Annotated in this window: 53 protein-coding genes and 1 tRNA gene (2 of these 54 only partly in view); 37 read left to right on the forward strand and 17 right to left on the reverse strand. The window is 67.5% G+C overall.

Annotated elements, in window-relative coordinates:
- A protein-coding gene (locus tag V5F63_RS10630) for a thiolase family protein (RefSeq protein WP_394102668.1) crosses the window boundary here: on the reverse strand, positions 1–982 show its 5' portion. It extends 164 nt beyond the left edge of the window; the window shows 982 of its 1,146 coding nt (coding positions 1–982); its start codon is at positions 980–982; the stop codon falls past the left edge of the window.
- Between the two features lie 217 nt (positions 983–1,199).
- The gene (locus V5F63_RS10635; protein ID WP_245327516.1) at positions 1,200–1,601 is read right to left on the reverse strand and encodes a MerR family transcriptional regulator; all 402 of its coding nucleotides are present in this window, start codon (positions 1,599–1,601) and stop codon (positions 1,200–1,202) included.
- A 400-nt stretch (positions 1,602–2,001) separates the two neighbouring features.
- Here V5F63_RS10635 and V5F63_RS10640 point away from each other — a divergent pair, with 400 nt between their 5' ends.
- Both V5F63_RS10640 and V5F63_RS10645 read left to right on the forward strand, forming a co-directional pair.
- A complete protein-coding gene (locus tag V5F63_RS10640) occupies positions 2,002–3,354 on the forward strand; it encodes an OmpP1/FadL family transporter (RefSeq protein WP_209489009.1) in 1,353 nt (450 codons plus the stop codon).
- Positions 3,355–3,534: 180 nt separating this feature from the next.
- The gene (locus V5F63_RS10645) at positions 3,535–5,184 is read left to right on the forward strand and encodes a long-chain-fatty-acid--CoA ligase (protein WP_394102643.1); all 1,650 of its coding nucleotides are present in this window, start codon (positions 3,535–3,537) and stop codon (positions 5,182–5,184) included.
- 30 nt (positions 5,185–5,214) lie between these two features.
- On the opposite strand, the gene V5F63_RS10650 is transcribed toward V5F63_RS10645, so the two are convergent.
- Positions 5,215–7,014: an amidohydrolase gene (locus tag V5F63_RS10650; RefSeq protein ID WP_394102644.1), complete on the reverse strand. Its 1,800-nt coding sequence runs from the start codon at positions 7,012–7,014 to the stop codon at positions 5,215–5,217.
- A 278-nt stretch (positions 7,015–7,292) separates the two neighbouring features.
- Between V5F63_RS10650 and V5F63_RS10655 the strand changes: the two genes are divergently transcribed.
- From V5F63_RS10655 to lpxB, 14 genes are all read left to right on the forward strand, one after another.
- The gene (locus tag V5F63_RS10655) at positions 7,293–8,297 is read left to right on the forward strand and encodes a 30S ribosomal protein S2 (protein ID WP_209489012.1); all 1,005 of its coding nucleotides are present in this window, start codon (positions 7,293–7,295) and stop codon (positions 8,295–8,297) included.
- A 121-nt stretch (positions 8,298–8,418) separates the two neighbouring features.
- Complete coding sequence (tsf, locus tag V5F63_RS10660) at positions 8,419–9,342, forward strand: translation elongation factor Ts (protein WP_024279302.1); 924 nt, start codon at positions 8,419–8,421, stop codon at positions 9,340–9,342.
- A 23-nt stretch (positions 9,343–9,365) separates the two neighbouring features.
- Positions 9,366–10,136, forward strand: coding sequence for a UMP kinase (gene pyrH / locus V5F63_RS10665; RefSeq protein WP_024279301.1), 771 nt, complete (start codon positions 9,366–9,368; stop codon positions 10,134–10,136).
- A gap of 204 nt (positions 10,137–10,340) precedes the next feature.
- Positions 10,341–10,904: a ribosome recycling factor gene (frr, locus tag V5F63_RS10670; RefSeq protein ID WP_209489013.1), complete on the forward strand. Its 564-nt coding sequence runs from the start codon at positions 10,341–10,343 to the stop codon at positions 10,902–10,904.
- Positions 10,905–11,010: 106 nt separating this feature from the next.
- On the forward strand, positions 11,011–11,823 hold the full coding sequence (locus V5F63_RS10675) for an isoprenyl transferase (RefSeq protein WP_209489014.1): 813 nt from the start codon (positions 11,011–11,013) through the stop codon (positions 11,821–11,823).
- Positions 11,824–11,828: 5 nt separating this feature from the next.
- On the forward strand, positions 11,829–12,641 hold the full coding sequence (locus tag V5F63_RS10680) for a phosphatidate cytidylyltransferase (protein WP_209489015.1): 813 nt from the start codon (positions 11,829–11,831) through the stop codon (positions 12,639–12,641).
- A gap of 9 nt (positions 12,642–12,650) precedes the next feature.
- Positions 12,651–13,820 (forward strand): 1-deoxy-D-xylulose-5-phosphate reductoisomerase, encoded by a 1,170-nt coding sequence (gene dxr / locus V5F63_RS10685; protein ID WP_394102645.1) that lies wholly within the window; start codon positions 12,651–12,653, stop codon positions 13,818–13,820.
- 105 nt (positions 13,821–13,925) lie between these two features.
- Positions 13,926–15,083, forward strand: coding sequence for an RIP metalloprotease RseP (gene rseP, locus V5F63_RS10690; protein WP_209490475.1), 1,158 nt, complete (start codon positions 13,926–13,928; stop codon positions 15,081–15,083).
- A 205-nt stretch (positions 15,084–15,288) separates the two neighbouring features.
- Positions 15,289–17,790 carry an outer membrane protein assembly factor BamA gene (gene bamA, locus V5F63_RS10695; RefSeq protein WP_209489017.1) on the forward strand — a complete coding sequence of 834 codons (2,502 nt, stop codon included), beginning with the start codon at positions 15,289–15,291 and terminating at the stop codon, positions 17,788–17,790.
- Between the two features lie 388 nt (positions 17,791–18,178).
- The gene (gene lpxD / locus V5F63_RS10700) at positions 18,179–19,276 is read left to right on the forward strand and encodes a UDP-3-O-(3-hydroxymyristoyl)glucosamine N-acyltransferase (protein ID WP_394102646.1); all 1,098 of its coding nucleotides are present in this window, start codon (positions 18,179–18,181) and stop codon (positions 19,274–19,276) included.
- Entirely contained in the window at positions 19,273–19,779 is a 507-nt protein-coding gene (fabZ, locus tag V5F63_RS10705; RefSeq protein ID WP_209489019.1) for a 3-hydroxyacyl-ACP dehydratase FabZ, read from the forward strand. Before lpxD ends, fabZ begins: the two co-directional genes overlap by 4 nt.
- Entirely contained in the window at positions 19,779–20,585 is an 807-nt protein-coding gene (gene lpxA / locus V5F63_RS10710; RefSeq protein ID WP_394102647.1) for an acyl-ACP--UDP-N-acetylglucosamine O-acyltransferase, read from the forward strand. The genes fabZ and lpxA overlap by 1 nt, the downstream gene beginning before the upstream one ends.
- 3 nt (positions 20,586–20,588) lie before the next feature.
- Positions 20,589–21,512, forward strand: a complete 924-nt coding sequence (locus tag V5F63_RS10715) for an LpxI family protein (protein WP_394102648.1) — start codon at positions 20,589–20,591, stop codon at positions 21,510–21,512.
- A complete protein-coding gene (lpxB, locus tag V5F63_RS10720) occupies positions 21,509–22,705 on the forward strand; it encodes a lipid-A-disaccharide synthase (protein WP_394102649.1) in 1,197 nt (398 codons plus the stop codon). Before V5F63_RS10715 ends, lpxB begins: the two co-directional genes overlap by 4 nt.
- Positions 22,706–22,852: 147 nt before the next feature.
- On the opposite strand, the gene gltA is transcribed toward lpxB, so the two are convergent.
- From gltA to V5F63_RS10740, 4 genes are all read right to left on the reverse strand, one after another.
- Entirely contained in the window at positions 22,853–24,163 is a 1,311-nt protein-coding gene (gltA, locus tag V5F63_RS10725) for a citrate synthase (RefSeq protein WP_209489023.1), read from the reverse strand.
- 167 nt (positions 24,164–24,330) lie between these two features.
- The gene (gene mobA / locus V5F63_RS10730) at positions 24,331–24,978 is read right to left on the reverse strand and encodes a molybdenum cofactor guanylyltransferase MobA (protein WP_394102650.1); all 648 of its coding nucleotides are present in this window, start codon (positions 24,976–24,978) and stop codon (positions 24,331–24,333) included.
- A 97-nt stretch (positions 24,979–25,075) separates the two neighbouring features.
- Positions 25,076–27,823 carry a glycosyltransferase gene (locus V5F63_RS10735; RefSeq protein ID WP_394102651.1) on the reverse strand — a complete coding sequence of 916 codons (2,748 nt, stop codon included), beginning with the start codon at positions 27,821–27,823 and terminating at the stop codon, positions 25,076–25,078.
- Between the two features lie 253 nt (positions 27,824–28,076).
- Positions 28,077–28,658 (reverse strand): hypothetical protein, encoded by a 582-nt coding sequence (locus V5F63_RS10740; RefSeq protein WP_394112316.1) that lies wholly within the window; start codon positions 28,656–28,658, stop codon positions 28,077–28,079.
- A 140-nt stretch (positions 28,659–28,798) separates the two neighbouring features.
- Here V5F63_RS10740 and V5F63_RS10745 point away from each other — a divergent pair, with 140 nt between their 5' ends.
- Positions 28,799–30,424, forward strand: coding sequence for a glycoside hydrolase family 17 protein (locus V5F63_RS10745; RefSeq protein ID WP_394102652.1), 1,626 nt, complete (start codon positions 28,799–28,801; stop codon positions 30,422–30,424).
- On the opposite strand, the gene V5F63_RS10750 is transcribed toward V5F63_RS10745, so the two are convergent.
- A complete protein-coding gene (locus V5F63_RS10750) occupies positions 30,384–30,782 on the reverse strand; it encodes a hypothetical protein (protein ID WP_209489027.1) in 399 nt (132 codons plus the stop codon). The genes V5F63_RS10745 and V5F63_RS10750 overlap by 41 nt on opposite strands.
- A gap of 245 nt (positions 30,783–31,027) precedes the next feature.
- On the opposite strand from V5F63_RS10750, the gene mgtE reads away from it, so the two are divergent.
- The 4 genes from mgtE to V5F63_RS10770 all read left to right on the forward strand — a co-directional run bounded on the left by mgtE (position 31,028) and on the right by V5F63_RS10770 (position 33,405).
- Positions 31,028–32,458 carry a magnesium transporter gene (gene mgtE / locus V5F63_RS10755; RefSeq protein ID WP_394028601.1) on the forward strand — a complete coding sequence of 477 codons (1,431 nt, stop codon included), beginning with the start codon at positions 31,028–31,030 and terminating at the stop codon, positions 32,456–32,458.
- A 64-nt stretch (positions 32,459–32,522) separates the two neighbouring features.
- The gene (locus tag V5F63_RS10760; protein WP_394028602.1) at positions 32,523–32,837 is read left to right on the forward strand and encodes a hypothetical protein; all 315 of its coding nucleotides are present in this window, start codon (positions 32,523–32,525) and stop codon (positions 32,835–32,837) included.
- Between the two features lie 112 nt (positions 32,838–32,949).
- Entirely contained in the window at positions 32,950–33,255 is a 306-nt protein-coding gene (locus V5F63_RS10765; RefSeq protein WP_209489029.1) for an ETC complex I subunit, read from the forward strand.
- Positions 33,256–33,328: 73 nt separating this feature from the next.
- A tRNA-Arg gene (locus tag V5F63_RS10770) sits at positions 33,329–33,405 on the forward strand.
- A gap of 192 nt (positions 33,406–33,597) precedes the next feature.
- Here V5F63_RS10770 and V5F63_RS10775 read toward each other — a convergent pair.
- Together V5F63_RS10775 and V5F63_RS10780 are read right to left on the reverse strand one after the other, a co-directional pair.
- Positions 33,598–34,395, reverse strand: coding sequence for a hypothetical protein (locus tag V5F63_RS10775; protein ID WP_394102653.1), 798 nt, complete (start codon positions 34,393–34,395; stop codon positions 33,598–33,600).
- A gap of 591 nt (positions 34,396–34,986) precedes the next feature.
- Positions 34,987–35,595, reverse strand: a complete 609-nt coding sequence (locus V5F63_RS10780; protein ID WP_394102654.1) for an LOG family protein — start codon at positions 35,593–35,595, stop codon at positions 34,987–34,989.
- Positions 35,596–35,733: 138 nt separating this feature from the next.
- Here V5F63_RS10780 and V5F63_RS10785 point away from each other — a divergent pair, with 138 nt between their 5' ends.
- The gene (locus V5F63_RS10785) at positions 35,734–36,111 is read left to right on the forward strand and encodes an ArsR/SmtB family transcription factor (RefSeq protein ID WP_394102655.1); all 378 of its coding nucleotides are present in this window, start codon (positions 35,734–35,736) and stop codon (positions 36,109–36,111) included.
- Positions 36,112–36,117: 6 nt separating this feature from the next.
- Positions 36,118–38,073, forward strand: a complete 1,956-nt coding sequence (locus V5F63_RS10790) for an ABCB family ABC transporter ATP-binding protein/permease (protein WP_209489034.1) — start codon at positions 36,118–36,120, stop codon at positions 38,071–38,073.
- Between the two features lie 18 nt (positions 38,074–38,091).
- On the opposite strand, the gene V5F63_RS10795 is transcribed toward V5F63_RS10790, so the two are convergent.
- From V5F63_RS10795 to V5F63_RS10805, 3 genes are all read right to left on the reverse strand, one after another.
- Positions 38,092–38,529 (reverse strand): VOC family protein, encoded by a 438-nt coding sequence (locus V5F63_RS10795; RefSeq protein WP_394102656.1) that lies wholly within the window; start codon positions 38,527–38,529, stop codon positions 38,092–38,094.
- Between the two features lie 83 nt (positions 38,530–38,612).
- Positions 38,613–39,866, reverse strand: coding sequence for an RNA polymerase sigma factor (locus tag V5F63_RS10800; RefSeq protein WP_394102657.1), 1,254 nt, complete (start codon positions 39,864–39,866; stop codon positions 38,613–38,615).
- Positions 39,863–40,252, reverse strand: a complete 390-nt coding sequence (locus tag V5F63_RS10805) for a YciI family protein (protein ID WP_394102658.1) — start codon at positions 40,250–40,252, stop codon at positions 39,863–39,865. Before V5F63_RS10805 ends, V5F63_RS10800 begins: the two co-directional genes overlap by 4 nt.
- Before the next feature lie 141 nt (positions 40,253–40,393).
- On the opposite strand from V5F63_RS10805, the gene nagZ reads away from it, so the two are divergent.
- From nagZ to V5F63_RS10875, 14 genes are all read left to right on the forward strand, one after another.
- A complete protein-coding gene (nagZ, locus tag V5F63_RS10810; protein ID WP_394102659.1) occupies positions 40,394–41,407 on the forward strand; it encodes a beta-N-acetylhexosaminidase in 1,014 nt (337 codons plus the stop codon).
- A 3-nt stretch (positions 41,408–41,410) separates the two neighbouring features.
- Positions 41,411–42,280: a segregation and condensation protein A gene (locus V5F63_RS10815; RefSeq protein ID WP_394102660.1), complete on the forward strand. Its 870-nt coding sequence runs from the start codon at positions 41,411–41,413 to the stop codon at positions 42,278–42,280.
- Positions 42,277–43,020: an SMC-Scp complex subunit ScpB gene (gene scpB / locus V5F63_RS10820; protein WP_394102661.1), complete on the forward strand. Its 744-nt coding sequence runs from the start codon at positions 42,277–42,279 to the stop codon at positions 43,018–43,020. Before V5F63_RS10815 ends, scpB begins: the two co-directional genes overlap by 4 nt.
- Positions 43,007–44,128, forward strand: a complete 1,122-nt coding sequence (locus V5F63_RS10825) for an ABC transporter ATP-binding protein (protein WP_394102669.1) — start codon at positions 43,007–43,009, stop codon at positions 44,126–44,128. Before scpB ends, V5F63_RS10825 begins: the two co-directional genes overlap by 14 nt.
- Positions 44,129–44,195: 67 nt before the next feature.
- Positions 44,196–44,432, forward strand: a complete 237-nt coding sequence (locus tag V5F63_RS10830) for a twin-arginine translocase TatA/TatE family subunit (protein ID WP_209489040.1) — start codon at positions 44,196–44,198, stop codon at positions 44,430–44,432.
- Positions 44,433–44,493: 61 nt separating this feature from the next.
- Positions 44,494–45,045 carry a Sec-independent protein translocase protein TatB gene (tatB, locus tag V5F63_RS10835; protein ID WP_394102662.1) on the forward strand — a complete coding sequence of 184 codons (552 nt, stop codon included), beginning with the start codon at positions 44,494–44,496 and terminating at the stop codon, positions 45,043–45,045.
- Positions 45,045–45,854 carry a twin-arginine translocase subunit TatC gene (gene tatC, locus V5F63_RS10840; RefSeq protein WP_209489042.1) on the forward strand — a complete coding sequence of 270 codons (810 nt, stop codon included), beginning with the start codon at positions 45,045–45,047 and terminating at the stop codon, positions 45,852–45,854. Before tatB ends, tatC begins: the two co-directional genes overlap by 1 nt.
- A 213-nt stretch (positions 45,855–46,067) precedes the next feature.
- Positions 46,068–47,435 carry a serine--tRNA ligase gene (gene serS, locus V5F63_RS10845; protein ID WP_394102663.1) on the forward strand — a complete coding sequence of 456 codons (1,368 nt, stop codon included), beginning with the start codon at positions 46,068–46,070 and terminating at the stop codon, positions 47,433–47,435.
- 203 nt (positions 47,436–47,638) lie between these two features.
- Positions 47,639–48,406: a 5'/3'-nucleotidase SurE gene (gene surE / locus V5F63_RS10850; RefSeq protein ID WP_394102664.1), complete on the forward strand. Its 768-nt coding sequence runs from the start codon at positions 47,639–47,641 to the stop codon at positions 48,404–48,406.
- A 390-nt stretch (positions 48,407–48,796) separates the two neighbouring features.
- Positions 48,797–49,144 (forward strand): preprotein translocase subunit YajC, encoded by a 348-nt coding sequence (yajC, locus tag V5F63_RS10855; RefSeq protein ID WP_209489045.1) that lies wholly within the window; start codon positions 48,797–48,799, stop codon positions 49,142–49,144.
- Between the two features lie 38 nt (positions 49,145–49,182).
- A complete protein-coding gene (gene secD / locus V5F63_RS10860; protein WP_209489046.1) occupies positions 49,183–50,790 on the forward strand; it encodes a protein translocase subunit SecD in 1,608 nt (535 codons plus the stop codon).
- Between the two features lie 13 nt (positions 50,791–50,803).
- On the forward strand, positions 50,804–51,901 hold the full coding sequence (gene secF, locus V5F63_RS10865) for a protein translocase subunit SecF (protein ID WP_394102665.1): 1,098 nt from the start codon (positions 50,804–50,806) through the stop codon (positions 51,899–51,901).
- A gap of 10 nt (positions 51,902–51,911) precedes the next feature.
- The gene (locus V5F63_RS10870) at positions 51,912–52,292 is read left to right on the forward strand and encodes an Mth938-like domain-containing protein (protein ID WP_394028616.1); all 381 of its coding nucleotides are present in this window, start codon (positions 51,912–51,914) and stop codon (positions 52,290–52,292) included.
- Between the two features lie 3 nt (positions 52,293–52,295).
- On the forward strand, positions 52,296–53,180 hold the full coding sequence (locus V5F63_RS10875) for a phytoene/squalene synthase family protein (protein ID WP_394102666.1): 885 nt from the start codon (positions 52,296–52,298) through the stop codon (positions 53,178–53,180).
- A gap of 86 nt (positions 53,181–53,266) precedes the next feature.
- Here V5F63_RS10875 and tgt read toward each other — a convergent pair whose 3' ends face one another.
- From tgt to V5F63_RS10895, 4 genes are all read right to left on the reverse strand, one after another.
- Positions 53,267–54,421, reverse strand: coding sequence for a tRNA guanosine(34) transglycosylase Tgt (gene tgt / locus V5F63_RS10880; RefSeq protein WP_209489048.1), 1,155 nt, complete (start codon positions 54,419–54,421; stop codon positions 53,267–53,269).
- On the reverse strand, positions 54,418–55,506 hold the full coding sequence (gene queA / locus V5F63_RS10885) for a tRNA preQ1(34) S-adenosylmethionine ribosyltransferase-isomerase QueA (RefSeq protein ID WP_209489049.1): 1,089 nt from the start codon (positions 55,504–55,506) through the stop codon (positions 54,418–54,420). The genes tgt and queA overlap by 4 nt, the downstream gene beginning before the upstream one ends.
- A 16-nt stretch (positions 55,507–55,522) precedes the next feature.
- Positions 55,523–56,125 carry an exopolysaccharide biosynthesis protein gene (locus V5F63_RS10890; protein ID WP_394028620.1) on the reverse strand — a complete coding sequence of 201 codons (603 nt, stop codon included), beginning with the start codon at positions 56,123–56,125 and terminating at the stop codon, positions 55,523–55,525.
- Positions 56,126–56,338: 213 nt separating this feature from the next.
- On the reverse strand, positions 56,339–56,341 hold the end of the coding sequence (locus tag V5F63_RS10895; protein ID WP_394028621.1) for an usg protein. 276 nt of this gene lie beyond the right edge of the window; 3 of the gene's 279 nt are visible here — the last part of the coding sequence; its start codon lies beyond the right edge, outside the window; its stop codon occupies positions 56,339–56,341.

The following is a 56,341-nucleotide window of genomic DNA, read 5'->3' on the forward strand; positions in this document are numbered from 1 at the left end:
GGTTCAGCACCTCGTCCTTGATGCCCAATTCCCGCTGACAGGCGAGGGCCTGGGAGGCGAAGGCCTCGTTCAATTCCACCACGTCGATCTCGCCGATATCGATGCCGGCGCGGGTGAGCGCCTTGCGGGTGGCGGCGACAGGGCCGATGCCCATGATCTCCGGCGCGCAGCCGGCCACCGCCACGCTGCGGATGCGGGCGAGGGGGGTAAGACCGTTCTTCAGCGCATAGTCCTCGGAGCACACCAGCACGGCGGAAGCGCCATCGGTGAGGGGGGAGGCCGTCCCGGCCGTCACCGTGCCATGCTCGTCGAAGGAGGGCTTGAGGGCGGCGAGGGCCTCGGCCGTCGCGTCGCGGCGGATACAGCCGTCCTGATCGACCGTCTTGTTAACCTTGCCGTTGGCCTTGATGGCGACGATCTCGTCCTTGAAGCGGCCTTCCGCCTCGGCTTTCGTCGCCTTCTGGTGGCTCTTGAGGGCGAAGGCGTCCTGGTCGGCGCGGGTGATCTGCCACTTCGCCGCGACGTTCTCGGCGGTCTCGCCCATGCCCATGTAGGCCTGCGGCATCGCCTTGTAGAGGGCGGGGTTGGGCATGGGATTGAAGCCGGTCATGGGCACGCGGCTCATGCTCTCGATGCCGGCGCAGATGAACACCTCGCCTGCACCCAGCTGGATCTGCCCGGCGGCGTTGTGCACCGACTGCATGGAGGAGCCGCAGAAACGGTTCAGCGTCACGCCCGCCACGCTCTCCGGCAGGCCGGCGATCATCCCGATGAGGCGGGCGACGTTGAAGCCCTGCTCGGCCTCGGGAAACGCGCAGCCGACGATCAGGTCCTCGATGTCTTCCACCTTCACGCCGGTGCGGGCCACGAGATCGGCCACCACCTGGGCGGCGAGATCATCGGGGCGCACGCGCGCCAGATCACCCTTCTTGGCGAGGGTGAAAGGCGAGCGGGCATAGCCTGCAATCACGACGTTTCGCATCGGCGCGTTCATTGGGCTCTCCTGCCTGTCCATTCTTGTCGTCCGCCGCTTGGTGCAGCGGGTTTTGCGTATGTCCTCCGCCGGCCAGAATGCTCCGTTGGCCTGGGCGTAGGACGTAAGGAGGCGATCCGCGCGAAAGACATTTCGCCCGGGCAACGCTCCTCATGAAACTCAGGATGGCCTATGCCCGGCCCGGCGCGACCCGGGCGGCACCGGCCTAGCCGGCGGCCTTCTGGTCGCCGGTCTCGATGGCGAGGGCAGCGAGCGCCTGCTCCTCTATGTCTTTCAGCTCGATAATGCTTTCCTCAAGCGCAAGACGCTGATCTTCCAGCATTTCGAGGCGATCCTGCACCTTCTTCAGCAGCAGGCGGATCTGCTCGGCCTGGCTCGGGTCGAGGTCGTAAAGGTCCAGATAGTCCTTGATCTCGCGCAGCGAAAAGCCCAGGCGCTTGCCGCGCAGGATCAGCGCCATCCGGGCGCGGTCACGCTTGGTGTAAACGCGCATCGTGCCGGCGCGGCGGGGGGTGATGAGCCCCTTGTCCTCATAGAAGCGGATGGTCCGCGGCGTGACGGAGAGATCCCGCGCCAGCTGCGTCACGGTGTAGAACGTGTCGGTCAATGCGGACGCGCCACCACGTTTGCCAGAGGATGCCACCGGTTCACCTATACGTCACCCAGTCGCCCTGAAGATACATGCTTTGACCTCCGCCGCAAGACCCGTTTGGCAGATGACCTTCCGGTCGCGACTTCACAAGGAACGGAGCAGGAGGCGGCTATAAGCCGGTCGCTAGAAGCCCTGCGACCGTCGACACTTCTGGACAGTATCGCTGTCTTTTCTGCACTGTTGCATCGGAGCCACGCCCACCGGATTCCCCAGCGTCGAGCCCCGCGACGCCGTAGGAAGCAGGTTGACGGATCATCGGCGAACGGCATGCTAGGTGACGTATAGGGCACCGATAAAACGTATAGTGCACCGCAGCGTGCCGGGCCCGGAGGAATACAGCCTAGGAGGGGGTCTCATGACGACGCACAATCGGGCCAGTGCGATTCACATTTGGTCGCGGCGCGTGGCTCCGGTGCTTGCCATTCCTGCCGTCGCGATTCCCGCCGTGCTGGCGGGCGGTTCGGCCGAGGCCGGCGGGTTCGGGCTGCGCGAGCAGAGTTCCTATTACCAGGGCACGTCATTTGCCGGTACGGCGGCGGGCGGCGACGGCCTCGCCGCCATGACCTGGAACCCCGCAGCCATCAGCTTCAATCCGGGGCTGAATGTCGAAGGCAACGTCACCTACATCGCGCCGCATGCGTCCATCGACGTGTTCGCGGCGGGCGCGCCCATCACCGGTACGAGCCTCGGCACCGTCGGTGTCAGCGACATGATCGACAACGGCACCCTGCCGACCTTCTTCGCCACCTACGCCTGGGACAAGTGGGCGATCGGATTCGGCATGACCTCGCCCTACGGCCTCGTCACCGATGCGCCGTGCAACTGGTCCGGCCGCTATTACGGCTGCTACAGCCGCATCTTCGACATGAACGCCCAGGTTTCGGTGGCCTACAAGGTGACCGACTGGATGACGATCGGCGGCGGCCTCAACGTCAATTACATCGACGCCAAGCTCACCAACGCCCAGTTCGCCGGCTTCGTGCCGCCCGCCAACAATCTTTACGCGCAGGTGGACGGCGACGACATCGGCTTCGGCATCAATCTCGGCGTCCTGTTCACCCTAGCGCCCGGCACCACCCTCGGCATCGGGTACAAGTCCCAGGTCACGCACACGCTCAACGGCGAGCTGGACCTTTCGGTCGCGAAGCTCATCCCGTTGCAGAACCGCTATGTCACTGCCGGTCTCACCCTGCCGGATCAGGTCACGGCCTCCTTCCGCTCGCAGCTCGATCCCAAATGGACCGTGCTCGGCACCGTCGAGTGGACCAACTGGTCCACGGTGCAGGAACTGGTGGTGAAGGCCAACAACATCCCGGTCAGCACCCTCGACCTCCAGTGGAATGACGGATGGTTCTTCTCCGGCGGTGTCGAATATCAGTGGGATCCGAAGCTCGCCCTGCGCACCGGCATCGGCTACGAGCTGACCCCGGTGCCTGATTCCACGCGCTCCCCGCGCCTGCCGGACACCAACCGTCTGTGGGTCTCGGCCGGCTTCACCTACAATTTCACGCAGCAGTTCTCGTTCGATTTCGCCTACACGCACCTGTTCGGCGAGACGAGCCCGATCTTCCTCACGCCGGCGGACCCCGCCAACGCGCTGCGCGGCACGCTGGTCGGCCAGGTGAGCGATGGCTATGCCGACATGATTTCGGTCGGCCTGCGCTACAAGTTCGACGCGCCGCAGGCGGCGGCTCTCATCACCAAGTAGGGTTTGCACCAGCCGGCGGCGTCCGCGTCGCCGGCGTCCATGCGGGACACCCGCTCCATACGTCTTTCCGGCGCAATCAAGCGCCAGGATCATTGAATCACGGCGCTGCTGAACGCATCGTCGGGGATCACGCTGCCGGCTTGCCAAAGAATAGAAAAGCGCCGGCGCAGGAGGGACATCATGCTCCATCGCACCGATGCGGCGCGCCTCGCCATCTCGCCCGTGCCCGAGCTTCTGGAGGCCAGCGTCGCCGCGCACGCCGCCAAGCCGGCGTTGAGCTTCCTCGGCCGCAAATGGACCTATGCCGAGGTGGGAACGGCCGTGAACAAAGTGGCGGCCGGGCTTCAGGCCATGGGCGTGCGTAAAGGCAGCCACGTGGGCCTCTGCCTGCCCAACACGCCCTATTCCGTCATCTTCTTCTTCGCGGTGATGAAGGCCGGCGGCACGGTGGTGAACTTCAGCCCGCTCTATGTGGAGCGCGAGCTCAGGCACCAGATCCGCGATTCCGGCACCACAATCATGGTGGTTCCGGACCTGAAACTCATCCACGACCGCGTGGCCGCCGTGGCGCACGAGACGGGACTGAAATCCATCATCGTCTGCCCCATGGCCGGTATCCTGCCGTTTCCCAAGGGCCTTCTCTTCAACCTGTTCAAGCGCAAGGAGAAGGCGGTCTACAGCACCGGCGACGGGATGCATGTGGACTACGCCTCCCTGCTGAAGCACGGCGACAGGCCTCAGCCGGTGCAGGTGGACCCGGCGAAGGACCTGGCCGTCCTGCAATATACCGGCGGCACCACGGGCGTGCCCAAGGGCGCCATGCTCACCCACGCCAACGTCTCGGCCAATGCCCGGCAACTGGTGCAGCATGCCGAGTGCGAGCGCATCGGGGTGAAGCGGGTGCTGGGGGTGCTGCCCCTGTTCCACGTCTTCGCCATGCAGACGGTGATGCTCATTCCCATCTGCCTCGGTGCCGAGATCATCCTGGTGCCGCGCTTCAACCTCATGTCGCTGCTCGACGACATCGAGCGCGAGAAGCCGACCATGTTCCCCGGCGTGCCGACCATCTATGCCGCCATCAACGCGGTGCCGGACATCGAGAAGCGCGATCTGTCGTCCCTCACGCTCGCCATCTCCGGCGGTGCGCCGCTGCCGCTCGACGTGCGCATGCGCTTCCAGGAGCTGACCGGCTGCCCGCTGGTGGAAGGCTATGGCCTGTCCGAAAGCTCGCCGGTGGTCAGCGCCAATCCGCCGCTTGGCCTCATCAAGGATGGGTCGGTGGGCACTGCTTTGCCCGAGACCGTGATCGAGATCCGCGATCTGGCCGATTCCACCCGCCTGATGCCGGTGGGCGCGAAAGGCGAGGTCTGCCTGCGCGGCCCGCAGGTGATGGCCGGCTACTGGAACCGTCCGGACGAGACCGCTGCCGTCTTCGTCGAGGGGGCGCTCAGGACCGGCGACGTGGGCTATCTGGACGAGGACGGCTACCTTTTCCTCGTGGACCGCATCAAGGATGTGATTCTTTGTGGCGGCTACAACGTCTACCCACGCATGATCGAGGAGGCGCTCTACCTCCATCCGGCGGTAGCCGAGGCTGTGGCCATCGGCATCCCCGACACTTATCGCGGGCAGGCGCCCAAGGCCTTTGTCACCCTGCGCCAGAATGCCGAGGCGACGCCGGCCGAGCTGATGGAATTCCTCTCCGCCCAGATATCCAAGATCGAGATGCCCAAGGCCATCGAGATCCGCGAGAGCCTGCCCAAGACCGTGGTGGGCAAGCTCTCCAAGAAGGAACTGGTGGAGGAGGAGCGCCAGCGGGCACAGGGCTGACCCCCGCGGGCAGAGGTCAGCCTCGCTCCGTCACCCGAAGATCTTCTCGCCGCCGACCCAGGTCTGCGAGACCTTGATCTTCATGATGGCGTCGGGCGCGACCTTGAACGGATCTTGCTCCAGCACGACCAGATCGGCCTGCTTGCCCACCTCCAGCGTGCCGAGGCGATCGGCCTGGCCGATCTGTGCCGCCGCCGCCGAGGTCACCGCCCGCAGCGCATCCTCCACGGCGATCGCCTGGTCGGGGCCGATGATGGAATTGTCGATGGCGCAGCGCCGCGTCACCGCGGTCTGAACGAGACGCAGGGACCCGAGGGGAGAGCAGGGCGCGTCCGTGTGCAGGGTGAAGGGCAGGCTCTCCTTCACGCAGGCGCCGGCCGGATCCATGAAGGCGGTGCGCTGCGGACCGAACAGCTGGTCGCGATAGGCGGCGCCGTAGAGATAGACGTGGTTCATCAGGAAGCTGGGCTGGACGCCCAGTTTCTTCATGCGCACCAGCTGGTCGGGCCGCGCCAGGGTGGCATGCTCGATGCGGTTGATTCCCGTCGACGGATTGGCGCCATAGGCGGCCTCGATGGCATCGAGCGCATTGTCGATGGCGGCATCGCCGTTGCAGTGGATCTGCACCGGCCAGCCGGCCGCCTTGATCGCCGCCACCATGGTCTTCAGCTCGGCCGGCGCATAATTGGGTTGGCCCTTCTCGTCGCCGCCGAGATAGGGGATCGTCTGCGCGCCAGTCTTGGTCTGGTTGGAGCCGTCGTCCACGATCTTGATGCCGTAGAGCGAGAATCGGGACTCGGGAAATAGTGCCGCCTTGGCGCCGCGCCCGAGGGCCTTGTAGGCATCGGCGGCGGCCATGTTGTCATACATGAGGCTGGCGCTCAGGCGGCCCGTTCCCGTGGCGGTGAGCTTGGTCAGCCCCTCGATCCAGTCCGGCTGGACGGTGCCCGGCTCATGGGTCGCGGTATTGCCGAGCGAGGCGCTCATCTTGAAGAAGTCGGTCATCGCCTTGGCGAAGATCGCCGGCGTGATCTTCGGCAGCGCATGCGTGACGAATTTCAGCAGGGCGCTTTCTTCGTAGATGAGCCCGTTCAGCTTGCCATCCGCGCCGCGGCCGAAATGCCCCCCGCCCGGGAGCATACCCACATCCGCCGGAATGTCGGCGATGCGAAAGGCTGGGGAATTGGCCGCCCCGTCATGCATGTTGATGTACCAGACCAGGATCGGACGATCCTTCGACACGCCGTCCAGCTCGGCCATGGACAGGTCGCCGCCCTGCAGCAGATTGTCGAAATTGTAGGCGAGCAGCCATTGGCCCGCCGGCAGCTTCGCGTCGAGGGCCTTGAGGCCGGCGATCAGGTCGGCGCGGGTGGGGTAATTGGAATAGCCCACATCGGCGAGCAGTTCGGAGAACAGGGCGACGAAGCAGCTGTGCTGGTGCGGATCGATGAAGCCGGGCAGGAGCGTGCGTCCGTCCAGATCGACGATCTTCGTGGCGGCGCCCTTCAGCCCGGCGATATCCGCGACGGAGCCTGCCGCGATGATCGCGCCACCCCTGACGGCCACGGCCTCAACCGACTTGGGGCCGGCGGCGGCCAGAGGCAGGATGGTGCCGCCCTGGAAGATCATGTCGGCGCCCCCCGCCACTTGCGCTCGAGCGCCGTCAGACGGCAGGGCGAGCCCGGCCATGCCGGTCACGGCGCCGGCAAGGGTCATGAAGCTGCGTCGCGAGGGACCCTCGCGCCAGGGCGCCGGACCGGTGGAACCGATGGACCAGTCGCTGAAGAGGCTCTTGTTCGTGAACAGGGTTCCCACGCAGAAGCGGCACATGTTCTTATCCTTGTCATTGCCAGTTGGCGGGCCACGCCGGGCGCGGCCCGCGCGATCGGCTTCCCCCGTGCTCCCATCGGGCCGTTCACATCATGGCACGATTCTGGCTCCTCAAGCGCGGTAGCGAGGGCTGCCGGGAGCCGCCACGCTTGCCTGCGGGGCATCCTTCGTGTATGTGCCCGACCCATTCCGCACGCGGACACAGGCCAGATCGGCCATCCGGTGCCTATCGTCATTGGCGAAGGTACGTCCGCGGAGGCTCAACCGGAGAATACCAAGTGGCTCTTCCCGACTATTCGATGCGTCAGCTCCTCGAAGCTGGCGTGCACTTCGGACATCAGTCCCACCGCTGGAACCCCAAGATGGCTCCGTACATCTTCGGCGTTCGCAACAACATCCACATTCTCGACCTGTCGCAGACCGTGCCGGCGCTCCACCGCGCCCTGCAGGCCGTGTCCGACACCGTGGCCCAGGGCGGCCGCGTGCTGTTCGTCGGCACCAAGCGCCAGGCGCAGGAGCAGGTGGCGGACGCCGCCCGCCGCTCCGCCCAGTATTATGTGAATTCCCGCTGGCTCGGCGGCATGCTCACCAACTGGAAGACCATCTCCAACTCCATCGCCCGGCTGAAGAAGCTGGAGGAGATGCTGGCCGCCCCCGAGGCGTCTTCCGGCTACACCAAGAAGGAGCGCCTGACGCTCTCCCGTGAAAAGGAGAAGCTGGACAAGGCGCTCGGCGGCATCCGCGACATGGGCGGCCTGCCGGACCTGCTGTTCGTGATCGACACGAACAAGGAAGACATTGCGGTCAAGGAAGCCCAGCGCCTCGGCATCCCGGTGGCGGCCATCCTCGACACCAATTGCGATCCCGACGGCATCGCTTTCCCGGTCCCGGGCAACGATGACGCCGGCCGCGCCATCCAGCTCTATTGCGACCTCATCGCCCGCGCCGCCATCGACGGCATCGGCCGTGGCCACAGCGACCTCGGTTACGACACGGGCGCCGAAGAGGCCCCCCTCGTCGAGGACCTGCCGGTCGAGACCAGCGTGTGGTCGTCCTTCGAGCCGCTCTCCGGTCCGCGCGGCGTCGCCGACGACCTGAAGAAGCTCACCGGCGTCAGCCCCGAGATCGAGCAGAAGCTCAACGATCTCGGCGTGTTCCACTTCGGCCAGATCGCCGGTCTCGATGCCACCGATGCGCACCGCATCGGCGAGGAAGTGGGTCTGCCGGGCCGTGTCGACGGCTGGATCGCCCAGGCCAAGGAGCTGTCTGCCGAGGTCGAGTGACACCTGTCACCAACCTTGTCGCAGATCTGAAAACGAATCGAGAGTAATGGGGCGCACCGCGCCCCCACGGCCGGCTCGGGCGCACCGTGGCCGGCCGTGGCGCGAGAAGAAGGGATTGAACATGGCTGCGATCACCGCCGGGCTCGTGAAGGAACTGCGCGACAAGACCGGCGCAGGCATGATGGACTGCAAGTCCGCGCTCACCGAGACGAACGGCGACGTCGAGGCTGCCATCGACTGGCTGCGCAAGAAGGGCCTCGCCAAGGCCGCCAAGAAGGCCGGCCGCGTGGCCGCCGAGGGCCTGGTTGCGGTCGAGTCCTCCGGCCACTACGCCGCCGCCGTCGAGGTGAATGCCGAGACCGACTTCGTGGCGCGCAACCCGGACTTCCAGGCGTTCGTGCGTGAGGTGGCCAAGGTCGCCCTCAACACGGACGGCTCCCTGGAGGCCGTCGCCGCCGCCAAGTTTCCGGGCGAGGACGTCACCGTCGCCGACCGCCTCACGGCGCTCATCGCCACCATCGGCGAGAACATGACGCTCCGCCGTTCGGTGAAGCTCACGGTCTCCAAGGGCGTGATCGCCTCCTACGTGCACGGTGCCGTGGTCGAGGGCCAGGGCCGCATCGGCGTGCTCGTGGCGCTCGAGTCCGAGGGCGACGTGGAGAAGCTCTCCACCCTCGGCCGGCAGATCGCCATGCATGTGGCGGCCCTCAACCCGCTGGCGCTCGACGCCTCCGGCATCGACGAGGCCACCATCGCCCGCGAGAAGGCCATCCTGCTCGAGAAGCACCAGGGCAAGCCCGCCAACGTGCAGGACAAGATCGCCGAAAGCGGCATGAAGAGCTTCTTCAAGGAGAACACCCTCCTCGACCAGCCCTTCGTGCATGACGGCTCCAAGTCCGTCGCGCAGGTGCTGAAGGAGGCCGAGGGCCAGGTCGGCGCTCCGGTCAAGCTCACCGCCTTCGTGCGCTACGCGCTCGGCGAGGGCATCGAGAAGGAAGAGACCGACTTCGCGGCCGAGGTGGCCGCCGCCGCCGGCCAGTCCTGATCGCAGGCGGGGAGGGGGCTCCCATGACCGCGATTTCCGACGATTCGGACTATCCCGAACCCCCGGCGCCCTTCGCGGCGCCGGGACTGCCTTATCCCCGCATCCTGGTGAAGGTCTCCGGCGAGGCGCTCATGGGCGCCGAGCCCTTCGGCCTGCATCCGCCCACCGTCGCCCGCATCGCCCGTGACCTCGTCGCCGCCCGTGCGGCGGGGTGCGAGGTGGCGGTCGTCGTCGGCGGCGGCAACATCCTGCGTGGCGCGCGCGTCGCGGACGAGAACCTCGACCGCGCCACCGCCGACCACATGGGCATGCTCGCCACCGTCATGAACGGCCTGGCGCTGGAACGGGCCATCGAGGCTGCCGGCGCCCCGGCGCGCACGCTCTCCGCCATTCCCATGCCGACGGTGTGCGAGCCCTACGCCCGCCAGCCGGCCATGCGGCACCTGCGGCGCGGCCGCATCGTGGTGCTCACCGGCGGAACGGGCAATCCCTACTTCACCACCGACACCGGAGCCGTGCTCCGCGCGGCCGAGCTGGACTGCGACGCTGTGCTGAAGGCGACCAATGTGGATGGCGTCTATTCCGCCGATCCCAAGCTCGATCCCTCGGCCACGCGCTACGACCGCATCACCCATGACGAGGCGCTCTCCCGCGATCTCAAGGTGATGGATGCGGCTGCGTTCGCGCTTGCCCGCGAAGCGGCGTTGCCGATAATCGTGTTTTCCATCCGTGAGCCCGGCGCCATCGCCACGGCGGCGATGGGCGAGGGGCGCGTCACCGTCGTCGCGCCCTGATCCGGCTCGGCGAGGGCGGGCGCTGCGCGGCCACCGAATCGCCGTGTCGCGCTGCCATGCCGATTGTCGCGGCGACAGTCTCCGGGCACCCGGATCCGTCACCGCCCGCCGGGCCTTTCCTGTCGGGGCCGCACCGACGCATGGAATCTGAAACGTTTCCGTGCGATTGAAGCCTGCCCGCGATCTTGAACACAGAGGATAGTCATGACCACCGGGACCTTCGACATGGCCGATCTCAAGCGCCGCATGCATGGCGCGGTCGGCGTGCTCAGGGAAGAACTGGGCGGCCTGCGCACCGGCCGCGCCTCGGCCAGCCTTCTCGAACCGATCACGATCGAGGCCTATGGCGCGCGGATGCCGCTGAACCAGGTGGCCACCGTCTCCGTCCCCGAGGCCCGCATGCTCTCCGTGCAGGTGTGGGACCGCGGCATGGTGAATGCCGTGGAAAAGGCGATCCGCGATTCGAATCTCGGCCTCAATCCGGCGACCGAGGGCCAGGTTCTTCGCCTGCGCATCCCGGAACTCAACCAGGAGCGCCGCCAGGAGCTCGTCAAGGTTGCGCACAAGTACGCCGAGGCCGCCCGGGTCGCGGTACGTCATGTGCGTCGCGACGGGATGGACCTGCTGAAGAAGCTGGAAAAGGACAGCGAGATGGGGTCCGATGAGCTGGAGCGCCTCTCGAAGGATGTCCAGAAGGCGACCGACGAGACCATCTCCGAGATCGACCAGACCCTCGCCCAGAAGGAAAAGGAAATCCTTTCCGTCTGAGTGCAGGCAACGCGGCGGGGCAGGGGCGGCCGGCCAGTTTCTGTCGGCCGGCGCGGTTTGAGAGCCAACGCGGTTTGAGGACGAAGGTGTGAGCCCTGAGCAAGCCATGACCGCGCGTGCCGCGAGCGAGACCGCCGTACCCGGCCGGACGCCGCCCGCCGTTCCCGTGGCGGGTGGCCAGCCGACGCCCGCACCGGCGCCGCGATGCGTTCCCGTGCATGTCGGCGTCATCATGGACGGCAACGGCCGCTGGGCGACGTCCCGCAAGCTGCCGCGCGTGGAGGGACATCGCCGCGGCGTCGAGGCGCTGCGCCGCTGCGTGCGGGCCGCGCGCGAGATCGGCATCCGCTTCCTCACCATCTACAGCTTCTCCGCGGAGAATTGGTCGCGCCCCGTCAGCGAGGTGACGGAGCTGATGCGGCTGCTCAAGTTCTTCCTGCGTCACGATCTCGCCGAGCTGCATTCCGGCAACGTGCGGGTGAAGGTGATCGGGGAGCGGGCCGGCCTTGCCCCCGACATCCGCCAGCTGCTCGACGATGCCGAAGCGCTGACCTGCGACAATACCGGCCTCACGCTGGTGGTTGCCTTCAACTATGGCGCGCGCCAGGAGATCGCCTCGGCCGTCGCGCGCATCGCGGCGGATGTGGCGGCCGGGCGGGTGAAGCCCGAGGACGTGGACGTGGAGATGATCTCCCAGCGGCTCGAAACCGCCGGCATCCCCGATCCTGACCTCATCGTGCGCACCTCCGGTGAGCAGCGGCTGTCGAATTTCCTGCTGTGGCAGGCCGCCTATTCCGAGTTTGTGTTCCTGCCCATCTACTGGCCTGACTTCGACAAGGCCGCCCTCCTCGCGGCCATCGACGAATTTGCCCGGCGCGACCGGCGGTTCGGCGGCGTGACGCCCCGCACCGGACCCTGACCCTCGTGCATTTCGGCTCAGACCTCGGCAATCGCACCCTGTCCGCCCTCGTCCTCGTGCCGGTGGTGCTCGCCACGGCGTGGTTCGGCGGTATCCCCTTCGCCATTCTCTGGGTGGTTGCCGGGCTGCTTGTCCTGAACGAATGGGCTGTCATCGCGCGGCTCGATCATCGCCCGGTCTATCTTGGCCTCGGCGGCCTCGGCCTTGTGGCCGGCGGCGTGCTGGCGGTGACGTCCGATCCCACTTGGGCCTTCAGCGCGGCCGTGCTCAGCGCCGCCGCCTGCACCCTTGCCGTGCCGCGGCAAAGCGCCTGGGCGCTGGCCGGCGTGTTGGCGGCGGCCAGCGCGGCGCTCCCCGTGGTGGTCCTGCGCGGCACCTCGCCGCTGGGCCTTTCGGCCGTGCTCTATCTGTGCGCCATCGTCTGGGCTACTGACATCTTCGCCTATTTCACCGGCCGCGCCCTTGGCGGGCCGAAGCTGTGGCCACGGGTGTCGCCGAACAAGACGTGGTCAGGCGCCATCGGCGGAACGCTTCTTGGAACCCTCTGCGGCCTCGCGGTCGCCTACGCGTCCGGCGCGCCGGCCCTGCTGCCGCTCGCCGGCCTCTCCCTCCTGCTCAGCATCGTCAGCCAGGCCGGCGACCTCGCGGAATCGGCGGTCAAGCGCCTGTTCGGCGTGAAGGATGCGAGCCGGCTCATTCCCGGCCATGGCGGCCTGCTCGACCGGCTTGACGGCTTCGCCGCGGCCGCGCTGGTGGCGGTCGTCGCCGCGGTGCTGCGCAATGCGGGCGACCCGGCGGCCGGTCTGCTTTTGTGGTAGGACGCTCCCATGAAACGTCTCTCCGTGCTCGGGGCCACGGGCTCCATCGGTCACAGCGTCCGCAAGGTTCTGGCGGATGCGCCCGGCCTTTATGAGGTCGAGGCCGTGGCCGGCGGGCGCGATGCCGCGGCCCTGGCCGAGACAGCGCGCGCCCTCGGCGCCCGCTTCGCGGCGCTGGCCGACCCCGCCGGGGGCGCCGCGTTGAAGGAGGCCCTCGCCGGTAGCGGCATCGAGAGCGGCGCCGGACCCGAGGCGGTGCTGGAGGCCGCGCGCCGCGACACGGACGTGGTGGTGAGCGCCATCGTCGGCTGCGCCGGGCTCGCCCCTACGGTCGCCGCCTTCGCGCCCGGCCGTCGCGTCGCGCTCGCCAACAAGGAGTGCCTCGTCGCCGCTGGCGCCTTCTTCATGGCCGAGGCGGCCCGGCTCGACACCGAGATCCTGCCCGTGGATTCCGAGCACAACGCCATCTTCCAGGCGCTCTCGGCCGGTCCCCACAAGGCGGTGGAGAAGATCACGCTCACGGCCTCCGGCGGCCCGTTCCGGCTCAAGAGCCGGGAGGAGATCGCCCGCGCTTTGCCGCAGGATGCGCTGAAGCATCCCAACTGGAACATGGGCGCGAAGGTCACCATCGATTCCGCGACGCTCATGAACAAGGGGCTGGAGCTGATCGAGGCCCAGCACCTGTTCGGGGTATCCGCCGACCAGCTGGACGCCGTGGTCCATGCCGAGTCGGTGGTGCACGGCCTTGTCTCCTTCATCGACGGCTCGGTGACTGCCGGACTGGCGCTTCCGGACATGTGCGTGCCCATCGCCCATTGCCTCGCCTACCCCGAACGGGTGGCCACCTCCTGCCGCAAGCTCGATCTCGTGGCGCTCGGCCGACTGAGCTTCGAAGCGCCGGACCTCGCGCGCTTCCCCGCCCTCGGCCTCGCCCATGAGGTGCTGAAGCAGGGCGGCGTCGCAGCCACCATCCTCAATGCGGCGAATGAGATCGCCGTCGCGGCCTTCCTGGAGGGGCGGATCGGCTTCTACGGCATCACCGATATCGTGGCCGCGACCCTCGACCGCATCAACGGTGGTCCGGCACCGGCGAGCATCGCCGAGGCGTTGGACGCCGACCAGCTTGCGCGCAGAACGGCAACCGGACTTCTGCCCAAGTTTGCCGCAAAGGCATCCTAAGAGCAGTTTCCGTCGCGCGGCTCCGGTGCACCGAGGCTGGCGAGCGCGCGATAAGTGTGTAGGTTTGGCCACCCCCGCGGGTGGCCGCGAGAAGAGGAACGGATGATGGATGTGATTTCCGGTCTCGGTGCGAACCTTGGCACGCTGTCCTCCACTCTCCTCGGTTATGTCATCCCCTTCCTGTTCGTCCTGACGATCGTGGTGTTCTTCCACGAGCTGGGGCACTTCTGGGTCGCGCGCCGGGCCGGCGTTCGGGTGATGACCTTCTCCCTGGGCTTCGGGCCCGAGATCGCCGGCTTCAACGACCGGCACGGCACCCGCTGGCGCATCGCCGCGGTGCCGCTCGGCGGATATGTGCGATTCTTCGGCGACGAGGACGCTGCCTCCACCCCGGATGCCGCCCGCCTGTCGCAGATGTCGGCCGCCGAGCGCAGCGAGAGCTTCTTCTACAAGCCGGTGGCGTGGCGCGCGGCCATCGTCGCGGCGGGCCCCATCGCCAATTTTCTGCTGGCCATCGCCATCTTCGCCATCGTCTTCATGGTGTTCGGCAAGCAGGTGACGGCGCCGCGCGTGGATCAGATCAATCCCGGCAGCGCCGCGGACGTGGCCGGCTTCAAGCCCGGCGACCTGGTGGTGGAGATCGACGGCGCCAAGGTGACGAGCTTCTCCGACATGCAGCGCATCGTCGGCTCCCACGCCGGCCAGCCGCTGGCGTTCACCGTCGAGCGCGGCGACCGGCAGGTCACTCTCACGGCCACGCCTGAGCTGAAGGAAGTCAAGGACCCGTTCGGCAACACGCACCGCACCGGGCTTCTCGGAATCTCCCGCTCGCTCGCGGCAGGCGATGTGACGACCCAGCGCTTCGGCCCGGTCGAGGCCATCGGCATGGGTGTGCAGGAGACCTGGTTCGTGGTGGCCCGCACCTTCGATTACCTCGGAGGCCTCGTGGCCGGGCGCGAGTCGGCCGACCAGCTCGGCGGACCCATCCGCATCGCCCAGGTGTCCGGGCAGGTCGCGACGTTTGGTATCGGAGCACTTCTATCCCTGGCGGCGGTGCTGTCCGTCTCTATCGGATTGCTTAACCTCTTTCCCATCCCGCTGTTGGATGGCGGCCACCTTCTGTTCTACGCTTTCGAGGCGATCCGTGGCCGCCCGCTGAGTGCCCGGACGCAGGACATCGGCTTCCGCATCGGCCTCGCGCTGGTGCTGATGCTGATGATCTTCGCCACCTGGAACGACGTGCTGCATATTGCTGCGATGTAAGGGATTTTGATTTGCCGCACCGGGGTCGTGGCGAGCGGGCAACGGTCTCCGGAAAAGGGCAGTCTTCGGCCGCCGCTCGGTTTGCACCTGCGGTAAAAGACTGTACAAGCGGCAGCGCAGGGTGAGAATCCGTCCCTGTGTCCGGGCGCTTGTCCGGTAAGGGCGGCGGGTTCGAGAACAACGATATTTCAAGGTTGCGCACCATATGACTGCTCCGCTCCGGGTTCTGAGAAATCTGGCCGCCGCCTTTGGTCTCTCCGCGATGATTGCGGCGGGGTCGGTTGCCGGTTCTCTCGTTGTGGCGTCCCCCGCCGCAGCCCAGTCCAGCTCCATCGTGGTTGAGGGCAACCGCCGTGTGGATGCGGATACCATCCGCTCCTATTTCGGCTCCGGTCCCTATACGGCTGCAAAGATCGACGAGGCCTGGAAGGCGCTTTATGCGACCGGCCTGTTCTCCGACGTGCAGGTCAACCAGTCCGGCGGGCGCATCATCGTGCGCGTGTCCGAGAACGAGGTGATCAACCGCGTCGTCTTCGAGGGCAACAAGAAGATCAAGGACGAGGTGCTCGAGGGCGAGGTTCAGTCCAAGCCCCGCGCGCCGTTCAACAAGTCCACCGTGCAGGCGGACACCCAGCGCATCATCGAGATCTATCGCCGCTCCGGCCGCAGCGACGTGCGCGTCAACCCGGTCACCATCGACCGCGGCAACGGTCGCGTGGACCTCGTCTTCGAGATCAAGGAAGGCGACAAGACCGGCATCAAGGACATCAAGTTCGTCGGCAACAAGGCCTTCTCGGACTGGAAGCTGAAGGACGTCATCTCCACGACCCAGACCAACTGGCTGTCGTTCCTGAAGTCCACCGACGCCTATGATCCGGACCGCGTGAACTCGGACCAGGAACTGCTGCGCCGCTTCTACCTGAAGAACGGCTATGCCGACTTCCGCATCATCGGCGCGACCGCCGAGCTCGATCCGGCCGGCGGCGGCTACATCCTCACCTTCACCCTGGATGAAGGCGACCAGTATCGCTTCGGCAAGGTGGATGTGGTCTCGAACATCCGCGATCTGCCGGGCGACTCCCTGAAGCGCGTCGTGCGGGCCCAGGATGGCCAGATCTACAACGCCGAGCTCGTCGAGAAGTCGGTCGAGAACCTGACCATCGAGGCGTCCAAGTCCGGCTACGCCTTCGCCCAGGTGCGTCCGCGCGGCGACCGCGACTTCCAGGCAAAGATCATCAACGTGGTGTTCGTGCTTGAGGAAGGCCCGCGGGTCTACATCGAGCGCATCGAGATCCGCGGCAACACCCGCACCCGCGACTATGTGATCCGTCGCGAGTTCGATATCGGCGAGGGTGACGCCTACAACCGCGTGCTGGTCGATCGGGCCGAGCGCCGGCTGCGGAACCTCGGCTACTTCAAGAACGTGAAGATCACCACCGAGCCGGGCTCCGCGCCCGACCGCGTGATCCTCGCGGTGGATGTGGAAGACCAGCCCACGGGTGAGTTCTCCATCTCCGGCGGCTACTCGACCTCGGACGGCATCATCGGCGAGGTGTCGCTGGGAGAGAAGAACTTCCTCGGCCGTGGCCAGTACGTGAAGGTGTCGGGAACGCTGGGCCAGAATGCCCAGGGCGCCGAGTTCTCCTTCACCGAGCCCTACTTCCTCGGCTATCGCCTCGCGGCTGGTTTCGATCTCTACTGGAAAGAGACGCAGACCACGAGCTACACGCCCTATGGCACCACCATGATCGGCGGTGGCCTGCGCTTCGGCCTGCCCATCACCGACGAGGTGACGCTCGCGCTGCGCTACAATCTCTACCAGCGCGAGATCAATCTCTGCGACGACTACACCGCGACCTATGAGTACTACAACTATTGCGCGTCCTCGATCTCGTGGGCCATTCGAGATGCGGCTGCGCAGGGTGCCACCATCACTTCGGCTCTCGGCTACACTCTGTCGTTCAATTCCCTCGACAACAATGTGAACCCGACCCAGGGCATCTATGCCGAGCTGAAGCAGGATATGGCCGGCCTCGGCGGTGACGTGAACTTCATCCGCACCACGGGTGACGTCCGCCACTACACGCCCCTGCCTGGAGACAGCGTGCTTATCCTTCGCGCTCAGGCTGGTTACGTCTCGTCGTGGGGCGATGACAGCCTCGACGTGCTCGACAACTTCTACATGGGGCCGAACCTCGTCCGCGGCTTCGCGCCGTCGGGCATCGGTCCCCGCGACCTCGCGCCCTGTGCGGCGTCCAACAAGGGCTCGCCCCTCATTTACAACTGCGCCAATAACGAGCTGAACGCGCTCGGCGGCACGACCTACTGGGGTGTTTCGGCGGAAATTCAGTTCCCCTTTGCCTTCCTGCCCAAGGATATCGGCATGAAGGGCGCGATCTTCGCCGACGCCGGGTCGCTGTTCGACTACGGTGGACCGACGAAGTTCCCGGGCGTGTACGGTTGGGACAAGGACAACTTCTATGGCAATCCGAACCTGGTGAACTGCTCGACCATCCCGTCGTCCAAGACCTGGGGCTACAACAACGTCTGCGTGAATGACGACAACGCGGTTCGCTCTTCGGTGGGCGTCAGCTTGATCTGGCAGTCGCCGTTCGGTCCGTTGCGCTTCGACTATGCCTGGGTGCTTTCTCAGGCGACCTACGACCAGACCCAGGCGTTCCGCTTCTCCGGCGGTACCCGTTTCTGATCCAGCGGTTCCAGTCAGAAACCTCACTTCGAGACTGCCTCCCCGGTGCATTGCATCGGGGAGGCAGTCTCGTTATGGGAGGGGCGCATTTCGCGTTCACGCACCGGCTTTCCACCGCGTGGTTTTCTCAACAGGCGTCTGTACCTTCCGAGACCCCTTCTTCTCGCGGCTTTCGTTCATGCCGGGCCTTGAAGGTGCCGGGGTCGTGTGGGTGGAACGGCAGGGTCTCGGCGAGCCCGGTCCCGAAGAGAAAGTCCGCGGTGGGCCTGCTGGCGCCTGGGGGCGGCTTGCCCACGGACATCCTGCTCCCGCCGGGGCAAGGTTGAGGGCTGCGCGCCTCGTCCGTGAATCGCCTGTTTCGTCATCCGGCGCCGGGGCCGTATCCGTCATGAGTCACGACCTGTTCTTCCCCCTTCCGGAGCCCATGACTCTTGCGGAAGTCGCCTCCGTCTCCGGCGCGCGGCTCGTCGCGTCCGGTCCGGAGGAGGCGGCCGCGTTCGGTGCGCGCCGCATTATGGGCCTCGGGACGCTTGAAACCGCCGGACCGGACGAACTCGCCTTCTGCGATTCCTTTCTGTTTGCCGAGAAACTCGGAAATGTTCGCGCCGGCGCGCTCATCACATCCGAGCGTTTCGCGCCCAAGGCTCCGCCCGGCCTGCCGCTGCTGATCGCGGCGCGCCCGGCCGCTGCCTTCCTCGCGGTATCCCGTCGCATGTTCCCCGCAGCGCTCCGGCCGCTGCCCATCTTCGGCCATGAGGGTGTCGCGCCCGGCGCGCAGGTCCATCCCAAGGCACGGCTCGAGGATGGGGTGACCGTGGATCCAGGCGCCGTCATCGGCCCCGGCGCGGAGATCGGCGCCGGCACGGTCATCTGCGCCGGCGCGATCATCGGGCCGAATGTGCGCATCGGGCGCAACTGCGCCGTCGGACCCGGTGCCAGCGTGATCCACGCCTACCTCGGCAACGGTGTCATCATTCACGCCGGTGCCCGCATCGGTTCCGACGGCTTCGGCTACCAGCCGAGCCCGGCGGGCCATGTGAAGGTGCCGCAGCTCGGCCGTGTGGTGGTTCAGGACAATGCCGAGATCGGCGCCAACACCACCATCGATCGCGGCGCCATCACCGACACTGTCATCGGCGAGGGCAGCAAGATCGACAATCTGGTGCAGATTGCCCACAACGTGGTGATCGGCCGTCATTGCATCGTCGTGTCCCAGACCGGCATTTCGGGTTCGACTACGCTGGGCGATTTCGTGATGCTCGGCGGGCAGGTGGGTGTGGTGGGCCATGTCACCATCGGCACCGGCGCGCAGATCGCCGCCTCCAGCAATGTGAAGGGCGACGTGCCCCCCGGCGTGCGTTGGGGCGGCTCGCCGGCGAAGCCCGTGCGGGAGTGGTTCCGGGAGGTGGCGACGCTCAAGCGCATCGCCGCGGCCAGCGCCCGAAGGGGCAAGGACGACGAGGAAGGGGAAGGACCGCAGGAATGAACGACACCACGCGCGCAGCCGGCGAGGCCGGTGCGTCCCCCGCCGAAGCTCCGAAGGTGCTCGGCAGCGCGGACATCCAGAAGGTGCTCGCATGCCTGCCGCACCGCTATCCCATCCTGATGGTGGATCGCGTCGAGCAGATCGACGGTGATCTCTCCTGCATCGGCGTGAAGAACGTCACCGCCAACGAGCCGCACTTCCTTGGCCACTTCCCGGGCAATCCGGTGATGCCCGGCGTGCTCATCATTGAGGGCATGGCGCAGACGGCGGGTGTCGTCTGCGTACTGGGCAAGGAAAACAAGGAGAAGCCCGCGCTGGTCTATTTCATGACCATCGACGAGGCGAAGTTCCGCCGCCCCGTGGTGCCGGGCGACGTGCTTGAATACCACATGACCCGCATCAGCCGGCGGCGAAACATGTGGTGGTATCGCGGCGAGGCCAAGGTGCGCGGCGAACTGGTCGCCGAGGCCAAGGTCGGCGCGATGATCGTGGAGAACAGCTAGTGGCGAAGATCGATCCCACCGCCCGGGTGGCGAACCCGGCAGGGCTCGCGGATGATGTCGAGATCGGTCCCTATGCCATCCTCGGTCCCGATGTGGTGCTCGAAGCGGGCGTGAAGCTGCACGCCCACGTGGTCATCCAGGGCGTCACCACCATCGGCGCCCGCACCCAGGTCTTCCCCTTCGCCTCGCTCGGTTCAGCGCCCCAGTCGGTGCATTACAAGGGCGAACCGACGAAGCTCGTCATCGGCTCGGACTGCATGTTGCGCGAGCATGCCACCGCAAGCACCGGCACGGTGGGCGGCGGCGGCATCACGCGGATTGGCAACGGCGTGATGATGATGACCGGCTCCCATGTGGGCCACGACTGCACCGTCGGCAACGGAGTCATCTTCGCCAACAATGCGGTGCTCGGCGGCCATGTGAGCGTCGGCGACTTCACCTTTCTCGGCGGGCAGTGCGCGGTGCACCAATTCACCCGTATCGGTGCCCAGTGCATGATTTCCGGGCTCACCGGTGTGCGCGAGGACGTGATCCCCTTCGCCAACGTGCTGGGCCAGGCCGGTAAGCTGGTCGGCCTCAACGTGGTGGGCATGAAGCGGCGTGGCTTCACCAAGTCCGATTTGCATGCCGCCCGGGCGGTTTATCGGGACCTCTTCTTCGGCGATGGCACGTTTGACCAGCGCCTCGAGAAGGTGCGCCAGATGGTGGAGGAATCGGCGTTCGCGGCGGCCGTCGTGGCCTTCATCGATGCCGATCGCAAGCGCCCCATCTGCCATCCCGCGCGGGGCGTCATCAAGGAGGATTGAGCCGTGGGCCTGCCGGGGGAAGACGGGCAGGGGCGTGCCACGGGGGCCGCGCGCGGCACCGCCCCGCTCGGCCCCGCTCCACTCGGCAACGGGTCCTTGGGGATCGTCGCGGGCAGCGGGGCTTTTCCCGCGGCGGTCGCGGAGGCTGCGGCGGCGGACGGCCGTGAGGTGGTGATGCTCCTCATTCAGGGCTTCGCCGATCCGGCGCTGGAGCGCTGGCCGCACCGCTGGTTCCGCCTCGGCTCGCTCGGCTCCGTCACCGCATGGGCCAGGGCGCGCGGGGTGCGCGAGGTGGTGATGGTGGGCGCCCTCACGCGCCCACGCCTGCGCGACCTTGGATTTGATTTCACCATGCTGCGGCTGCTGCCGCGCATCGCCCGTCTGTTCCGGGGCGGGGACAACCACCTCTTGTCCGGCGTGCTGGGGCTGGTGGCCGAGCAGGGTTTCACCTTGGTCGGCGCGCACGAAGTCGCACCACGCCTCTTGCTGCCTCAGGGCGTGCTCGGCGCGCACGCGCCCAGCGCAGCCCAGCAGGCGGACATCGCGCGCGGGCTCGACGTCATCCGCGCCCTCGGGCCGTTCGATGTGGGGCAGGGGGTGATCGTGGTGGACGGGCTCGTTGCGGCCGTGGAGGCAGCCGAGGGGACGGACCAGATGCTGGCGCGCTATGGCGAGATGCGCCGTTCCGGCCGGCTGCGTTTTGCCGCCGGCAACGGCGTGCTGGTGAAGGCGCCGAAGCCCGGCCAGGATCGGCGGGTGGACCTGCCGTCCCTTGGCCCGCAGACGGTGACGCGCGCTGCGGAGGTGGGCCTGGCCGGCATCGCCTTCGAGGCGGGGGGCGCGATCGTGCCCGATGCGCAGGCGCTGGTGGAGGCGGCTGATGTGGCCGGCCTGTTCGTTGCCGGCATCGGAGGGGGCGGCACGTGAACGCACGGGAGGCCAGCCGCGCGCCGAACGTGTTCATCGTCGCGGGCGAGGAATCGGGCGACCAACTGGGCGGCGCGCTGATGGAGGCGCTGGCCGCGCGCGCGCCGGGGGCCTCCTTCCGGGGTGTAGGCGGGCGGCGCATGGCGGCATCGGGGCTCGAAAGCCTCTATCCCATGGACGATCTCACGGCCATCGGCATCGCGGCCGTGGTTGGCAAGCTGCCTACGATCCTCCGGCGCCTCAAGGAGACGGTGGAGGCGGTGCTCGCCGATCCGCCGGACGTGCTGGTGCTGGTGGATGCGCCCGACTTCACCCATCGTGTGGCCGCGCGGGTGCGGGCACGCAACCCGAATATTCCCATCGTCAAATATGTCTCGCCGACGGTCTGGATCTGGCGATCCGGCCGCGCCGCAGCCATGCGGCCCTATGTGGACGCGCTGCTTGCGCTGCTGCCCTTCGAGCCGGAGGTTCACCGCAGGCTGGGCGGGCCGCCCACCGTCTATGTCGGCCATCCCCTCCTTCAGCGGCTCGGCGAACTGAGGCCGTCGCCCGCCGAGGCCGAACGGCGCCGGGCCAAGCCGCCGCTGGTGCTGGTGCTGCCCGGAAGCCGGCGGCGGGAGATTTCGCGCATCGGCGCGGATTTCGGCGCAGCGCTGGCCGAGGTCGGCCGCGTCCATGAGATGGAGTTGGTTCTGCCCACCCTGCCGCGTCTGGAGGGGCTGGTGCGAGAGACCATCGCCCACTGGTCGCTGAAGCCGCGGATCGTGACCGGCGAGGCGGAAAAGCTCGCCGCCTTCCGCTCGGCCCACGCCGCCCTTGCGGCATCCGGCACGGTGACGCTGGAACTGGCGCTTGCCGGCATTCCCCATGTCGCCGCCTACCGCATCGGCTGGCTGGAGGCTCAGATCGGCCGGCGTGTGTTGAAGGGCACGACGGTGATTCTCGCCAATCTGGTGGCGGGGGAAAACGTGGTCCCGGAGTTCCTTCAGGAATACTGCACGGTGCCGGCGCTCACCGGCGCCCTCTGCGACCTGCTGGAGGACAGCCCGGCGCGGCAGCGGCAGGAGGCGGCGTTTGCCAGTTTCGACGACATCTTCGGCATCGCCGGCCCCAGCCCCAGCGCCCGCGCAGCAGAGGTGGTGCTGCGCCTTGCCCGGGAGGGCCGCCCCGGCGCGCTGCCGCCGCCGGGCTGATCGCGCTCTAAACTCAAGAAAGAGAACGCGTGGTCCGATCTGATTGCGACGCAATCAGATCGGCGCGTGCTCTAGCTTGCATCGATCCTTGAAACGAAAAACGCGGCCAGGAGGCCGCGTTTTCCATTTCCGGAGATGCAGTTGCGCTCACTTGCGCTTGGACATGGCCACGTAGTCGCGCTGGGCGGCGCCGGTGTAGAGCTGACGGGGACGGCCGATGCGCTGGCTCGGGTCCTCGATCATCTCCTTCCACTGGCCGATCCAGCCCACGGTGCGGGCGAGAGCGAACAGCACGGTGAACATGGTGGTGGGGAAGCCCATCGCCTTGAGGGTGATGCCCGAATAGAAGTCGATGTTCGGGTAGAGCTTCTTTTCGATGAAGTAGTCGTCGGAGAGCGCGATCCGCTCCAGCTCCACGGCCACGTCGAGCAACGGATCGTCCTTGATGCCGAGCTCGGTGAGCACTTCGTGGCAGGTCTGCTGCATGATCTTGGCGCGCGGGTCGTAATTCTTGTAGACCCGGTGGCCGAAGCCCATCAGGCGGAAGGGATCGTTCTTGTCCTTCGAGCGCTTGATGTATTCGGGGATGCGATCCACCGAGCCGATCTCGGCGAGCATCTTGAGGGCCGCCTCGTTGGCGCCGCCATGGGCGGGACCCCACAGGCAGGCGATGCCGGCCGCAATGCAGGCGAACGGATTGGCGCCTGAGGAGCCGGCGAGGCGCACCGTGGAGGTGGAGGCATTCTGCTCGTGATCGGCGTGGAGGATGAAGATCTTATCCATCGCCTTCGAGAGGATGGGGTTGACCTTGTATTCCTCGCACGGAACCGCAAAGCACATACGAAGGAAGTTCGACGTATAGTCGATATCGTTCTTCGGATAAACAAACGGCTGGCCAATGGAATACTTGTAGGCCATCGCCGCCAGCGTCGGCATCTTCGCGATCATGCGGATGGATGCGATCAGGCGCTGGGTGGGGTCGGAAATGTCGGTGGAGTCGTGATAGAAGGCCGAGAGGGCGCCGACCGAAGCCACCATGATGGCCATCGGATGGGCGTCGCGGCGGAAGCCCTGGAAGAAGCGGGTCATCTGCTCGTGGACCATCGTATGATTGGTCACGGACTTGTCGAATTCCGCCTTCTGCGCCGCAGTGGGGAGCTCGCCGTAGAGCAGCAGGTAACAGGTCTCGAGGAAGTCACCGTTCTCGGCGAGCTGCTCGATGGGGTAGCCGCGATACAGCAGCACGCCTTCGTCGCCGTCGATGTAGGTGATCTTGCTTTCGCAGGAAGCGGTCGAGGTAAAGCCGGGGTCGTAGGTGAACATCCCCGTCTGGCCGTAGAGCTTGGAGATATCGACCACTTCCGGTCCGATGGAGCCTTCGTGGATCGGAAGGTCCCAGCTCTTGTCCCCCAAGCTAAGCTTGGCCGCTTTTGCCCCGGTGTTGGTGGTGGCGTCCATGGATCCCTCATCCTTTGGGCGGACAGACCCGTTTCGGCAGAGATCCGGAGGTGGCGGTCCGGTCTCCGAGCGGCAAGTCCGTCTCCGCTCCAGCATCTTCGCGAATGCGAAGCCGCCGTCCTGCAGTCCTAAACCCTCCCCATTCCTGCCGCAAGCATGACCATGCTTCATCGGCGGGCAGCGAGGCGTTTCTCTGCAATGGCAAGGTCTTCCGGCGTGTTCACGTTGAAGAACGGGTCATCCGGATGCCCTTCCCATGCCACCGTTACGGCATTGAGGCCGTCGAGGAAAAGCCCGACTTTCAGCCGTCCCGCCTCAAGGCTTTGCCGCAGCGCGGCGCGGACCGTCACCGGCCACAAAGCGATGACCGGATGGCGCTGTCCGCCCGATGCCGCGCATACCACCGTACCAGTCTCAAGGTGCCGTTGCGTCAGGCGCGCGATGAGGTCATCCGGCAGGAAGGGCGTGTCGGCGGGAACCGTGACCAGGCTGGACGCCGGCTCTGACCGGGCGAGATGCTCCAGCCCGGCGAGCACGCCGGCGAGCGGCCCGGGATGTCCGGCGATCGTGTCCGGCAGGACGGGCAGGGCGAAGCCCTCGTAAGTCCCAGCAGGTGCGTTGGCATTGATGAGGATCTGGCCGGCCTGCGGCCGAATCCTGTCGATGACGTGGGCGATGAGGGGACGCCCGGCCAGGGGCACCAGCGGCTTTTCCGGCGCGCCCAGCGCGGGGGCGTCGATCCGCCGGCCGAGGCCGCCCGCCAGAATCAGCACGGGAGGCGGGGGGGCTGGAGTGGAGGGTGGGGTGTTGGCCACGTCGGATCGCTCTCAGGGGCCCCCGACCGCGCGGGAAGGGGCGCAAAAGCAAACGCCCGGCGCGAGGGCCGGGCGTTCGGTTCAGATGCAGGGCCGCTCAGTCCGCGACGGCGGGCGGGGCGTTGAGGCCGAGGCGGCGGGGCACCGCCGCGAGCTTGGCGCGCACGGCCCGCCAGGTGGCGAAGTCATTGAGGCGCGAGGGCTCGAAGGCACCGATGATCGCGGCGGCCACGAACGGCAGGCTCTGCACCAAGAGGGCGATGCCGTAGAGGTTGATCTCGCGGATGTGGCGCCAGTCGTTGGAGGTCTTCACGATGGCGGAGCCCGGCAGGTTGTTCGCCACCAGCATGTAGGTGCCGGCTGCGATCAGGAGACCGCCGATGATCGCCTCGGGCAGCGCCGGGAAGGAGCGCGCCGCGCCGGCCAGCCAGTTGTTGCCCTTGGCGGTCCGGGCGAACGCCAGGTCCTTGTAGCGGAAGCCGTCGAACACCGCCTTCGCCACCGTGAACTGTACCGCGCTCGCGGCCACCGCCGCGCCGAGCATGCGCATCGGCGTGGTCTCCACCCTGAGGCGATACAGGCTGATGAAGTGCAGCACGTACACCAGGAAGGTGATGAGGATGGGCAGCGTCAGCACATGGGCCGGCACCGAGATGGAGAAGTAGGCGACGAAGGGCACGAACAGCAGGGACGCGATGGCCATGAAGGCGCCCACCGATTCCGAGCCAAGCCAGGAGATCCAGCCGAGCACGAAGTGCCGCTTCTGGGCCGTGGTCAGGCGAGAGTTGCCCGGGAGGAACCGGCGCCAGTGCTTCTTGATGATCTGGAAGCCGCCATAGGCCCAGCGATGGCGCTGCTTCTTGAACGCCTCGAACGAGTCGGGCAGCAGGCCATAGCCGTAGCGCTTGCGGGTATAATGGGTCTTCCAGCCGTTCTCGGCGATGGACAGGCCGAGGTCGGTGTCCTCGCAGATGGTGTCGGATGACCAGTTGCCGGCCTCCACCATGGCGGCGCGACGGATAAGGCACATCGTGCCGTGGACGACGATGGCGTCATCCTCGTTGCGCTGGACCATGCCGATGTCGAAGAAGCCGGCATATTCGGCGTTCATAGCCTCGTGCAGCGGGCTGCGCTCGCCGTCGCGATGATCCTGCGGCGCCTGGACGAGGCCCACGGTCGGATCGTCGAAGGCAGGCACGAGGTCCTTCAGCCAGTCGGGCGTCACCACATAGTCCGCGTCGATCACGCCGATGATCTCGGCATCGGGGGCGGTGGCGTCGAGGGCGATGCGCAGGGCGCCGGCCTTGAAGCCCGCCACCTTCTCGGCGTTGATGAACTTGATGTGGTCGCCGAGCTTGGCGCAGTGCTCGCGCACCGGCTCCACCATCGCCGGGTCCGGCGTGTTGTTGACGATGATGATCGCCTCGTAGTTGGGATACTCCAGCCGGGCGAGGGCATCGATGGTCTGGATCAGCATCTCCGGCGGCTCGCGATAGGCGGGCACATGGATGGAGACCTTGGGGAAGCGCAAGGGCGCGGCGTGCGCCTGCTCCTCGACGAGGCGCTTGGGGCCGCTGCCGAAAGCCACCGCCGCCAGCTCCTCGATGCGATAGAGCAGCACGAACACCAGCGGCACCAGCATCACCACGCTCAGCGCCAGGGTGAGGTAGTCACCGCCGCTCACATAATGGTTCAGCCAGTAGTCCACCACCAGGGCCAGCCACGCGGCGACGCCATTGGCGGAGGCGGCCAGCACGAGGCCTTGCGTCATGGTGAGGTCACGCATCCGCAGCAGCGGCAGGGTGAAGAGCACGCCCAGCAGCAGCGCCAGAATGGCGGTCTGGTTGTAGGTCTTCTCGAAGATCGGGCCGGTGAGGGGGAACTTCAGGGTGCGGTCGGCATCGAACACGCCCCAGTACTGACCCACGGAGCCTTCGTTCTGCTTCTTGGGCAGGTCGAACGCCTCGATGATGTTGTACTCGATGCCCAGCGCATCGGCGCGGGCGACGAAATTGCGGATGATCTTGGCCTGCTCCATGGGATCAGGCACGGAGGCGCCGCGGTTGTAGCCGTGCGAGGGCCAGCCGAACTCGCCGATCACGATGCGCTTGCCGGGGTAGGCTGCGCGCAGGCGGTTGTAGGCGTTGATGGAATAGTCGACCACCTGGTCCGCCGGCACGTCCTCCCAGTAGGGCAGGATGTGGGCGAGGATGAAGTCCACGGAAGCCACCAGCTCACCGGCGTCCGGCTCCAGCCAGGTGTTCCAGATTTCGCCGGTGCTCACGGGCACGTTGACCTGACGCTTCACCTTGCGGATGACGGCGGCCAGCTCCGGCTTCGTCATGTCGCCGCGCAGGATGGTCTCGTTACCCACGATGACCGCGTTCACGTTGCGGTTCTGGCGGGAGACCTTGACCACGTTCTCAAGCTCGCGGTCATTCCCGTCCTTGGCGAGAACCTTTTCGCCGGTCTTCTTGTCCTTCACCTTGATCTGTTCGCCGGTCTTCGGATCGACCTCGCGATTGAGCCAGGCGCCGGCGGTCACGCGCAAGCCCTGCTCGGCCGCGACGGGGGCGATCAGTTCCTTGCCGTTGGTGGAGGAATAGGTGCGCACGCCGCGGCTGTAGGGCGCGACCACGGCCATGTCCGAACGGACCTGAGCCTCGGTGGTGGGCGCGTCGCCCTCCGGGCTCATGTCGCGCGAGAAGGGCGCGAAAGACAGGCTCTGAAAGCGGTCCGTGATGTTCGGAGCGCTTGCCTCAGGACGCATGGAAAGCCACATCGCGGCGTGGAACGAAGTCACAACCGCAATGACCGCTGCCGCAGCAGCAAGACCGGGACGCATGGCGAGGCCCACCCATAGGGGAAGTCGGAACCTAACGCTGGCTTAGGGCGCAGGTTCCAAAGGACGTTTTCAGAGGATTTACGAGAACGAACCGAGGCACCCTTTCGACCTGCCCCTAGGTCGACATTGCAGCGTTAACGGTAAATTTACGCTGCAATGCATCGAGACACTAACACTCTCACGCAGAGAGATAAATCCCGATCATGGCGCCTCTTCGACGTCGCTGCGTCAGCCGGGTGTCTGCGCCATGATCTTATTGTTGCGCTGCGCCACCTGGAGCCGGGGCGGCGGCAGGTGCGGCACCGGCCGCAGAGGCCGGGGCGGCGGCAGCGGCGACGTAATCGGGGTTCACCCAGCACTGCTGGGCGCGCGCATCGACCCGCTCGCGGGCCTTGGTGTCGATCTTGCCCTGCCGCACGAGGCAGCGGACGGCCACCTTCAGATGCTCGGTGGGGCAGCCGAAGCGCTCGTAGAATTCCAGGTGGCGCCGCGCGGTGTCCACGTCGTCGTTCCAGATCAGTGCGGCGATCCGCCGCCCGGTGAAGACGCATTCGGGCAGGCCGGCAGCACCGGGAAGCTTGGCTGCCTCGTTGAACTCCTCGACCGAACGGCGCTGGTCGGCTGCAGCCTTCTGCTCGGGGGTCATTTGCTGCTCCGCCGGCGGCTTCTGGTCGGCCGGCTGGTTCTGGGCCGAGGCCGGCGAGAGGCACGCGAAAACGATTGCGGCCGCGAGCAGCGGGAGGCGGTAGGGGTGCATGAGGATCATGATCTCGAGAAAATGGTCGGCGGGCGCCGCGCCCGACACCCTAGGAGAAGGAAGTGATTTTGTCAGCATGACGGCGCGTTCTTCGGCACATGCCGTTTGGTAAGGGTAACGGGCCCCCTGGAGTTCCCGGCGCCCGCAGGCGGAGGCTTCACACCGCCCGCCCAAGGCTCTATGTGGCGCGGGGGAACACCTTCACCCCTGGAGACGAGATGCCTTCCTTTGTGCGGCTGCCTCTGGTGCTGGCGCTCCTGGTCTGCGGGCTCATCGCCGGCCTGTGGACCTATCTCGGCCGCCCCGAGGAGATGCCACCGTCGCCGCTGGCCGCGGGCGAGAAATTGCCGTGCGTTTCCTACGCCCCGTTCCGCGACGGGCAGTCGCCGTTCCAGAAGGGGCTGGTGATTCCCGAGGCGCAGATCGAGGAGGATTTCGTCCGCCTCGCGCAGATCACGTCCTGCGTGCGCACCTATTCCATTGAAATGGGGCTCGACAAGGCGCCCGCGCTCGCCCGCAAGCATGGCCTCACCATGCTCCTCGGCATCTGGCTCGGCCCGGATGCCGAGCGCAACCGTGTCGAACTCGATACGGGCATCCGCCTCGCCAAGGAAAATCCGGACGTGGTTAAGGGCGTGGTGGTCGGCAACGAAGTGCTGCTGCGCGGCGAAATGTCGGCGACCGAGCTTGCCAGCGTGCTCGCCCGCGTGAAGCGCGAGGTGGGGACGGTGCCCGTCACCTATGCCGACGTGTGGGAGTTCTGGGAGCGCAACAAGGGCCTCACCGAGAACGTGGATTTCGTCACCATCCACATCCTGCCCTATTGGGAGGACCTGCCCGTCTCCGCCGAGGATGCCGGCCCGCATGTGGATGAAATCCGCCAGCGCATGGCCGAGGAATTTCCCGGCAAGGAGATCCTGATCGGCGAGACCGGCTGGCCCAGCGCCGGGCGCATGCGCGAGGATGCGCTGCCCTCGCCGGCCAATCAGGCCCGGGTGATGCACGACGTGGTGGCGCTGGCCAAGCGCCAGGGCTATCGGGTCAATGTCATCGAGGCCTTCGACCAGCCCTGGAAGCGGCGGAGCGAGGGTACGGTGGGCGGCCACTGGGGCGTGATCGACGCCGGCACGCGCCTGCCCAAGTTCGCCTGGGGCCAGCCGGTGGAGGATTTCCCCGGCTGGCGCACGCACATCGTCGTGGGCCTCCTGTCCGTCGCTGCGGTGTTCGGCGCGGCCTTCGCCGCCGCCCGCCGCCGCCCGGAGCCGGTGCGGCCGATGGAATGGTACGCCGTCGCCCTCATCGCCTTGTTCGGCGGGGCGACGCTCGGTGCCGCGCTCTCGGCGCTGCCGCTGGAAAGCCTCGGCTTCGTCGGCTGGCTGCGCAACGGCCTCATCTTCGCTGCCGCCGCCGGTGCCATGGTGGTGATGCCGTCGGTGATCGTGCGCGGGCAGGGGCTCGCCCCCTTCTCGGTGGCGCTCGATTCCCGCCGCTGGTCCGTGGCGTCCGGCGCTGCCATCGCCTCCGCCGCGGTGCTGGCGCTCGCCACGGTCGCGGTGGGCTCGGTCGCGTTCGAGCTGGTGTTCGATCCGCGCTACAAGGATTTCCCGGTGTTCCCGCTCACCGCGCTGGTCGCGGCGGTGGCCGCGCCGCTGCTGGTGCGGCGGGCGGATCGCGATGGCGCCGGCCTCGGCGAACTGATCGCCATGTGGGGCTTCTTGTTGGCGGGCGTCTATGTGCCGCTCAACGAGACCCTCGCCAACTGGCAGGCGGCCTGGTTCGGCGCGCTCTGCCTCGTCATGGCCTTCACGCTGTGGCGGGTCCAGGCCGTGCAAAGGAGAGGATGAGCATCATCGCCGCCAGCGCGCCCGCAACCTCGTTATGGAAGACGAGGGCGAAGCTCGCGAACACCATGCCCACGGAGAAGGTGGCGAGGCCCGGCGCCAGGAGCTGGATCAGCGCCACCACCAGAGCCACGCCGCCGAACACGTTCCACAGCGACAGCGCCAGCACGGCGGCGCGGCCGTAGCAGCCGGAACTCTCCAGCCCCGCCTCGCAGGCGAGGGACACGAGGGTCGGCTCCACCACCATGTAGCGCATGTAAAGCGCCCAGCCGACGGCGCCCATGCCCAGCGGAATCATCCAGTTGAGCGTGCGCGGCCCGGGGCGGAAGAGCGGGCGCTCGGAATAGGGCAGGGTGGTCATCTGGCGATATCTCCGTCCGGCCGGCGGGTGCGCGTTCATAATGACATGTTCGCCACGGGGTCCAGCGAAAAGGGCGGATCGCCGGCTGAAGGCTTCACAAACGTCCCGGGGATCACTAGACGCAGCGGGAGGCGCCTGCCCCTCCGCCGCCATGCGGAGCGGCCGGCGCCGCATCCCCAGAGCCCATGCCCGCATCCGCGACGGAAGCGGGCGTCCGTACCCGTCCTACCCTTCGGGAGGAGCCCATGCGCGACGATGCTGATCCGGCCGCCGCACTGGCTGGTGCCCAGACCAGGGCCGAGGGCGCGGCCCTGAGCGTGCGCGACGAGGAGGGCAATCTCTCGGACGCCTTCCGCTCCCGCGTGCAGGAGGCCATCGCCGCGCGCGACGTGGATGGGCTCAAGGCGGTCACCGGTGATCTGCACGAAGCCGACATGGGCGACCTCATCGAGGAGCTGGACGCCGACGAGCGGCGCCGGCTCATCGAGATGCTGGGCCCGGCGTTCGACTTCACCGCCTTGACCGAGCTGGACGAGACGGTCCGCGTCTCCATCCTGCGCAGCCTCTCGCCGATCACCGTCGCCCGCGGCATGCGGGACCTCGATTCGGACGATGCCGTCTACATCCTCGAGGATCTCGACGAGGATGAAATGGCCGCGGTGCTGGAGCACCTGCCGGCGCCGGAGCGGGTGGCCCTGCAGCGCTCTCTCGACTATCCGGAAGAAAGCGCCGGACGGCGCATGCAGACCGAGTTCATCGCCGTGCCGCCCTTCTGGACCGTCGGCCGCACCATCGACTACATGCGCGAGACCGCCGACCTGCCGGACACCTTCTACGAGGTGTTCGTGGTGGATCCCGCCTATCGCCTCGTCGGCTCCGTGCCCCTCGACCGGCTGCTGCGCACCCGCCGCCCGGTGCTGATGAGCGCGGTGAAGGCCGAGCAGGCCAAGGTGGTCAAGGCCTCCGAGGACCAGGAGGACGTGGCGCGCATGTTCGAGCGCTACAACCTCGTCTCCGCCCCGGTGGTGGACGATGCCGGGCGGCTCGTCGGCGTCATGACCATCGACGACGTGGTGGACGTGATCCAGGAAGAGGCGGACGAAGACCTGCGCGCCCTCGGCGGCGTGCGCAGCGACGAGGAATTGTCCGATACTGTGGCCTTCACCGCGCGCAGCCGCCTGCCGTGGCTGGTGGTGAACCTGGGTACGGCCTTCGTCTCCGCCTCCATCATCAGCCTGTTCGAGGGCACCATCGAGAAGATGGTGGCGCTCGCCATCCTCATGCCCATCGTCGCCTCCATGGGCGGCAATGCCGGCACCCAGACCATGACGGTGGCGGTGCGCGCGCTCGCCACCAAGGAATTGTCCAGCCATAACGCCCGCCGCATCGTCTCGCGCGAGGTCCTGGTGGGGCTGGTGAATGGCACGACGCTCGCCTGCCTGCTCGGGGTCATCGCCGGGTTCTGGTTCGCCAACGTGCATCTCGGCGTGGTGATCTCCTCGGCGCTGATCCTGAACATGATCGCGGCCGGCCTGTTCGGCATCCTCATTCCCCTCGCCATCTCGAAGCTCAAGCTCGATCCGGCGGTCGCCTCGGGCGTGTTCGTGACGATGGTGACGGACACGGTGGGATTCTTCGCCTTCCTCGGCCTCGCCACATGGTGGTTCGCCACTTGACCGGCCCGGCTTGCATTCCCCTGCGTTCTCCTCAACAAGAAGGCGCGCCGGCGGGTGCCGGGACGTGGTGAAGGGTGAGCGGATGCGGACCAAGGCGTGGACGACCTCGTGGAACATGGCGGCGATGACAGTGGCCGCAGGGCTCCTCTCGACGGCTCCCGCCTTCGCCGACAAGGCCGCCGCTGATCGTTGCGCGGCCAAGCTCTCCACCGATGCCCGCGCGATCTACGTGGCGAGCGCCCCCCTTCTGGTGAAGGGTGCCGACGGCCGGGCCGTGGTGACCGACCAGACCCGCTCGCTGGTGCTCTCCGGCAAGGTGAGCCACCTCACCGCCGCCGAATCGGCGCAGGCGGCGGCGGAATGCCTGATCCTGCGCTGAGGCGTTGAGGTCCGGCGCGGCACCGTGTTCGGTTGCCTCGCCCGCGCGGCTTTATTATAGACGAAATGGGCCGCCCGGCTGGGGCCGCCCGGCATTCTGACGGGTTCGAACCATGGTCGCTCGCATCTACAAGCCGTCGCGCAACGCCATGCAGTCCGGCGTGGCGAAGACCAAGCACTGGGTGCTCGATTACGAGCCGGAGCACGCCCGCCGCGTGGAGCCGCTGATGGGCTACACCTCCTCGGCCGACATGCGCAGCCAGATCCACCTGTCCTTCGAGACGAAGGAAGAGGCCGTGGCATATTGCGAGAAGCGCGGCATCCCCTACCGGGTGTCCGAGCCGCATGAGGCCGGCCGCCGCCGCATGGCCTATTCCGACAATTTCGCCTTCAACCGCAGCGGCCAGTGGACCCACTGAGCCGGCTGCGTTCCGATCCCCATCGGGAAAGGCGCTTCCGCTGTGCGGCCGCCCGCCGTAAAAGGCGGATCGAGGCCCCGTAGCTCAGCTGGATAGAGCAAGTGCCTTCTAAGCACTAGGTCGCAGGTTCGAGCCCTGCCGGGGTCGCCACGTCTATCCTTTCTTCCATCCTTCCAGTGCGCGGAGACCGCGGCTCAGGCGGCGACCCCGGGCGGGATGGCGACCGCGCCGACGGGTACGCGGCTTCGCTCGCTATCAGGTCGCACCCAGAACGTGATGAAAGCGTGGAATACCTCTGGCGAATGCCGGCCGCCCGGCTGCCTTCGCCGGGCGGCACACGGGCTATTTTTTGGCGCTGGCGCCAGCGTTGTATTGGTAGTTGCCCTCAAGCTGGTCGAGAACGACGGTATTGGGTGGGTTGGAGTCGGCGTTGGCCGTCAGAACCATCTCATTGTCCAGCTTGCGTGATCTGAACTGCCATCCGGTCGGCAAGGTCAGGCGCTTGCTCAGGGTGGGCAGGTTTTCGATGGTGTTCTCGGGATCGGTCTTCAGGGAGAGGCTGAACATGGTGTAGACGGCGCCTTCGGGCGTGATCAACTCGTACACCGTTTCGCCCGCATTGAAGATCATGGCACTGGTACGTTTGGAGACCATTGGCCTGTAGGTCGGCAGCGATCCCGAAACGAACTTTTCCAGGCTCGGGACTTCGAAGACGCCGTCCAGGTTCAAGGGGATCCCGGCGATCACTCTCTGCTTACAGCCATCCCAGGACATCCCGGTTACGGTGTTCGCCACGAGACGCCGCGGGCCATTGAAGAAGACCCCGTCGCCCCCGAATTCCTTCTTCAGGGTGTCCGCATTGAGAGCACGGAAGCGCGCGTCCATCGCGTCGTTGGGCTCGGGAAGTGTGTTGCCGAGCGAGTTGAAATAGTTGCCGATCCCGCCGCCGTCGGGCTGGCGGAACATGAACAGAATTTCGTAGAAGGCCTTGCCACGCCAGTTCTCAGCCTTAATCGGGCAGGGATCGGTCAGCTTGACCATCGGATTGGATTGCGCTTGTGCGGTAGATGAGCAGCCGACCGCAGCGACCAGAGCTGCAGCAGCGAAGATGCTAGGCAACACGCCGTGAATGCGCTTCATGATTGGTCCTTGCGGCGGTGCATTGGGGGGCGGGACTTCCAAGGGATGCGTGCCGAACTCGAACACTTCCGTCAAGTTCACACGCCACCCGTCCTCGGTGGTCTCACCCCTCCAGGACAGCCATCCCGTCAGCGATCCCTCGCTGCGGATCAATGCGCTCAGTGATCAGTTTCGCTTCAAACTGGTTCAAGCCTCGCTTCTCAAGCTGAACATCGACAGCGGTGAGCCGCAGTACACCGGCTCGTTGCTCAGCCCTACATCGACCGGCCCCACACCCGGTCGCCTTTCGAGGACGCCCGTCCCGCCGGCGCGCGGCCTTTTCGGAGAGCCGTGAACGGGGCCGGGCCGCAGCGGCGGGCCGGTTCGCTACCCTTGGTACCGCTGCGTTGCGTTGGGCACATCGGTGCCTTGCGTGTTGTGCAATGCAACAATTATTCTTCCGGGGTTACGCTCTTTCTGCCGCAGTGCAGCAAGGGTTCAGGAGATGCAGACCGTTGTCGCTATCATGCTGATCGGGTCCGTGGTCATGGTCGCCATCGCCGCGCTGGACCAGCCCCACGGCTGATCCGCGCATCGGGGCGAAACGCGCGTCTACATGCGTTCGGCGATGGTGCCGTCCGCTGCATGGAGCGCGCGCTCGGGCACCTTTTCGGCAGCGGCGCGCAGGCGGGGCAGAATGTCCTCGGCGCGGTCGGCTGTGAGCATGTCCACCGGCGTGTCCGAGCGGATGAAGCCGGCGCCGCGCATGTGATCCACCAGCGTCACGAATGGATCCCAGAAGCCGGCCGTGTTGAGGATCAGGATCGGCTTCCTGTGCCGGCCGAGCTGGGCCCAGGTGAGCTGCTCCACCAGTTCCTCCAGCGTGCCAACGCCGCCGGGCAGGGCCACGAAGGCGTCCGCCCGCTCGAACATCAGCCTTTTGCGCTCGTGCATGTCCTCCACGACGATCATCTCCGCCTCGTGGGCGAAGGCGCGCTCGCGGGTCATCAGGAAGCGCGGGATGATGCCGGTGACGGCGCCGCCGGCCAGCGCCACCGCGCTCGCCACCTCGCCCATCAGCCCGATGCCGCCGCCGCCATAGACGAGGCGCACGCCCTCGGCGGCAAGGATGCGCCCGAAACGCCGGGCCTCTTCGGCAAACACCGGGTCGCTGCCGCTGGCGGAGCCGCAATACACACAGACACTGTCGATTCTGGCCATGCGCGCACTTTACCAAACTTGGCGGCCGGTAGGGCAGGCCGCCCAAGCGCGAATAGTGCGCACGCGCGACGGCGGCGTGACGCGGGCGGGGGCAACAAGCTTGTTGGATGGTCGTTCATCGTCTATCGTCGATGAACGATGAATGTGCCGACCTTCCCAAGCCCAGACCTGGCCGTTGCCGATGAAGCCGGCGCCGCAAGGGCCGATCTCGCGGCGAAGCTGCGCGCGCTGGCCCACCCGGCGCGGCTCGCCATGCTGGACACGCTGGCCGGGCAGGAGCGGTGCGTGTGCGGCGAGATCGTACGCGCGCTGCCCCTTGCGCAGTCCACCGTCTCGCAACATCTCAAGGTTCTCCTCGATGCCGGGCTGATCCGCAGCCGTACCGAGGGGCAGCGGTCCAGCTACTGCCTTGATCGGGCAGCGCTTGATGCGCTGGCTGAAGAGATCGACGCGCTGTTCAAGGCGCTCCGCCGTCCGTCAGGGTGCTGCACGCCCGGCGCTTCGGACCAAAGTTAGGCCATCATGTCAAAGACCCAGAAGCCCGCAGCCCGGCGGGCCGCCGTCTCCTCCGACGCCATGTTTTCCACCCTGCGCAGCCTCTGGCCCTATCTGTGGCCGGCCGACAGGGCGGACCTGCGCGCGCGCGTCGTCGTCACCTTTGTCCTGCTCTTCGCCTCCAAGGGCGCCACCATGGCGGTGCCCTTCCTGTTCAAATGGGCGACGGACGCGCTAACCGCCGAAGTCGCCGCCGGCAAGGCCGCGACGCCGGATGTTGGCTTCTGGGCGCTCGTCATCGGCGCGCCGGTGGCGCTGACGCTGGCCTATGGGCTTGGGCGCATTCTCATGGCGGGCGTCACTCAGCTGCGAGACGGCCTGTTCGCCAAGGTGGCGCTCAATGCCGTGCGGCGCCTCGCCATGCAGACATTCGAGCACATGCACGCCTTGTCTCTGCGCTTCCATCTGGAGCGCAAGACGGGCGGGCTGACGCGTGTGCTGGAGCGGGCGCGCTCCGGCATCGAGACCATCGTGCGCATGCTGGCGCTGCAGCTGGCGCCGACCCTCGTCGAGCTGGTGATGGTGCTGGGCGTGCTGTTCTTCGCCTTCGACTGGCGTTATGCGGCCGTCGTGGCGGCAACCGTGGTGCTCTATTCCCTCTTCACCTATGTCGCCAGTGAGTGGCGCCTCGCCATCCGCAAGGAGATGAACGAGAGCGACACCGACGCCAACACCAAGGCCATCGACAGCCTGCTCAACTACGAGACAGTGAAGTATTTCGGCGCAGAGCGCTGGGAGACGGCCCGCTACGACCGCTCCATGGCGCGCTACGAGAAGGCGACGGTGAACACCTACACCTCGCTGGCGTGGCTCAACGCCGGGCAGGCGCTCATCTTTTCCATCGGCCTCGCGGCGGTGATGGTGATGTGCGTGCTGGACATCCGCGCCGGCCGGCAGACCGTGGGCTCGTTCGTCATGGTCAACGCCATGATGATCCAGTTCTACATCCCGCTGAATTTCCTCGGCTTCATCTATCGCGAAATCAAGCAGGCCATCGTCGACATCGAGGCCATGTTCGCCGTGCTGCAGGTGGCGCCGGAAGTCACCGATCGGCCGGGCGCGCCGGACCTCGTGGTCTCGGGCGGCACGGTGCGGTTCGAGGACGTGCGCTTCTCCTATGACGAGGGCCGGGAAATTCTGAAGGGCATCTCCTTCGAGGTGCCGGCGGGGCGCACGGTGGCCATCGTCGGGCCTTCGGGGGCGGGCAAGTCCACCCTGTCGCGCCTGCTGTTCCGCTTCTATGACGTCTCCGGCGGCCGCATCACCATCGACGGGCAGGATCTCAGGGACATTTCGCAGGAGAGCCTGCGCGCCGCGATCGGCATGGTCCCGCAGGATACCGTGCTGTTCAACGACACCATTGCCTACAACATCCGCTACGGCCGCCCGGCGGCGTCGGAGGCCGAGGTGGAGGAAGCGGCGCGCCTCGCCCGCATCGACGGCTTCATTCGCGCCACGCCCAAGGGCTTCAAGACCGAGGTGGGCGAGCGCGGGTTGAAGCTTTCCGGCGGTGAGAAGCAGCGCGTGGCCATAGCTCGCACGCTGCTCAAGGCCCCGCCGATCCTGGTGCTGGACGAGGCGACCTCGGCGCTGGACAGCCATACCGAGAAGGAAATCCAGGACGCGCTCGACCGCGTGTCCGAGGGGCGCACCACGCTGGTCATTGCCCACCGGCTCTCCACCGTGGTGAGCGCGGACGAGATCCTTGTCCTCGCCGACGGCAAGGTCGCCGAGCGCGGCTGCCATGCGGAGCTGCTCGCGAAGGGCGGGCTTTATGCCGCCCTCTGGAACCGCCAGCGGGAGGCGGAGGACGCCGCCGCGGCCCTCGCCCGCGCGCAGGCCGAGGAGGCGCTGGAGATTGTGCCGGCGCGCCACCCGGACGAGGAAGGCATGGACGAGGAGCGGGTGAGCGCGGTGGGCTGAGCCGCCCCTCCCGCGCGCTCAGCGCTGCTGATTGAACGCCCAGAGCACGCCGAACGGATCACGCACCTGCGCGTAGCGGGCGCCCCAGAACATGTCCTCCGGCGGCATCACCGGCGTCGCGCCGGCCTCCACCGCGCGGGCGAAGGCGGCGTCCGTGTCGGTCACATGGAGGGACAGGTTGAAGCCGCCGATCTTCTCCACCGGACCGGAGCAATATTCCGGATAGGGATCGGCGAGCATCACCGACGACCCGTTGATGTAGAGGTGGACGTGCATCGTCCGCCCGCTCTCGTCCGGCGGCATGGCGAAGGCAAGCTCGGCGCCGAGGGCTTTCTGGTAGAAATCGACGGCCTTCATGGCGCCTTCCACCGTGACATAGGCCGTGACGCCGCCCTTCACCGGCGGCATGGCGGCGGGATCGATGGACGGCATGGTGGTCTCGGCGGTGTCGGACATGCGTTCTTCCTCCGGCGCCGGATCGCGCCTGTTGTGATGACGGGCGGGCGGTGCCGCTCCCGACAGCCTGCCCGCATTTTTTCTCAGGCCCGTGACTGGATGAGATCGAGCTGCGCGCGGATATGCTCCGCCTCGGCCGGAGTATTGGCGAGCGCGATGGCCCGGTCGAACGCAATGCGCGCCTCCTGATGCCGGCCAAGCTCCAGCAGGAACGCTCCGCGCGCGCCGAAGAAGTGGAAATAGCCGGAGAGCTGAGGCGTCAGCGGCTCGATCATGGCGAGCGCCGCCTCGGCGCCCTTCACCTTGCTGACCGCGACGGCGCGATTGAGAGTAATCACCGGCGATGGCTGGAGGAATTCGAGCGCCGCATAGAGCGCGTCGATCTGCATCCAGTCGGTCTCCTCCGGCGTGCGGGCGCGGGCGTGAAGGCCGGCCACCGCCGCCTGAATCTGGTAGGCGCCGGGCCGACGGTGGCGCATGGCCTTGTCGATGAGCGCCAGCCCCTCGGCGATGCGCTCGCGGTCCCATTTCGAGCGATCCTGCCTGTCGAGCAGGATGGCCCGGCCGTCCCCATCGAAGCGGGCGGTGGCGCGGGCGTGTTGGAGCAGCATCAGGGCCACCAGCCCCATGATCTCCGGCTCGGTGGGAAACAGGCGCAGCAGCAGCCGGCCGAGGCGGATGGCATCGTCGCACAGGCCCGCGCGGCTCGGCTCGCCGCCGGCGGAATAGCCTTCGTTGAAGACGAGATAGACCATGGCCGCCACCGTCCCCAGCCGCTCGGCCCGCTCCACCGGCCCGGGGGCCTCGAACGGCACGTCGGCGCGGGCGATGCGACCCTTGGCGCGGGTGATGCGCTGTTCCATGGCCGCCTCGCTGACGAGGAAGGCGCGGGCGATCTCCTTCACCGTGAGGCCGGATACGATGCGCAGGGCAAGCGCGATCTGCTGCGTCGCCGGCAGCTCCGGGTGGCAGCAGATGAAGAGCAGGCGCAGCACGTCGTCGCGATAGTGGGAATTGTCCAGCCGCTCGGCCAGCGGCGCCTCGGCGTCGTCGAGGTCGGAGAGTTGGTCGTCGGGGGGCAGGGGATCGTGCTTCGCCCGCTTGCGCACGCCGTCGAGGGCGGCATTGCGGCCGACGAGAATGAGCCAGGCGGCGGGATCGCGTGGCGGACCGTTCACCGGCCAGGTCCGCAGCGCCCTGAGGCAGGCTTCCTGAAACGCCTCCTCGGCGGTGTCGAGATCGCGGAAATAGCGCAGCAGCGCCGCCACCGCCTGCGGCCGGGCGGCGGTGAGGGTGCCGTTGATCCAGTCCGGATCGGTCAGGGCGGGCGTGGTCATGTGCCGGTCTTCCGGTCCGCGGTGCGCTGGTCGGGGAAGAACATGCCGACGGGGCGGATCTCGTAGGCGCCGCCGGGATTGGCGGCGGCGAGGTCCCTGGCGATGGTCAGCGCCCCGTCAAGGTCGTCGGCGTCCACCAGGTAGAAGCCGAGCAATTGCTCCTTCGTCTCCGCGAACGGGCCGTCGATGACGAGGGGCGGTTCCTGCGTCTTGCGCAGGGTGGTGGCGGCGGTGGTGGGCAGCAGCCGCAGCGATGCGCCCATCTTGCCGGCCTTGACGAGCCGTTCCTGCACCACCGCGAGCTTCGCCATCACGGCGGCGTCCTCCTCCTGGCTCCAGGCGCAGACCACATCTTCTTCGTGGTAGCAGAGGATGGCGTACATCATGGGCGGGGCTCCCTTGGGTCACGACGAGGACGCGCGAGTATGACCACGCCCGACAGGCCGGGGCAAAATCTGCGAGGGGACAGGCGGGAGCGCTGCGCAGGCGCGCTTGACGGCGCCCATGCCCGCTTATAGGCCGGAGACATGACGTCGCGCGCCTTCATCGCCGGTTGTGCCGGCCCGAACCTCTCGGCCACTGAGCGCAGCTTCTTCCGGGATGCCGAGCCCTGGGGGTTCATCCTGTTCGCCCGGAACATCGCGGACCCCGATCAGGTCCGCGCGCTGGTCGCCGACCTGCGCGAGGCGGTGGGCTGGACCGCGCCGGTGCTCATCGATCAGGAAGGCGGCCGGGTGCAGCGCCTGCGCCCGCCGCACTGGACCGACGATCCGCCCGCCGAGGCGTTCGGCAACCTCTACCTGTCCGATCCGATCGCGGCGCTGGAAGCGGTGCGGCTGAATTCGCGGGCCATCGCGGCGGACCTCTACGCCCTCGGCATCGATGTCGATTGCCTGCCCTGCGCGGATCTGCGCCACCCCGATGGCCACGGCATCATCGGCAACCGCGCCTACGGCACCGAGCCAGCTGCGGTTGCGGCGCTGGCGCGGGCGGCGGCGGTGGGGCTGATGGAGGGTGGGGTGCTGCCCGTCCTCAAGCACATCCCCGGCCATGGCCGCGCGCCGGTGGACAGCCACGAGAAGCTGCCTGTCGTCACCGCGACGCGCGGCGAGCTGGAGGGCATGGATTTCGCGGCCTTCCGCGACCTTTCCGATCTGCCCCTCGGCATGACCGCCCACGTGGTCTATTCCGACATCGACCCCGACCGCCCCGCCACCACCTCGCCGGTGGTGCTCGCCGAGGTGGTGCGCGGCTCCATCGGCTTCGATGGCCTGCTGATGAGCGACGACCTCTCCATGGGCGCGCTCGCCGGCACCATGGAGACCCGTGGCCGCGATGCGCTGGCGGCGGGCTGCGACATGCTCCTCCACTGCAACGGCAAGATGGAGGAGATGGAAAAGGTGGCCGCGTCCGCGCCCGTCCTCACCGGCGAGGCCTATGCGCGCGCCGCCAAGGCCCTGTCACTTCGCGTGGTGCCCGACCCGGTGGATGCGCGGGAACTGCGGGCGGCGGTCGCGGCCCAGCTCAAGACGGTGGGCTGACCCGTGACGGGGCCGGCCTCAGGCGATTCCATACCGGACGCCTTCGAGATCGGCACGGACCGCGCCCCGGCGACGCCCGACGAGACGTTCGTGGTGGACGTGGACGGTTTCGAGGGACCCCTCGACCTCCTTCTCGCGCTGGCGCGGACGCAGAAGGTCGATCTCGCCAAAATCTCGATCCTCGCCCTCGCCGACCAATACCTCACCTTCATCGAGGAGGCGCGGCGCGGCCGGCTGGAGCTGGCGGCCGACTATCTGGTGATGGCGGCGTGGCTCGCCTACCTGAAATCGCGTCTGCTGCTGCCGGCTCCGCCGCAGGAGGAGGGACCGAGCGCCGAGGAGATGGCCGCCGCCTTCGCCCGGCGTCTGCGCCATCTGGAGCGCATCCGCCGCGCCGCCGCGCAATTGATGGCCCGCCCGCAGATGGGCCGCGACGCCTTCGCCCGGGCTCTGCCGCCGCCCTCCAAGGAGCCGCTCTATACGGTCTACACGGCCACCATCTACGACCTGCTCACCGCCTATGCCCGCCAGCGCCAGACCAAGGCGCTGTCCCACGTCACGCTCAAGACGCGCACCGTCTGGTCGCTCGCCGAGGCCCGCGCCCGGCTGGAGCGGCTGCTGGGGGCGGATGTGGTGGGCGAGTGGATGCGGCTCGACCAATTCCTGCTAGATTACACGGCGACGCCCGAGCAGCGGGCAACCGCGCTCGCGTCGAGCTTCTCGGCCAGCCTGGAAATGGTGCGCGAGGGTATGCTCGACATTCGCCAGGACGCCCCCTTCGCCCCCCTGTGGCTGCGTCCCCGACCCGTCGTGGAGCCGGAGCCGCTTCTGCCGTTTGACGCGTCCGATACGGCGCCCGGAGAGGAGAGATGACCCGTCCCGTCCCGCGCATCGACCTGTTCGACGTGCGCCCGGAGGACGAGCGCGCCTACGCCTTCGCGCGCGACCTGAGGGCCATCGAGGCGCTTCTGTTCACTTCGCCGCTGCCGGTGGATGGCAAGGCGATGAAGCCGCATTTGTCCGCCGACGCCGACATCGCCGCGCTGATGGAGGCCCTGACCGCCGATTACGCCCGGCGCGGCGTCAACATCGTGAAGGCCGCCGGTGGCTGGATGCTGCGCACGGCGCCGGACCTCGCCCGCGTGGTCGCCGGCCCCGTGCCGGAGGCGCGCAAGCTCTCGCGCGCGGCCATCGAGGTGTTGGCGATCGTCGCCTACCACCAGCCGGTCACCCGCGCGGAGATCGAGGAGATTCGCGGCGTCTCCACCTCCAAGGGCACGCTGGACGTGCTGCTGGAGACGGGGTGGGTGCGCCTGCGCGGCCGCCGCAAGGCGCCGGGGCGGCCGGTGACCTACGGCACGACGCCGGCCTTCCTTGTGCAGTTCGGTCTTGATGCGGTGCAGGATCTGCCGGGCCTCGACGAGCTGAAGGGCGCCGGCCTTATCGACGGGCGAATCCCTGCCGGTTTCGCCATTCCCCTGCCGTCCGACGATCCGGGCCTGCGCGAGGACGAAGAGGCTCTGGAGCCGGACATGCTGGATTTCCACCTCTCTCCGCCGACGGAGGAGGAGTTGGAAGGCGCCTCCGAGCCGGACGATGATGGCGACGCATGAGGAGGCTGTTCTGGCTGACGAGATCGAGACGCTGGGGATGAGCCGCAGCCGCACCCCCGCCGCCTTCGCCAAGGGCCTGTCCTTCGAGGACGTGCGCCTCGCCTATGGCGATGTCGCCGCCGTGCGCGGCGTGAGCCTGTCGGTGGAGCCGGGCGAGGTGCTGTGCCTGCTCGGCCAGTCGGGTTGCGGCAAGACCTCGCTCCTGCGCCTCGCGGCGGGTATCGAGCAGCCGGACGGCGGGCGCATTCTCATCGACGGTGCTGTGGTGGCGGGGCAGGGGATCTTCGTGCCGCCGGAGCGGCGTGGCGTCGGGCTGGTGTTCCAGGACTACGCCCTGTTCCCCCACCTCACCAACCTCGAGAACGTGATGTTCGGCCTCAACGGCCTCAAGCGCGCGGAGGCGATGCGGGAGGCGCGCCTCGCGCTGGCGCGGGTGGACCTCGCCGACCTCGCCGATGTCTATCCCCACGAGCTTTCCGGGGGCCAGCAGCAGCGGGTGGCGCTGGCCCGCGCCATGGCGCCCCGACCGGGCATCCTCCTGCTCGACGAACCCTTCTCCGGCCTCGATCGGCGTCTGCGCGACCAGGTGCGCGCGGACACCCTCGCGGTGCTGCGCGACGCGAAGGCGACGGTCATCATCGTCACCCACGATCCCGAGGAGGCGATGCGCCTTGCCGATCGCATCGCCCTGCTGCGCCATGGCAAGCTGGTGCAACTCGGCCCGCCGGCGGAACTCTACCGGCGCCCGGCCGACATCGGCGTGGCGCGCTTCTTCTGCGAGCTGAACGAGATCGAGGCCAATGTGGTCGCCGGCGTGGCGGATACGCCCCTCGGCCGGTTCGCGGCTCCGCAGGTGCCCGATGGTCCGGCCATCGTCGCCATCCGCCCGCAGGGCCTGGCGCTGTCCGCGGCCGGGCAGGGCGTGCCGGGGCGGCTGCTGGAGCGTCGCTTTCTGGGCGAGCTCGATCTCGTGGAAGTGATCGTGGACGCGCTGGAGCGGCCATTGGTGCTGCGCCTGCGGGATGCGGGAAACGTGAAAAAAGGCGACGAGGTCGGGCTTCTGGTCGATCCCGGTGAAGTCCTTGTTTTCGCCGCGGGCGGAGCCTAGTGTCGCCGTCCGAAATGCTTCACGGCTTGCCGTTGGGGCGCAAAATATATCCTTGGAGGGTGGTTAGATGGGTTCGTTGAGCATCTGGCACTGGATCGTGGTGCTGGCCGTGGTGCTCCTCCTGTTCGGTCGCGGCAAGATCTCCGATCTGATGGGCGACGTGGCGAAGGGCATCAAGTCCTTCAAGAAGGGCATGGCGGACGACGACGAGCCGGCGAAGGCTCCCCCGGCCGCCCCCGAGGTGCCGCGCCCGCTTCCGCACCAGACGTCGAGCGCCCCCGAAGCCGAGAAGAAGCCCGTCTGACGGACCTCTGCCCCTGAACACTTGAAGAGGGCGGCGGCACCCCCGCCGGACAGACGGCCTCATGTTCGATATCGGCTGGTCCGAGCTGATGCTGATCGGCATTGTCGCGCTGATCGTCATCGGTCCCAAGGAGCTGCCTACGGTGCTGCGCACCGTGGGACGCACCGTCACGAAGCTGCGCCGCATGGCCGGCGAGTTTCAGGGACAGTTCCAGGAAGCCCTGCGCGAGGCGGACATCGCCGACATGCGCAAGGAAATCAGCGACATCACGGAAACAACGCGCTCCACTCTCGCGACCTCCGACATGTTCGACCCGCTGCGCTCCATCCGCGAGGAGATTCGCTCCACCGTGGAAGGCGCGAACCCGACGCCGCCGGCCCCTGCCACCCCGGCGGCGCTGCCCGATCTGCCCCCGCCCGTGGAATTGCCCGACCCCATGGCCGCCATCCGCGCCGAAATCCGCAATTCGGTCGAGGCTGCCGTGCCCCCCGCGCCGGTTGCGCCGCCTGCCGTTGCCGTTGAGCCGGCTCCCGAGAGCCTTCCCGCCGCAGGCGAAGCCAAGCCCGCCGCAGGCGAGACCAAGCCCGCCGCAGGCGAAGCGAAGAGCGCGTGATGAGCGACCAGGACGAGATCGACGCCTCCAAGGCCCCGCTCATCGAGCACCTGGTCGAGCTGCGCTCGCGGCTCATCAAGTCGCTGGTGGCGTTCCTCGTGGCCTTCATCGCCTGCTTCATGCTGGCGAAGCAGATCTACAACATCCTGCTGTGGCCCTACGAGTTCGCCTCCGGCTTCGGCAACGGGGTGAAGCTCATCTACACGGCGCCGCAGGAATTCCTGTTCACCCAGATCAAGCTCGGCATGTTCGGCGCCGCCTTCATCTCCTTCCCGGTGGTGGCGACGCAGGTCTACATGTTCGTGGCGCCGGGGCTCTACAAGCACGAGAAGAACGCGTTCCGGCCCTATCTCATCGCCACACCCATCTGCTTCCTCATCGGCGCGGCCTTCGTCTATTTCGTCGCCATGCCGCTCGCCATGACCTACTTCCTCGGCATGCAGCAGGCGGGCGGCGACGGGCAGGCGGAAATCTCCCTGCTGCCGCGGGTCTCGGAATACCTTTCGCTGATTACCACGCTGATTCTGGCCTTCGGCATCTGCTTCCAGCTTCCGGTCATCCTCACGCTGCTCGGGCAGATAGGTGTGGTGACGAAGGCTATGCTGGTGAAGTCCCGGCGCTACGCCATCGTCGGCGTGTTCGTGCTGGCGGCGGTGCTGACCCCGCCGGATGTCATCAGCCAGCTCTCCCTTGCCCTGCCGACGCTGCTTCTCTACGAGGTGTCCGTCTATCTGGTGGGCATCGTCGAGAAGCGGCGGCTCGTGGCGGAAGCGGCGCGCAACGCAGCCGACGCCGCAACGGCCGACTGACGCGGACGGCGGGGCCTTCCCGGATTATTGGATTCTTGGGCGCGCGGGTTCTCCTGTGAACCGCCGTCATGCCCCGGCTTGTCCGGGGCATCCACCGCGCCGCCGGGCGCCGGTCTACGCGGAAGCGTGGATCCCCCGGACAAGCCGGGGGATGACGGTGGTGAGGGCGCGAAGTGCTGCCTTAATGGCCCGAGGGCCACGGCGGAGCTTGCCATGCACGACATCAAATGGATCCGCGAGGAACCGGCCGGCCTCATCGGCGCGCTGGCCCGCCGCGGCAATCACTCTGACGAGGCCAAGGCGGCGGCGGAGGCCCTCGTCGCCAAGCTCCTCGACCTCGACACCCGTCGCCGCGAGACTCTGACAAAGCTCGAAACCCTGCTCGCCCGCCGCAACGCCGCCTCCAAGGAGATCGGTCAGGCGAAGGCGAAGAAGGACGAGGCCACAGCTTCGGCCCTCATGGCCGAGGTGGCGAAGCTGAAGGAAGACGTGCCGGCGCTGGAGGCGGAAGCCAAGAGCATCGAGGCCGAGCTGAACGGCGAACTGGCCGCCATCCCCAACGCCCCCCTCGCCGAGGTGCCGCAGGGTGCCGACGAGCACGACAATGTGGAAAAGAGCCGCTTCGGCGCGCCCCGCACCTACAGCTTCACCCCGAAGCAGCATTTCGAGGTGGGCGAGGCCCTCGGCCAGATGGATTTCGAAACCGCCGCCAAGCTCTCCGGCGCGCGCTTCGTCGTGAACAAGGGCCCGCTGGCGCGGCTGGAGCGGGCTCTGGGGCAGTTCTTCCTCGATGTGCATACGGGCGAGCATGGGTACATGGAGGTCAATCCGCCGTTGATGGTGCGGGATGACGCCATGTTTGGTACGGCGCAGTTGCCCAAGTTCCAGAATGATCAGTTCTTGACGGCTCGTGGTCTTGGAGGAGCCGATTGGGGCGGACCAATCGACTCTGTCATATTCGATGACAATGCCCTCTGGCTCATCCCCACCGCCGAAGTCCCCCTGACCAACCTCGTGCGCGAGTCCATCCTCTCCGAGGAAGAGCTCCCCATGCGCCTCACCGCCTGCACGCCCTGCTTCCGGGCCGAGGCGGGCGCTGCGGGGCGGGATACAAGGGGGATGATCCGCCAGCACCAGTTCACCAAGGTGGAGCTGGTCTCCATCACCACGCCGGAGAAGTCGATCGAGGAGCACGAGCGGATGCTCGCCTGCGCCGAGGCGGTACTGAAGAAGCTGGACCTCGCCTATCGCGTCGTCACGCTCTGCACCGGCGACATGGGCTTCGCCTCGCAGAAGACCTACGACATCGAGGTCTGGCTGCCGGGGCAGAACGCCTATCGCGAAATCTCCTCCTGCTCCGTCTGCGGCGATTTCCAGGCGCGGCGCATGAATGCCCGCTACCGCCCGGCGGAAGGGAAGGGGCCGCGCTATGTCCACACCCTCAACGGCTCGGGTGTGGCGGTCGGCCGCGCCCTCGTCGCGGTGCTGGAGACGTACCAGCAGGAGAACGGCTCCGTGGCCGTGCCGGACGCGCTGCTGCCCTATATGGGCGGGCTGAAGTTGATCGAGAAGCTGAAGTAGGGACGCAAGGGCCGTCCCGGTCGCCTCCGTCCTGTGATGTTGTCATGCCCCGGCTCGTCCGGGGCATCCACCCCGCCGCCGGAGCGATCTCGGCGGACCGGCGCCCAGCCCAACCGTGGATCCCCCGGACGAGCCGGGGGATGACGGCCGGGAGGCGACGGAAGCAGTTACTGCCGGCCGTGGGCCGGACAAAGGGACATCCGATGCGCATTCTGGTCACCAATGACGACGGCATCCACGCGCCGGGCCTCGACAGCTGCGCGGCCATCGCGCGCACCTTCACGGATGACGTGTGGGTGGTGGCGCCGGAGTTCGACCAGTCGGGCGTCGCCCATTCGCTGTCCCTCTCCGACCCGCTGCGGCTGCGGCAGGTGGAGGAGAAGCGCTATGCGGTGAAGGGCACGCCCACGGACTGCGTCATCATGGCCGTGCGCCATCTGCTCATCGACAATCCGCCCGACCTCGTGCTCTCCGGCGTCAACCGCGGCCAGAACATCGCCGAGGACGTGAGCTATTCCGGCACCGTCGCCGGCGCCATCGAGGGGACGATCCTCGGCATTCCCTCCATCGCTCTGTCGCAGGCCTTCGGCATGCGCACGCGGGAAAATCCGAATTTCGTCACCGCCGAGACCCACGCGCCGAAGATCATCCGGATGCTGCTGGACGAGGGCATTCCCCCCGGCATCGTGATGAACGTGAACTTCCCGGACCGCCTCCCGGAAGAAATTACCGGCATCGCCGCCACCGCCCAGGGCAAGCGCGACCAGCGCCTCATGCGCATCGACGAGCGCCGCGACGGCCGCAACAACCCCTATTACTGGATCGCCTTCGAGCGCCGAATCTACGAAACCTCCCCCGGCACGGACCTGCGCGCGCTGGACGAGGGCCGCATCTCCGTCACGCCCCTGCGCCTCGACCAGACCGACGAGCCCTGGATGACTCGCCTCGCCCTGCTGTTCGACGGGAAGTAACCTGCGCGTCTTGGTCGGTATCGCGCCGATGGGCTCCCTCTCCCCTTGCGGGAGAGGGTTGGGGTGAGGGGTGTATTTCCCTTTGACCTGCCGCCGGGCGAGCGGCACCAACCCCTCACCCCCGGCCCCTCTCCCGCGGGGGAGAGGGGAGGGCGCTTCCCGCCAATAGCGGCGCAGTCCCGAGTCTTGCGCTGGCCCCCGGCTCGGCGCTCCACCTTCGGTGTCGCCTGTCCGGGGGACGATATCGGCGTCCTGCGGGTCCCTCTTTTCAACAGCTGCGTGAACGAACCGGCCCCGCGTTTGCATTCGTCGGGCCGGCCGCTATAGTCCCGCCGCTTCGCCGGACCCCGGCGGTATGCGGATTCCCTTCACAGACGAACGAGGATCGAGATGTTCATCACGCCCGCTTTCGCCCAAGGCGCCACGGGAGCCGGCGGCGGGGCCGACATGCTCATTCAGCTCGCCCCGTTCCTGCTGATCTTCGTGGTCATGTATTTCCTCATCCTGCGCCCGCAGCAGAAGCGGGCCAAGGTGCATCAGGAAATGGTGAACTCCCTGCGCCGCGGCGACGTGGTGGTCACCGGCGGCGGCCTCGTCGGCAAGGTCACCAAGGTGGTGGACGAGAACGAGGTCGAGCTGCAGATCGCCGACAACGTCCGCATCCGCCAGATGCGCTCGCAGATCGCCACCGTCCGCGCCAAGGGCGAACCGGCCAAGGACGAGGCCTCGGCCGGTTGATCCGGCCGCCTCACGCTTTCTGAAAGACCGCGCGCGACATGCTGCACTTCTCCCGTTTCAAGACTGCGGCGATCCTCATCACCATCGCCATCGGCATGCTGTTCGCGCTGCCCAACGTGCTGCCGCCCAGCGCGCTCGCCCATCTGCCCTCGTGGCTTGCGTCGAGCCGGGTGACGCTGGGCCTCGACCTGCAGGGCGGCTCCCACATCCTTCTGGAGGTGGACGGGCCGGCGCTCCGCAAGGAACGCACCGAGCAGCTCCGCGACGAGGTTCGGCGCGTCCTGCGCGACCAGAAGATCGGCTATTCCAACCTCGCGCTGCGCGATACCAGCGTGACGCTCCGCCTGCGTGATCCCAACGACACGCAGAAGGCCGTCACCGAGCTGCGCAAGCTCGCCGCTCCGGTCACCAACGCCTTGTTCGGCAATTCCTCGGGCGAGATGGACATGACCGTCTCGTCCGCCGCCGACGGCGTCGTCACCGTGCAGCTCACCGATGCCGGCCTCAACGCCAAGATGCGCTCGGCGGTGGACCAGTCCATCGAGATCATCCGCCGCCGTATCGACCAGCTCGGCACGGTGGAGCCCAACATCCAGCGCCAGGGCCTCGATCGCATTCTGGTGCAGGTGCCGGGCCTGCAGGATCCGCAGCGGCTGAAGAACCTGCTCGGCCAGACCGCCAAGCTCTCCTTCCGCATGGTGGACCAGTCCATGTCGCCGCAGCAGGCGCTGGACGGACGGGCGCCGCCGGAATCCGAAGTGCTCAAGGGCCAGGACGGCCAGCCCTATCTGGTGGAGAAGCAGGTGCGCGTCTCCGGCGAGGATCTGGTGGATGCCCAGCCGGGCTTCGACCAGAACTCGCGTGAGCCCATTGTCTCCTTCCGCTTCAACAACAACGGCGCCAAGCGCTTCGCCACGGTTTCGCAGGAGGCGGTGGGCCGGCCCTTCGCCATCGTGCTCGACAACCAGGTGATCTCCGCTCCGGTGATCCGCGAGCCGATCCTCGGCGGCTCGGGCCAGATCTCCGGCGCGTTCACCGTCCAGCAGGCCAACGACCTCGCCATCCTGCTGCGCGCCGGCGCCCTGCCAGCCCCGCTGAAGGTGGTGGAGGAGCGCACGGTCGGTCCGAGCCTCGGCGCGGATTCGATCCAGGCGGGCAAGACCGCCGCTTATGTGGCCGGCGGCCTCGTCACCGTGTTCATGGTCGCCGTGTACGGCCTGTTCGGCCTGTTCGCGCTCATCGCGCTGGCCGTGCACATCATCCTGATGTTCTCGCTCCAGTCCGTGCTCGGCGCGACGCTGACGCTGCCCGGCATCGCTGGCGTGGTGCTTACCATCGGCATGGCGGTGGATTCCAACGTCGTCATCTTCGAGCGCATGCGCGACGAGGCGCGGGAAGGCCGGTCCGCCATCTCGGCCATCGACAAGGGCTTCGTGAACGCGCTGGGCACGATCCTCGACGCCAACATCACCTCGCTCGCCACGGCGGTCATCCTGTTCCTCATGGGCGGGTCGGGTCCGGTGCGCGGCTTCGCCGTCACCTACATCCTCGGCCTTCTGACCACCATGTTCACCGCCTATACCCTGACGCGGCTCATGATCGCCTATTGGGTGAAGTGGCGGCGGCCGGCGAAGCTGCCCATCTGAAGGTGCGCCGCACATGCCTTTGATCGACTACATCCCGGCGCAGACCAACATCCACTTCATGCGCCTGCGGCACTGGACGTTCCCGCTCTCCGCGGCGCTGTCCATCGTGGCCTGCCTGCTGTTCGCTATCCACGGCTTCAACCTCGGCATCGACTTCCGGGGCGGCACGCTCATCGAGGCCCAGACCAGCCAGCAGCAGGCCGACATCGGCGCGCTGCGCGAGCACCTGACCGATCTCGACGTGGGCGACGTGCAGATCCAGGAGTTCGGCTCGCCGCGCGACGTGCTGATCCGCATCGGCGCCTTCGGCACCACCGATGAGGCCCAGCAGGCCATTCTCGCCAAGGTGAACGGCGTGCTCGGCTCCGATTACACGGTCCGCCGCGTGGAGACGGTCGGCCCGAGCGTGTCCGGCGAACTGGTGCGCCAGTCGATTCTCGCGCTGGTGCTCGGTGCCGTGGCGGTGCTGGCCTATCTGTGGTTCCGCTTCGAGTGGCAGTTCGCCGTCGGCGCCATCGTGACGACGCTGCACGACATCTTCGTCACGCTGATGATCTATTCGGCGTTCGGCATCGACTTCGACCTGACGTCCATTGCCGCCATCCTCACCATCATGGGCTATTCGCTCAATGACACGGTGGTGGTGTACGACCGTATCCGCGAGATGCTGCGCCGCTACAAGAAGCTGCCGCTGCCGGAGCTGCTCGACATCGCGGTCAACGCCACCTTCTCGCGCACGATCATCGTCTCCACCACCACCTTCTTCGCCACCCTCGCCCTCTATTTCTTCGGCGGCGAGGTGCTGCGCGGCTTCTCGCTGGCGATGACGGTGGGCGTGGTGATCGGCACCTATTCCACCATCTTCGTTGCGGCCCCCATCCTCATCCATCTCGGCCTGCGCGCCTCCACGGTGAGCCTTCCCGCCAAGGAAGCCGATCCCGAGGTGAAGGAGCTGGACGAGCTGGTGAAGATGGAGGCGAAGGACGCCGCGGCCAGCGTTCCGCCTGAGGCCACGCCCGCAACCGGCGTTTCTTCCGCCAAGGGCAAGAATGGCAAGCCGACCGGCAAGCCGGGCGGCAAGTCCGGCCCCGCCCGTCCGGCCAAGGCCTGAGGCGCGGGTGGTGGCCGCCCCGGACGGCGCGCCCTTCCTGCCGCGACAGGTCGCCATAGACGGCTATGGCGACACTTTCTTCCACTTCGCCAGCATGTCCCACGCCGGCTCCATCCTGGCGCTGCCTTCGGGAATCCGGGGCTGGGCACCGATGCGCATGGCGGAGATCGATGCCGCCTCGCTCGCCCCCGTGGTCGCGGATGCGGGGGCCGTCGAACTGCTGCTCATCGGCACGGGCAAGGACCCCGCGCACCTGAAGGAGCCGCTGAAGCAGGTTCTGCGCGAGGCCGGCATCCGCTTCGAGCTGATGCCCACGCCCTCGGCCGCCGCCACCTACAACGTGCTCCTTGCCGAAGGCCGGCGGGTGGGCGCGGCGCTGATCGCGGTCTGAGCCATGAGCGAGACGGACGGGAAAGCGCTGGACGAAGCCTATGCCTATTGCGCCGCGCAGGTGCAGGCCCAGGACCGCGACCGTTTCCTCGCCGCCCTGTTCGCTCCGCAGGACAAGCGCAAGCACCTTCTCGCCCTTTATGCCTACAATCTCGATGTCGCCCGCGTGCGCGAGGTGGTGCGCGAGCCCCTGCCGGGTGAAGTGCGGCTTGCCTGGTGGCGGGAGGTGATCGAGGGGGAGGGCAGGGGCGATGTCTCCGGCCACCCCATCGCCGCAGCCTTGCTCGACACCATCACGCGCTTTCGCCTGCCGCGCCCGAGCCTGATCGCGATGGCGGATGCGCGAATCTTCGACCTTTACGACGATCCCATGCCTACGGTCGGCGACCTTGAGGGCTATGCGGGCGAGACCGCCTCGGCGCTGCTCCAGCTCTCTGCGCTCATCCTGCTGCCGGACGTAGGCCGGTCCGGCGATCTGGCGGGGCATGGCGGCGTCGCGATTGCCATGACGGGGCTGATGCGCGCCTTCCCCATCCATGCCGCGCGCGGGCAGTGCTACATCCCGCTCGATCTTCTGGCCCGCCATAGCGTCGGACGGGAAGAGGCGGTGTCGGGCACGGTCACGCCCGGCCTTTTGGCGGCGCTCGCGGAATTGCGGGAGACGGCGGCCCGCCATCTCTGGGAAGCCCGCGAGGCGGCCAGGCAGACCTATGCCGCCACCTCCATCGCCGCGCCCTTCCTGCCGCTGGCGCTGGTTGCGGGTGATCTCAAGGCCCTCGCCAAGGTCCGCGACCCGTTCCGCCAGCCCGCCGGCCTCTCGCCGTTCCGCCGGCAGTTTGCTCTGTGGTGGGCGGCCCAGCAGGCGGTGCGCGGACGGATCTGGTTCTAAGAGGCCGTCTCATCCCCTAACGGTGTCATGCCCCAGACGAGCCGGGCGATGACGGCTCATCAGGAAAGGTCGGGCAGCGCCCGCCCTCAGCCTTCCCACACCGGCAGATCGCCGCGCGCCCAGCCTTCCTTGGTCTGCGCCACATAGTCCGCATACCGCCCGGCGGCGATGGCGGCGCGGGCGCCGGCCATGAGCTGCTGGTAATAGTGAATGTTGGCCCACGAGATCAGCATGGCCCCCAGCATCTCCTCGCAGCGCACGAGGTGGTGGAGATAGGCGCGGGAATAGTCGCGCAGGGCCGGGCAGTCGCTCTCCTCGTCGAGCGGGCGGGGGTCTTCCGCGTGGCGGGCGTTCTTGAGGTTGATCCGGCCGAAGCGGGTGAAGGCCAAAGCGTGCCGGCCGGAGCGGGTGGGCATGACGCAGTCGAACATGTCGATGCCGCGCGCGACGCTCTCCAGAAGGTCGTCCGGCGTGCCGACGCCCATGAGATAGCGAGGCTTGTTCGTGGGGAGGTGCGGCGCCACCGTCTCGATCATGGCGAGCATCACCTCCTGCGGCTCGCCCACCGCGAGGCCGCCGATGGAATAGCCGGGGAAATCCATGTCAGCCAGCGCACGCGCCGATTCGACCCGCAGCGCCGGCACCGCGCCGCCCTGCACGATACCGAAGATGGCCCGCCCCTTGGGCTGCGTCTCGAACGCGCGCTTGGAGCGCTCTGCCCAGCGCAGCGAAAGCCGCATGGCGCGCTCCGCTTCCTCGTCGGTGCAGGGCAGGCGGACGCACTCGTCGAGCTGCATCTGGATGTCGGCACCGAGCAGGCCCTGGATCTCCACCGAGCGCTCCGGGCTCATCTCGTGATAGGCCCCGTCCACATGGGAGCGGAAGGTGACGCCCTGCTCGCTCATCTTGCGCAGGCTCGACAGGCTCATCACCTGGAAGCCGCCGGAATCGGTGAGGATCGGCCCGTCCCAGCGCATGAATGTGTGCAGGCCGCCGAGCTTCGCCACCCGTTCGGCACCGGGGCGCAGCATGAGGTGGTAGGTGTTGCCGAGCACGATGTCCGCGCCCGCCGCCCGCACCTGGTCGAAATAGAGCCCCTTCACCGTCGCGACGGTGCCCACCGGCATGAAGGCCGGCGTACGGATGCGCCCGCGCGGCGTCGAGACATAGCCGGTGCGGGCGGCGCCGTCGGTGGCGGAGAGGGTGAAGGAGAAGGTGTCGGCAGGCGTGTCGGGCGTCATGCGCCGCCTTGTGGCAGAAGCAGGCACGCATCGCCATAGGAATAGAAGCGGTAGTTTTCCGCGATCGCATGGGCATAGGCGCGCTTCTGCGCCTCATGGCCGATGAAGGCCGCCACCAGCATCACCAGCGTCGAGCGCGGGAGGTGGAAGTTGGTGAGCATTGCATCCACCGCGCGGAAGCGGTAGCCCGGGGTGATGAAGATGTCCGTCTCCCCCACGAAGGGGCGGATGGTGCCGTCTTCCCCCGCCGCGCTCTCGATGAGGCGGGTGGAGGTGGAGCCGATGGTGAGGATGCGCCCGCCCTTGGCCTTCACGGCATTAAGAGCATCCGCCGTCTCGCGCGACACCTCGCCCCATTCGGCGTGCATCGTGTGGCCCGACGTGTCCTCCGCCTTCACCGGCAGGAAGGTGCCGGGGCCCACATGCAGCGTCACCTTGTGCAAGGTCGCCCCGGCGGCGGCCATGCGGGCGAGGAGGTCGGGCGTGAAATGGAGGCTCGCGGTCGGCGCCGCCACGGAGCCGGCGACGCGGGCGAACAGGGTCTGGTAGTCGTCCTTGTCCCGCGCGTCCTCGTGACGGCGGGCGGCGATGTAGGGCGGGATGGGCATGTGCCCCACCGCCGCCACCGCCTCGTCCAGCACATCGCCGGCGAGATCGAAGGCGAGGACGATGGAGCCGTCCTCTTCCTTGCCCGCCACGGTCGCGTCGAGCGTGCCGAGGAGGCAGGCGCCGCCCTCGCCGCCGAAGCGGATTCGGTCGCCGACGCGCAGGCGCTTGCCTGGCTTGGCGAAGGCGCGCCAGCGGTCGGGCGCGAGGCGCTTGATGAGGGTTGCCTCCACCGCCACGTCCGAGCCGCCCTCGCGCGAGCGCACGCCTTCCAGCGCGGCGGGGATGACGCGGGTGTCGTTCACCACCACCGCATCGCCGGGGCGCAGGAAATCCGGCAGGTCGCGGACGCTGCGGTCCTCCAGCTCTCGCGCGGCGCCGGGGCGGACGACGAGCATCCGCGCCGTGTCGCGCGGCTCGGCGGGGCGCAGGGCGATCCGGGCCTCGGGGAGGTGGAAATCGAAGGCGTCAACACGCATGGGATGGGCAGGGGTTTCAGAAGATGGCGATGGCGCCCTGGTAGATGGCCCAACTCATCAGCGCTGTCACCATCAGGCCGAGGATCGTGGCGCCGAAGCCGGCGAGAATGACGAGGCCGTCCCGCTCCACGAGCCCGAGGCCGAAGATGCAGATGGCAAATCCCGGCGGCAGATTGCCGAGGAACGGGATAGGCAGGATCAGGATGAAGCCGAGCACCACCACCGTCGCCCCCACCAGCCGTCGGGCCGTCGGTCCGGCGAATTGCTCGAAGCGGGGACGCGAGATGCGCTCGAACCGTTCGATCCACGGCCGCGAGCGGGTGACGATCGATTCCAGCATGGCGCGGGAAAAGGTACGGCGGGCAATCCCCTCCGGCAGCCACAATTCCTGCCGGCCCAGCATCATCTGCAGGCCGATCAGTCCCAGGATGATGCCGCATACCACCGGGATGCCCGGCGGCATGGGGATGCAGTTGGGGATGCCGAAAATCAGGAAAAGGATGCCGAAAGCCCGGTTTCGCAGCGCGTTGACCAGATCGCCGATGGCGACGTGATCCTGTTCCTGCGCGGCAAGCACAGCTGCCAGGAGCTCGGAGGTGCGGGGAGTGCGATGGTCCAAGGCGCCCTCATGGATTGGACGCTTCAGCTATAACCGGAAAACGGCGGTGGCAGGGCACGGCCCTCGAAAACTGCCGCAGCGTTAGCGTGGCCGGCCCGGATGGAGCCGACATGCACGCCCCACCCCCGCGGGGACGTGCATGTGCTGTCCGCCCATGGGGACCATAAAAGACGACAGACCGATAGGCAAAGCCCCTGCCGGGCCTCCGACCTCTCA

The organism is Xanthobacter wiegelii, from assembly GCF_043193855.2.
In the GTDB taxonomy this organism is placed as follows: domain Bacteria; phylum Pseudomonadota; class Alphaproteobacteria; order Rhizobiales; family Xanthobacteraceae; genus Xanthobacter; species Xanthobacter flavus_A.

Excerpts from the sequence above, each read along its gene's own strand:
- secF (WP_394102665.1), top strand. The coding sequence starts at position 50,804 with ATGCCTTTGATCGACTACATCCCGGCGCAGACCAACATCCACTTCATG.
- tatB (WP_394102662.1), top strand. The coding sequence starts at position 44,494 with ATGTTCGATATCGGCTGGTCCGAGCTGATGCTGATCGGCATTGTCGCG.
- V5F63_RS10645 (WP_394102643.1), top strand. The coding sequence starts at position 3,535 with ATGCTCCATCGCACCGATGCGGCGCGCCTCGCCATCTCGCCCGTGCCC.
- V5F63_RS10740 (WP_394112316.1), bottom strand. The coding sequence starts at position 28,658 with ATGCTGACAAAATCACTTCCTTCTCCTAGGGTGTCGGGCGCGGCGCCC.
- frr (WP_209489013.1), top strand. The coding sequence starts at position 10,341 with ATGACCACCGGGACCTTCGACATGGCCGATCTCAAGCGCCGCATGCAT.
- tatC (WP_209489042.1), top strand. The coding sequence starts at position 45,045 with ATGAGCGACCAGGACGAGATCGACGCCTCCAAGGCCCCGCTCATCGAG.
- dxr (WP_394102645.1), top strand. The coding sequence starts at position 12,651 with ATGAAACGTCTCTCCGTGCTCGGGGCCACGGGCTCCATCGGTCACAGC.
- V5F63_RS10875 (WP_394102666.1), top strand. The coding sequence starts at position 52,296 with ATGAGCGAGACGGACGGGAAAGCGCTGGACGAAGCCTATGCCTATTGC.
- yajC (WP_209489045.1), top strand. The coding sequence starts at position 48,797 with ATGTTCATCACGCCCGCTTTCGCCCAAGGCGCCACGGGAGCCGGCGGC.
- V5F63_RS10785 (WP_394102655.1), top strand. The coding sequence starts at position 35,734 with ATGAATGTGCCGACCTTCCCAAGCCCAGACCTGGCCGTTGCCGATGAA.
- fabZ (WP_209489019.1), top strand. The coding sequence starts at position 19,273 with ATGAACGACACCACGCGCGCAGCCGGCGAGGCCGGTGCGTCCCCCGCC.
- V5F63_RS10735 (WP_394102651.1), bottom strand. The coding sequence starts at position 27,823 with ATGCGTCCCGGTCTTGCTGCTGCGGCAGCGGTCATTGCGGTTGTGACT.
- bamA (WP_209489017.1), top strand. The coding sequence starts at position 15,289 with ATGACTGCTCCGCTCCGGGTTCTGAGAAATCTGGCCGCCGCCTTTGGT.
- scpB (WP_394102661.1), top strand. The coding sequence starts at position 42,277 with ATGACCCGTCCCGTCCCGCGCATCGACCTGTTCGACGTGCGCCCGGAG.
- surE (WP_394102664.1), top strand. The coding sequence starts at position 47,639 with ATGCGCATTCTGGTCACCAATGACGACGGCATCCACGCGCCGGGCCTC.
- serS (WP_394102663.1), top strand. The coding sequence starts at position 46,068 with ATGCACGACATCAAATGGATCCGCGAGGAACCGGCCGGCCTCATCGGC.
- rseP (WP_209490475.1), top strand. The coding sequence starts at position 13,926 with ATGGATGTGATTTCCGGTCTCGGTGCGAACCTTGGCACGCTGTCCTCC.
- V5F63_RS10675 (WP_209489014.1), top strand. The coding sequence starts at position 11,011 with ATGACCGCGCGTGCCGCGAGCGAGACCGCCGTACCCGGCCGGACGCCG.
- tgt (WP_209489048.1), bottom strand. The coding sequence starts at position 54,421 with ATGACGCCCGACACGCCTGCCGACACCTTCTCCTTCACCCTCTCCGCC.
- V5F63_RS10800 (WP_394102657.1), bottom strand. The coding sequence starts at position 39,866 with ATGACCACGCCCGCCCTGACCGATCCGGACTGGATCAACGGCACCCTC.
- V5F63_RS10830 (WP_209489040.1), top strand. The coding sequence starts at position 44,196 with ATGGGTTCGTTGAGCATCTGGCACTGGATCGTGGTGCTGGCCGTGGTG.
- V5F63_RS10780 (WP_394102654.1), bottom strand. The coding sequence starts at position 35,595 with ATGGCCAGAATCGACAGTGTCTGTGTGTATTGCGGCTCCGCCAGCGGC.
- V5F63_RS10790 (WP_209489034.1), top strand. The coding sequence starts at position 36,118 with ATGTCAAAGACCCAGAAGCCCGCAGCCCGGCGGGCCGCCGTCTCCTCC.
- V5F63_RS10650 (WP_394102644.1), bottom strand. The coding sequence starts at position 7,014 with ATGTGCCGCTTCTGCGTGGGAACCCTGTTCACGAACAAGAGCCTCTTC.
- V5F63_RS10775 (WP_394102653.1), bottom strand. The coding sequence starts at position 34,395 with ATGAAGCGCATTCACGGCGTGTTGCCTAGCATCTTCGCTGCTGCAGCT.
- pyrH (WP_024279301.1), top strand. The coding sequence starts at position 9,366 with ATGACCGCGATTTCCGACGATTCGGACTATCCCGAACCCCCGGCGCCC.
- V5F63_RS10795 (WP_394102656.1), bottom strand. The coding sequence starts at position 38,529 with ATGTCCGACACCGCCGAGACCACCATGCCGTCCATCGATCCCGCCGCC.
- V5F63_RS10640 (WP_209489009.1), top strand. The coding sequence starts at position 2,002 with ATGACGACGCACAATCGGGCCAGTGCGATTCACATTTGGTCGCGGCGC.
- V5F63_RS10750 (WP_209489027.1), bottom strand. The coding sequence starts at position 30,782 with ATGACCACCCTGCCCTATTCCGAGCGCCCGCTCTTCCGCCCCGGGCCG.
- mgtE (WP_394028601.1), top strand. The coding sequence starts at position 31,028 with ATGCGCGACGATGCTGATCCGGCCGCCGCACTGGCTGGTGCCCAGACC.
- V5F63_RS10825 (WP_394102669.1), top strand. The coding sequence starts at position 43,007 with ATGGCGACGCATGAGGAGGCTGTTCTGGCTGACGAGATCGAGACGCTG.
- nagZ (WP_394102659.1), top strand. The coding sequence starts at position 40,394 with ATGACGTCGCGCGCCTTCATCGCCGGTTGTGCCGGCCCGAACCTCTCG.
- gltA (WP_209489023.1), bottom strand. The coding sequence starts at position 24,163 with ATGGACGCCACCACCAACACCGGGGCAAAAGCGGCCAAGCTTAGCTTG.
- secD (WP_209489046.1), top strand. The coding sequence starts at position 49,183 with ATGCTGCACTTCTCCCGTTTCAAGACTGCGGCGATCCTCATCACCATC.
- V5F63_RS10765 (WP_209489029.1), top strand. The coding sequence starts at position 32,950 with ATGGTCGCTCGCATCTACAAGCCGTCGCGCAACGCCATGCAGTCCGGC.
- queA (WP_209489049.1), bottom strand. The coding sequence starts at position 55,506 with ATGCGTGTTGACGCCTTCGATTTCCACCTCCCCGAGGCCCGGATCGCC.
- lpxD (WP_394102646.1), top strand. The coding sequence starts at position 18,179 with ATGAGTCACGACCTGTTCTTCCCCCTTCCGGAGCCCATGACTCTTGCG.
- V5F63_RS10805 (WP_394102658.1), bottom strand. The coding sequence starts at position 40,252 with ATGATGTACGCCATCCTCTGCTACCACGAAGAAGATGTGGTCTGCGCC.
- V5F63_RS10745 (WP_394102652.1), top strand. The coding sequence starts at position 28,799 with ATGCCTTCCTTTGTGCGGCTGCCTCTGGTGCTGGCGCTCCTGGTCTGC.
- tsf (WP_024279302.1), top strand. The coding sequence starts at position 8,419 with ATGGCTGCGATCACCGCCGGGCTCGTGAAGGAACTGCGCGACAAGACC.